Origin of the sequence: Neobacillus sp. KR4-4, assembly GCF_042136325.1 — a bacterium.
GTDB lineage: Bacteria > Bacillota > Bacilli > Bacillales > Cytobacillaceae > Neobacillus.
Genome location: NZ_JBHHJU010000018.1, coordinates 1 through 57,671, shown reverse-complemented (window position 1 = coordinate 57,671; position 57,671 = coordinate 1). Strand labels below are relative to the sequence as shown.

Annotated in this window: 44 protein-coding genes and 1 pseudogene (1 of these 45 running past the window's edge); 32 read left to right on the top strand and 13 right to left on the bottom strand. The window is 41.5% G+C overall.

The features are described 5' to 3' along the window. Together ACE198_RS17790 and garR are read right to left on the bottom strand one after the other, a co-directional pair. On the bottom strand, positions 1-504 hold the 5' portion of the coding sequence (locus tag ACE198_RS17790; RefSeq protein WP_375376492.1) for a four-carbon acid sugar kinase family protein. It extends 933 nt beyond the left edge of the window; 504 of the gene's 1,437 nt are visible here — the first part of the coding sequence; its start codon is at positions 502-504; its stop codon lies off the left edge, out of view. A 3-nt stretch (positions 505-507) separates the two neighbouring features. Next, complete coding sequence (gene garR, locus ACE198_RS17785) at positions 508-1,401, bottom strand: 2-hydroxy-3-oxopropionate reductase (protein ID WP_375376491.1); 894 nt, start codon at positions 1,399-1,401, stop codon at positions 508-510. Positions 1,402-1,711: 310 nt separating this feature from the next. On the opposite strand from garR, the gene ACE198_RS17780 reads away from it, so the two are divergent. Continuing rightward, positions 1,712-2,332 (top strand): GntR family transcriptional regulator, encoded by a 621-nt coding sequence (locus tag ACE198_RS17780; protein WP_375376490.1) that lies wholly within the window; start codon positions 1,712-1,714, stop codon positions 2,330-2,332. Positions 2,333-2,393: 61 nt separating this feature from the next. Here the strand turns inward: ACE198_RS17780 and ACE198_RS17775 are convergent, their stop codons facing one another. Next, a complete protein-coding gene (locus tag ACE198_RS17775) occupies positions 2,394-3,230 on the bottom strand; it encodes a class II fructose-bisphosphate aldolase (protein WP_375376489.1) in 837 nt (278 codons plus the stop codon). A 125-nt stretch (positions 3,231-3,355) separates the two neighbouring features. After that, complete coding sequence (locus ACE198_RS17770) at positions 3,356-4,213, bottom strand: dimethylarginine dimethylaminohydrolase family protein (RefSeq protein ID WP_375376488.1); 858 nt, start codon at positions 4,211-4,213, stop codon at positions 3,356-3,358. Positions 4,214-4,407: 194 nt separating this feature from the next. On the opposite strand from ACE198_RS17770, the gene ACE198_RS17765 reads away from it, so the two are divergent. Next, entirely contained in the window at positions 4,408-5,280 is an 873-nt protein-coding gene (locus ACE198_RS17765) for an RNA-guided endonuclease InsQ/TnpB family protein (protein WP_375376487.1), read from the top strand. Positions 5,281-5,571: 291 nt separating this feature from the next. Here ACE198_RS17765 and ACE198_RS17760 read toward each other — a convergent pair whose 3' ends face one another. Further along, positions 5,572-6,213 (bottom strand): response regulator, encoded by a 642-nt coding sequence (locus ACE198_RS17760; protein ID WP_375376486.1) that lies wholly within the window; start codon positions 6,211-6,213, stop codon positions 5,572-5,574. Continuing rightward, the gene (locus tag ACE198_RS17755; protein ID WP_375376485.1) at positions 6,213-7,013 is read right to left on the bottom strand and encodes a sensor histidine kinase; all 801 of its coding nucleotides are present in this window, start codon (positions 7,011-7,013) and stop codon (positions 6,213-6,215) included. Before ACE198_RS17755 ends, ACE198_RS17760 begins: the two co-directional genes overlap by 1 nt. 183 nt (positions 7,014-7,196) lie before the next feature. Between ACE198_RS17755 and ACE198_RS17750 the strand changes: the two genes are divergently transcribed. After that, on the top strand, positions 7,197-7,823 hold the full coding sequence (locus tag ACE198_RS17750) for a YcnI family copper-binding membrane protein (RefSeq protein WP_375376484.1): 627 nt from the start codon (positions 7,197-7,199) through the stop codon (positions 7,821-7,823). Positions 7,824-8,116: 293 nt separating this feature from the next. Here ACE198_RS17750 and ACE198_RS17745 read toward each other — a convergent pair whose 3' ends face one another. The 3 genes from ACE198_RS17745 to ACE198_RS17735 form a co-directional block, all read right to left on the bottom strand. Then, positions 8,117-9,541, bottom strand: a complete 1,425-nt coding sequence (locus tag ACE198_RS17745; protein ID WP_375376483.1) for a hypothetical protein — start codon at positions 9,539-9,541, stop codon at positions 8,117-8,119. Positions 9,542-9,748: 207 nt separating this feature from the next. After that, positions 9,749-10,252 carry a hypothetical protein gene (locus tag ACE198_RS17740; RefSeq protein WP_375376482.1) on the bottom strand — a complete coding sequence of 168 codons (504 nt, stop codon included), beginning with the start codon at positions 10,250-10,252 and terminating at the stop codon, positions 9,749-9,751. A 428-nt stretch (positions 10,253-10,680) separates the two neighbouring features. Continuing rightward, on the bottom strand, positions 10,681-12,009 hold the full coding sequence (locus tag ACE198_RS17735) for a 6-phospho-beta-glucosidase (RefSeq protein ID WP_375376481.1): 1,329 nt from the start codon (positions 12,007-12,009) through the stop codon (positions 10,681-10,683). Between the two features lie 224 nt (positions 12,010-12,233). Between ACE198_RS17735 and ACE198_RS17730 the strand changes: the two genes are divergently transcribed. The 5 genes from ACE198_RS17730 (at position 12,234) to dgoD (ending at position 16,757) form a co-directional block, all read left to right on the top strand. Then, positions 12,234-12,962 (top strand): MurR/RpiR family transcriptional regulator, encoded by a 729-nt coding sequence (locus ACE198_RS17730; protein ID WP_375376480.1) that lies wholly within the window; start codon positions 12,234-12,236, stop codon positions 12,960-12,962. Positions 12,963-13,205: 243 nt separating this feature from the next. After that, a complete protein-coding gene (locus ACE198_RS17725; RefSeq protein WP_375376479.1) occupies positions 13,206-13,955 on the top strand; it encodes an IclR family transcriptional regulator in 750 nt (249 codons plus the stop codon). Between the two features lie 16 nt (positions 13,956-13,971). Continuing rightward, positions 13,972-14,925 (top strand): sugar kinase, encoded by a 954-nt coding sequence (locus ACE198_RS17720; RefSeq protein ID WP_375376478.1) that lies wholly within the window; start codon positions 13,972-13,974, stop codon positions 14,923-14,925. 25 nt (positions 14,926-14,950) lie between these two features. After that, entirely contained in the window at positions 14,951-15,580 is a 630-nt protein-coding gene (locus tag ACE198_RS17715) for a bifunctional 4-hydroxy-2-oxoglutarate aldolase/2-dehydro-3-deoxy-phosphogluconate aldolase (protein ID WP_251461646.1), read from the top strand. Positions 15,581-15,608: 28 nt separating this feature from the next. Beyond that, positions 15,609-16,757: a galactonate dehydratase gene (gene dgoD, locus ACE198_RS17710; protein WP_251461649.1), complete on the top strand. Its 1,149-nt coding sequence runs from the start codon at positions 15,609-15,611 to the stop codon at positions 16,755-16,757. A gap of 151 nt (positions 16,758-16,908) precedes the next feature. Here dgoD and ACE198_RS17705 read toward each other — a convergent pair whose 3' ends face one another. Continuing rightward, a complete protein-coding gene (locus ACE198_RS17705; protein WP_375376477.1) occupies positions 16,909-17,343 on the bottom strand; it encodes a CBS domain-containing protein in 435 nt (144 codons plus the stop codon). A 670-nt stretch (positions 17,344-18,013) separates the two neighbouring features. Here ACE198_RS17705 and ACE198_RS17700 point away from each other — a divergent pair. From ACE198_RS17700 to ACE198_RS17625, 16 genes are all read left to right on the top strand, one after another. Then, a complete protein-coding gene (locus tag ACE198_RS17700) occupies positions 18,014-20,377 on the top strand; it encodes an endo-beta-N-acetylglucosaminidase (RefSeq protein ID WP_375376476.1) in 2,364 nt (787 codons plus the stop codon). 282 nt (positions 20,378-20,659) lie between these two features. Next, on the top strand, positions 20,660-23,365 hold the full coding sequence (locus ACE198_RS17695) for an alpha-mannosidase (protein WP_375376475.1): 2,706 nt from the start codon (positions 20,660-20,662) through the stop codon (positions 23,363-23,365). A gap of 11 nt (positions 23,366-23,376) precedes the next feature. Then, positions 23,377-24,696 (top strand): glycoside hydrolase family 125 protein, encoded by a 1,320-nt coding sequence (locus tag ACE198_RS17690; RefSeq protein WP_375376474.1) that lies wholly within the window; start codon positions 23,377-23,379, stop codon positions 24,694-24,696. Positions 24,697-24,720: 24 nt separating this feature from the next. Continuing rightward, positions 24,721-25,332 carry a YesL family protein gene (locus tag ACE198_RS17685; RefSeq protein ID WP_375376473.1) on the top strand — a complete coding sequence of 204 codons (612 nt, stop codon included), beginning with the start codon at positions 24,721-24,723 and terminating at the stop codon, positions 25,330-25,332. 199 nt (positions 25,333-25,531) lie between these two features. Then, positions 25,532-27,412, top strand: a complete 1,881-nt coding sequence (locus tag ACE198_RS17680; protein WP_375376472.1) for a beta-N-acetylhexosaminidase — start codon at positions 25,532-25,534, stop codon at positions 27,410-27,412. 25 nt (positions 27,413-27,437) lie between these two features. Next, entirely contained in the window at positions 27,438-30,548 is a 3,111-nt protein-coding gene (locus ACE198_RS17675; RefSeq protein ID WP_375376471.1) for an alpha-mannosidase, read from the top strand. 495 nt (positions 30,549-31,043) lie between these two features. After that, positions 31,044-31,973 carry an ABC transporter permease gene (locus tag ACE198_RS17670; protein ID WP_375376470.1) on the top strand — a complete coding sequence of 310 codons (930 nt, stop codon included), beginning with the start codon at positions 31,044-31,046 and terminating at the stop codon, positions 31,971-31,973. Between the two features lie 159 nt (positions 31,974-32,132). Then, positions 32,133-33,011: a carbohydrate ABC transporter permease gene (locus tag ACE198_RS17665; RefSeq protein ID WP_375376529.1), complete on the top strand. Its 879-nt coding sequence runs from the start codon at positions 32,133-32,135 to the stop codon at positions 33,009-33,011. 23 nt (positions 33,012-33,034) lie between these two features. Next, positions 33,035-34,492 carry an ABC transporter substrate-binding protein gene (locus ACE198_RS17660; protein ID WP_375376469.1) on the top strand — a complete coding sequence of 486 codons (1,458 nt, stop codon included), beginning with the start codon at positions 33,035-33,037 and terminating at the stop codon, positions 34,490-34,492. 108 nt (positions 34,493-34,600) lie between these two features. Further along, positions 34,601-36,403: a sensor histidine kinase gene (locus ACE198_RS17655; RefSeq protein WP_375376468.1), complete on the top strand. Its 1,803-nt coding sequence runs from the start codon at positions 34,601-34,603 to the stop codon at positions 36,401-36,403. Beyond that, positions 36,396-37,904 (top strand): response regulator transcription factor, encoded by a 1,509-nt coding sequence (locus tag ACE198_RS17650; protein WP_375376467.1) that lies wholly within the window; start codon positions 36,396-36,398, stop codon positions 37,902-37,904. The genes ACE198_RS17655 and ACE198_RS17650 overlap by 8 nt, the downstream gene beginning before the upstream one ends. A gap of 17 nt (positions 37,905-37,921) precedes the next feature. After that, entirely contained in the window at positions 37,922-39,334 is a 1,413-nt protein-coding gene (locus ACE198_RS17645; RefSeq protein WP_375376466.1) for a glycoside hydrolase family 1 protein, read from the top strand. Between the two features lie 2 nt (positions 39,335-39,336). Continuing rightward, the gene (locus ACE198_RS17640) at positions 39,337-40,284 is read left to right on the top strand and encodes an ROK family protein (RefSeq protein WP_375376465.1); all 948 of its coding nucleotides are present in this window, start codon (positions 39,337-39,339) and stop codon (positions 40,282-40,284) included. Positions 40,285-40,301: 17 nt separating this feature from the next. Continuing rightward, positions 40,302-41,168: an ROK family protein gene (locus ACE198_RS17635; protein ID WP_375376464.1), complete on the top strand. Its 867-nt coding sequence runs from the start codon at positions 40,302-40,304 to the stop codon at positions 41,166-41,168. Positions 41,169-41,456: 288 nt separating this feature from the next. After that, the gene (locus ACE198_RS17630) at positions 41,457-43,211 is read left to right on the top strand and encodes an ABC transporter ATP-binding protein (RefSeq protein ID WP_375376463.1); all 1,755 of its coding nucleotides are present in this window, start codon (positions 41,457-41,459) and stop codon (positions 43,209-43,211) included. Positions 43,212-43,218: 7 nt separating this feature from the next. Next, positions 43,219-45,039: an ABC transporter ATP-binding protein gene (locus tag ACE198_RS17625; protein ID WP_375376462.1), complete on the top strand. Its 1,821-nt coding sequence runs from the start codon at positions 43,219-43,221 to the stop codon at positions 45,037-45,039. Positions 45,040-45,131: 92 nt separating this feature from the next. On the opposite strand, the gene ACE198_RS17620 is transcribed toward ACE198_RS17625, so the two are convergent. Then, the gene (locus tag ACE198_RS17620) at positions 45,132-46,265 is read right to left on the bottom strand and encodes an ROK family protein (protein WP_375376528.1); all 1,134 of its coding nucleotides are present in this window, start codon (positions 46,263-46,265) and stop codon (positions 45,132-45,134) included. A gap of 342 nt (positions 46,266-46,607) precedes the next feature. Here ACE198_RS17620 and xylA point away from each other — a divergent pair, with 342 nt between their 5' ends. The 7 genes and pseudogenes from xylA to ACE198_RS17585 all read left to right on the top strand — a co-directional run bounded on the left by xylA (position 46,608) and on the right by ACE198_RS17585 (position 54,326). Continuing rightward, complete coding sequence (gene xylA, locus ACE198_RS17615) at positions 46,608-47,939, top strand: xylose isomerase (RefSeq protein ID WP_375376461.1); 1,332 nt, start codon at positions 46,608-46,610, stop codon at positions 47,937-47,939. A 219-nt stretch (positions 47,940-48,158) separates the two neighbouring features. After that, positions 48,159-48,494 (top strand): aldose epimerase family protein, encoded by a 336-nt coding sequence (locus ACE198_RS17610; RefSeq protein ID WP_375376460.1) that lies wholly within the window; start codon positions 48,159-48,161, stop codon positions 48,492-48,494. A gap of 119 nt (positions 48,495-48,613) precedes the next feature. Further along, positions 48,614-49,327 (top strand): annotated as a pseudogene (locus ACE198_RS17605) (DsbA family protein). Between the two features lie 133 nt (positions 49,328-49,460). Further along, entirely contained in the window at positions 49,461-50,549 is a 1,089-nt protein-coding gene (xylF, locus tag ACE198_RS17600) for a D-xylose ABC transporter substrate-binding protein (protein ID WP_375376459.1), read from the top strand. Positions 50,550-50,628: 79 nt separating this feature from the next. Then, positions 50,629-52,149, top strand: a complete 1,521-nt coding sequence (locus ACE198_RS17595) for a xylose ABC transporter ATP-binding protein (RefSeq protein WP_375376458.1) — start codon at positions 50,629-50,631, stop codon at positions 52,147-52,149. Then, positions 52,146-53,318 carry a sugar ABC transporter permease gene (locus tag ACE198_RS17590; protein WP_375376457.1) on the top strand — a complete coding sequence of 391 codons (1,173 nt, stop codon included), beginning with the start codon at positions 52,146-52,148 and terminating at the stop codon, positions 53,316-53,318. The genes ACE198_RS17595 and ACE198_RS17590 overlap by 4 nt, the downstream gene beginning before the upstream one ends. A 36-nt stretch (positions 53,319-53,354) precedes the next feature. Continuing rightward, a complete protein-coding gene (locus ACE198_RS17585; RefSeq protein WP_375376456.1) occupies positions 53,355-54,326 on the top strand; it encodes a Gfo/Idh/MocA family protein in 972 nt (323 codons plus the stop codon). A 393-nt stretch (positions 54,327-54,719) separates the two neighbouring features. On the opposite strand, the gene ACE198_RS17580 is transcribed toward ACE198_RS17585, so the two are convergent. Further along, entirely contained in the window at positions 54,720-56,219 is a 1,500-nt protein-coding gene (locus ACE198_RS17580) for an MFS transporter (RefSeq protein WP_375376455.1), read from the bottom strand. Between the two features lie 446 nt (positions 56,220-56,665). Between ACE198_RS17580 and ACE198_RS17575 the strand changes: the two genes are divergently transcribed. Beyond that, a complete protein-coding gene (locus ACE198_RS17575; protein ID WP_375376454.1) occupies positions 56,666-56,890 on the top strand; it encodes a hypothetical protein in 225 nt (74 codons plus the stop codon). Positions 56,891-56,948: 58 nt separating this feature from the next. Here the strand turns inward: ACE198_RS17575 and ACE198_RS17570 are convergent, their stop codons facing one another. Continuing rightward, positions 56,949-57,086, bottom strand: a complete 138-nt coding sequence (locus ACE198_RS17570; RefSeq protein ID WP_186328945.1) for a hypothetical protein — start codon at positions 57,084-57,086, stop codon at positions 56,949-56,951. Between the last annotated feature and the right edge of the window lie 585 nt (positions 57,087-57,671).

Here is a 57,671-nt window from a genome sequence, read left to right as displayed (position 1 = left end):
AACAAAGTGGATATTATCGATTGTGAAGCGTCCGCCTTCTTTAAAGAAGGGAAGGATTACCTCGCCATCAAATCTGTTATCTGAGTTTGCTTCAACCGTTTCTTTTAACACTTGAGTTTCTAGTGGATAATGGCCTCTTAATGTTGAATCACCACGGCTGATAATGGTAAATTTGTGATTGTTTCTTTTTGCTGCCTCCACAATATTAGCGGCAATTTCTTGATGCGCTTTTGTTGTTTCTGCAGCAGTAAATCCACGTGAATTTGTTAAGATAAAGAACATGGAGTTGTCTTCTTGAAAGCCTTTGTCGATACTTTCTAAAGACCAATCTGTATAAACCGAAACTCCATGAACGGTTTGAACTCCGGTTGGGTCATCATCGAGTACGATGATTTTTTTATTTAAATTCTTAAGTTCCTTTTCAATCATTTCATTCACAAGGCTTGTATCAACAGAAGGGATGTTGTTAAAAACTTCTTCTACTAATCTTCTATTTGAATTCATGGATTAAGAACCCCTTACTTCAACATTTGCTAGTTTTTCATAATATTGAACGATACCGCCGTGATCATCCATTAATTTTCCATCCACTTTTAATGCATGGAAGATTTCTAATAGATGGCTTGACAATGGAAGCGGAACGCCAATTTCATGAGCTGTATCCATTACGTTCGTAATGTCTTTCATATTGATGGCAATGGTTCCGCCTGGCGCAAAGTTTCTTTCAAGAATTAATGGAACTTTTGCATCAAGCACTGCACTTCCTGCTAATCCGCCTCTGATTGCTTGATACATTTTTTCAATATCAATTCCAGCTTTAGCTGCCAATACCAGGGCTTCAGACATTGCTGCAATATTCAGGTTTACAATGATTTGGTTAGCTAATTTGGCTGTAACTCCGCATCCGCTGTCTCCAACTAATGTAACCGCACTTCCCATATCGAATAGAACTGATTTTGCCGCTTCGAAGACGTCTTCCTTGCCGCCAACCATGATCGCTAAAGTACCATCAATTGCTTTAGGCTCGCCGCCGCTGACCGGTGCATCCAAAAAGCCAACGCCTCTTTTTGCTGCATCTTCCGCTAGTTCCTTTGAAACAGCGGGAGTAATGGAACTCATATCAATAATAATGGAGCCTTCTTTAGCCCCTGCTAAAATTCCATTGTCACCTAAAACAACAGATTTTACATGTTTAGATGCCGGAAGCATAGTGATGATAATTTCACTGTTTTCTGCTACTTCTCTTGGTGAATGAGCTTTCTTTGCACCCGCTTCCAATAATGTTTGTAAGGCATCTTGATTAAGATCATTGACTGTTAATGTATGTCCTGCTTTAACAAGGTTTAATGCCATAGGTTTTCCCATTATGCCTAATCCGATAAATCCAATCTTCTTTGTCATGCTGTTTTCCTCCTAATGCATTATGTTATGAAATGCTGATACCCGCTTGAAAAATGATTTTCTACTTTTATCATCTTGATTGGGTCATCCGCTTTGAAATTGAAAGTTTGCAAGCAATCGCTTACATCTGTGTTTACGTTTTAAATTGTATACTAAAAAATATTTTTTGTATACATTTTTTATTTAAAATGTATACATTTTATGAATTTCCGTATGCGAAAAGTGAATTTTACTTGTTACTTCAGTGATTTTATTAAAATAATTTGGTACTATGAATATAATTAGAAATTGAAAAACTGGGGTGGATTTTGTGTTTGAAAGTAACAGCTCACGACCGGCGTATCACCATTGTTATGAAATTCTTCGCGATAAAATTTTAAATGGTGAGCTTTCTGGCGGTACTAAGATCGTTGAGGAAAAAATTGCGGCGGAGCTTGGTGTCAGCAGAACACCGATACGAGATTCGATCCGAAAATTAGAATATGAAGGACTAGTAGTGAAAAAGAGAGTGGTAAATCCAACGGAGAAGGATTTACGAAATATGTTTAGTGTCCGGATCTTGCTTGAAGGGTACGCAGCCCGTTGTGCGGCAAACTTCTTAAAAGAACCTGAAATTGAAAAACTATACGAATATGTTGAGATTGGCAGAAAGGGCACCAAAGAGGAAATCATGTCTGCTAATGAAAGTTTCCATAATGATATTGTGCATGCAAGCAATAATCCTGTCATGATTGATATCATCGATCGGATGCAGGCAATTATTTATTTGTTTAGAAAAACGGTTGTTATTTATAATCGTCCGCATCTAATTGATGAGCACGAAGAAATTTATGAAGCAATCAAGGCAAGAGATGGTGAAAAGGCTGAAATCCTGATGAAAAAACACTTAGAAACGGACTTGAACTTTTATCTTCATGTCATGAGTAAATGAGTATCGTTATTATGAAACAAAAGGTGCCCTTAACAACATTTTAAGGGCACCTTTTGTTCTTTTATTTTTTTGATAATAAGCGGACAAATTTTGTCATTACTGGCTCCATTGCTTGCTGCATTTCTGCCATGATCGTAGATAGATGTGCCATTTGTTGCTTTTCGATACATGTTTGAAGGTAAGAGACAGCAGCCATCGAAATTTCTGTATTGACATTTACTTTACAAATTCCCAATTCAATAGCTTTCTTCAGAACATCATCAGGTGTTCCAGAACCGCCATGCAGAACAAGCGGAATCCCAACTGCTTCACGGATTTTTTCTAGAAGAGATAAGTCAATTTTAGGTTCTCCCTTGTACATTCCATGAACCGTACCAATGGCAGCAGCTAAAAAGTCAACGTTTGTTTCAGCCACGAATGATTTGGCAGCTTGAGGATCTGTTAAAGTACCATCTCCTTCTTCTTCGTCAGAGAATGCCCCTCTAGCCACAGAGCCAATTTCTGCTTCAACAGAGACTCCTGCCATATGGGCAATTTCCACAATCTCTTTGGTAAAATGGATATTTTGTGCCAGATCATATTTAGATCCGTCGTACATCACTGATGTGAAGCCAGCTCGAATGGCTCGAACAATGGATTCCTTTTCATAGGCATGATCAAGATGCAGTGCAACCGGAACTTTTACTTTTTCCGCCATTGCTTTGATCATGGCAGCAAAACCTTCAACATAAACTGTAGGAAAATAACGTTCTCCTAAAGCGATAATTACTGGTGTACTTTCGCGCTCGCTTACTTGGATAGCAGCTTGTGCTGTTTCTAAGTTATATACGTTAAAAGCTGCCACTGCATATTTTCCTTGTTGTGCCTGTGTTAACATTTCTTTTGTATTCACTAACATGATTATTTCTCTCCCTTATTTGATAGATTAGGTCGAGAATATTGTATACATTTTTTAGTTTTTTGTATACATTTCATTTCTGTATTCTATTTGTTTCTGTATATTGGTCATTTTTATATTTTCTTTTACGATTCTCGTAAAATAGGAAGGGTGCAACAACGGAAGGAACCGCCAGATTTAATGATTTCTGTGATATCCACCTCAATAACTTCAAATCCCCGGTTACGAAGCTGTTTGTTTACATTCCCATTAACCGGCAGACTAAAAACCCGTTTGTTGCCTATACTTAATACATTTGTGCCCAATTGAAATTGTTCTTCTTGCGAAACCTCAATTAATTCATAGCGTGAAGCAAAAAAATCGATGTCTTTTTTCCTTAAGGCATTTGGGTAAATAAGGGCCACTTCAGGTGAAACGACATTAAATATACAATCTAAATGCAGGTATTTATCTTTAAATGGGATGGTAATGACCTTGAATTGAGTCAACAGACTCTGTAAATGTTCAGCTGCTTTTTGGTCCGTCCGATTGCTGAGCCCCACGTAAATTGTTTCTCGATCAATCACAACATCTCCGCCTTCAATTCGTTCCTCGTATAAATTATAATAAGAGATTTCTTCATCCTCCAGCCATTGTTTTAAAATGTCTTCCTCCCCTGCACGAACATCTGTTGCCATCTTGGCAACAAAGATTGTTTGCCCTAGTGTAAAACCAATATCCCGAGTAAATACTTGTTCAGGATATTTTTTATGGTAAGGCAATAAACTAACTTCGATACCATGTTTCTTCAGTGTTTTGACAAATTCACCGTGCTGTTCGAGCGCACGTTCAATATGGATCCCTTCATTTTTAAAATGCTCTTGCGTTTCATTAATTACTTCGCGGATTGTCATATATTGAGGCTGACAAAGGATTACTCGTCTTAATACATCGTATTCACTCATGCAAAAAGTCTTGTTGTTTGTTATTGGGCTTTCTGTCATTTTTTCGCCCTCCTGTATGCTCTTTTTAATCTAGGTTTTCCTAAACGTTCGTAATTATCAAATAGTGGCGTAAAACCCCTTTCTTCAGAAATGGGGATATAAGCCATATTTTTCTCTTTTTACTATCAATTCCTAATCCATAGTAGTATAATAAGCATGTAGAACATACGTTCTGTAAAGAGGTGAAAAAATAAATGGAACCCCATAAAAAGAACATGAAAGAACAGAAGAAAAAAGAATCGAGAGGTGATATTGTCATTCGGAAATTTCCTCTCCGTTTAACCAGCGAGGAGAAAAGATTAGTCGATTCTTTACGTAAAGAAGTAGCAAATTTGTGGAATGACTGCTTAGATCTCCATTGGTGGCTATATGATGCCTATCAGGTTTGGACAAGTGCATCTGAAAAAAAGCAATGGTACAATGCCACCACTCATAAATTACATTCGCAAGCGATTCAAGCGATCATCGAGTTACATGAAGAAACGTGCAAAAGAACAAGGGAGCTACGGGCAAAAGGCGAGAAACAGTGGCGTTACCCTTGGAAATACAAAAAATTTTTTTCCGTTAAATATAAAAAAGCTGCGATTAAATTAACCGGTAAAAAGCTCAGGTTTAGCAATGGAAAACGACAATCCCCCTTAGTGATCCCTCAACCGAAGCACATTGATTTCCATACGATAAAAAGTGCCGAAATCGTTTGGCACAAAAATCAATATTGGATGCATCTAGCAGTGGAAGTACCAAAACAAAAGCAGGTCCAAGGTAAAAAGGATGCCGGCTGCGATTTAGGAATCATCCATGCGGCCGTTTTAAGTAACGGGAAAATTCACCTCATTGTAACAGGAAGAGAACTTCGCTCGTTACAGCGCTACAGAAACAAAAGGTTGAAAGAGTTTCAAAAGCTGATTAGCCGGAAGAAGCCAGGTTCGAATAAAAGGCATAAACTCATTTTGCGTAAACGCCGTTTTTTAGAAAAACTGGAGCGAGTGGCTATAAAGTGTATCGTGCTACATCAAAAACTGGAACTTACAGTCAAGTTGGCTCCATTACAAGCGGGAGCACAGTAAAATTTACTAATAAGTCATTAAAAAAAGGAAAAACCTATTACTATAAAGTAAGAGCGTATCGCACTATAAACAAGCAAAATTTTTATAGTAATTACTCTGCCATTAAAACGTATAAGCATTAAGGTACCATGGGAACGGTTTCTAGTGGTTATCAAAAGCCTCAATAATAGAAGCAGTTTTTTACATTAATTCCCCACCCATTCATAGGAATTCCGGTATCAGTCTTTTAGCAATAATATCAGCTAGCCCTATCCAAAAGTCGGGTGGATAGGGCTCCTTCTATTGGTCTATCTACTTTGTAATATATTTTAAAGCATATGAAGCAAGTTGTACCCGATTTTCTAGATTTAGTTTTTCCAAAAGGTTTTTCATATGATTCTTTACGGTATTCTCAGAAATAAACAGTTGTTCGGCTATTTGTTTGTTTGTTAACCCTTTTGAAACTAATAGCAGTATTTCTTTTTCACGAGGAGTTAAGGAACTAATGGATGGAGTGTTTTGTAAATCCCGTTCTCTAAATTGATAGAGAAGTTTTCCTGCAAAATCTTTAGCAGTTGTATTAGACCCCTCTATAATAGAGCGTAAGTATTGCAGCCAATCATCCGGATCCATATTTTTCAGTAAATACCCTTGAGCTCCATACTGTATAGCAGTAAATAAATCCTCGATATAATCTGATACGCTTAAAATGATAACCTTTATATATGGGTATCTTTCCTTTATTATTTTCGTTGCCTCTAATCCGCTCAAAACGGGCATATTAATGTCTAGTAATAATATATCTGGAAGCAGTTTTTCACAGAGCTCAATCGCCTCTTTTCCATTCGTTGCCTGCCCCACAATAGAAAATAGAGAATCCCCCTCAAGCATTTCGGTGATGGCAAGACGCGCATGAGGATGATCATCCGCAATTAATATCCGGTAATTTTCCATTATTGTTTCTTGACCCCTTTAATTATTATTTTGCTGCCAAGATTTTTTTCAGAGGAAATAACGATGGCAGCTCCTAATTTGGATACTCCCTCTTTCATCATAAGAAGCCCGTATTTGCTTGGCAAAATTTCATTTTCGAAAAATCCTCTTCCATTGTCCTCTATGATTAGCTTCCATTCATTTGGACGGGTTTTGAAGTGAAGGGATGCACATTTTGCATCGGAATGCTTTCTTATATTTGTGAATGCTTCCTGTATCAAACTAAACAGCTGAACTTCTTCTGCGGGAGTAAAATAGTTTTCATTTATACTAATTGAAAATTTTAGATCTATACCAGAAACCGTATTCCAATCATCCAGCCAACTCTCAATTCTCTTTGATAGAGTAACGTGTTCAGATGGACTAGTCCTTAAATTGTAAATGGCTTGTCTGAGGTTCGAATCAATTGAATTTACTAACCCCTGTGCATCATTAAGTTTTCCCTTTTTTAAGTTAACATTTAATAAAAATAACGTTTGGGCAATGTTGTCGTGTAATTCTTTTGCCAGCCTTTCACGTTCTTCGTATATAGCACGTATTTCACGTTCTGAAGATATGCGATGGTTTTGTTCCTTGATCGTCTTAAACATCCAGTTTGAAAAAGCGAAGGAAACGATAAATGTTAAAATTGTAATAAAATAGTTTCCTGTTTCCATTGACATGCCTTGAAGGAAAGGACCGCTGTGCCGTAAAAACTCAAATCCACCAATAATAATGGTGGGAATTAAAATCGTAATCCATTTAAGATCTCTGTATAACATTGAAAATTCCCCTAAAATTCATGAATTTTTTATTCTAATAGTAACATGAACATAATGTTTAAAAAATCTCTGTCAAAATTATGTCACACTTTTCAAAGAAAATAGCCCTTATGAGTCATATGTAGTACAACCCTGTCTAAGGTAAATTAATATTATCAAGTTCATTATAGGGGGAGCAAAGACATGAAAGTTTTTAAACTATTAGTACCAACCTTTTTAGGATTATTTTTATTTGCAAGTGTTGCAAGTGCTCATGTTTCGGTAATGCCTAAACAATCTACAACAGGTGCGTGGGAAACGTATACAGTTAAGGTACCAGTTGAAAAGGATGTGCCGACAACAAAGGTTACGATTAAAGCGCCGGCAGGAGTGGAAATTAAATCATATCAGCCAGTTCCAGGATGGAAATATTCTGATGAAAAAGATGCGAAGGGTTTTGTAAAATCATTTACATTTGTAGCGACAGGGGAAGGAATTTTGCCAGGTCAGTTCCAACAGTTTACCTTTGTAGGAAAGAATCCAGACAATGCAACAAAAGCAGCTTGGGATGCGTTTCAATATTACAAAGATGGTAGTATTGTAGAGTGGACAGGAGATGAAAGTTCCCAATCTCCACATTCCATTACGGATATTGTAGCAGGTTCAACAGAAGACCATCATGATGCAAAGAATTCGAACGAAGAAACTCAAAAGACTGATAAAGTAGAAACAAAGACGGAAAAAACAAGTGACTCTCTTCCTTTAATCTTATCAGGGCTTGCATTATTACTTTCAATAGTTGCGAGTGTCCTTGCTTTTCGTAAAAAATAAAAATTAGTAACCAAGAGCAGTGGTTTTTAAATGCCTACTGTTCTTTTTTTTACTGCCGATATAGTCGGTGCGGTGAACCGTATCATAAAGATGTGCAGTTTTAAATAAATTTGGGAGAATATTCGAGTAAATAAATTTAGGTTAGTGTATAAAAAGATGGCGACGTCTTAGATACTATAAAAAATTTACAATTTTTCTAGATTAGACATTTTACTTGTGCTCTATTGAAATAGATAAGGGGCACCAAAAAGTAAGTCGAAACTCATTTTTGGGACATCCCCGTCTCACTTCAGTTATTGTTTATCTGTAGCAGTCCATAGAATCGCAGTCGGATTTTGGGCTGTTAAAACTTGTATACCATGCCACTCCATTAAGGATGCTTGCGGTTTATAATCACTGTCGAGCATGAAGGCGCGATTGACATCTTTTACAGTGATTTGGTAGTTCGCAGGTGGATTAATGGCATCGTTTGGATTGGAATCGAACGAAACAGCAATCCCTTGAATGCTCTCAATATCACTGGTGGTTGTTCCTGCAGGAAGTTCCACAGTGGTTGCTGCAGGGTTGTCACGTGTTATTGACCAATCCGGAACGTGATGATTGGAAATGTACAGATTAGGATCTCCTTTCAATTTTATGCCAATCGCTGTTCCTACTCCTGCTGAACCATTCGCTGGTGAAGTCGATTTGTTGAATTCTACATACAGGTAATTGCGTTGATCGGATACTTCCTGCGAATCAGGGTTCGCAATTGGTTCAATTTTTCCTTCACGAATCATTTCCTTTGCCATGACTTGATAGGACCATGGATTTTGATCCATTATGTATTCCCGAGTGCGATTGGAAGGAAGCTCTTGGGAAGCATTTAGGAAGAATCTGTATCCGCTCGTCGAATCTCCAGCCTTTACGGCACTAAAATTGTTATTGCTAGTAGATGTGTACATAAGAGGATGGTCTTGTTCCTTTAAACCGTCAAAATCAACTGTTCCGTGACCAGGTGACTGATACTTTTCCGAAATTACCTTGTGATTTGGATCCAGTTTTACCCGATAAATCCACTCGATATCGGTTGTGCGGCCCCAACGTGCCATTAATGCCGGAGTATTTGTACCGCCATCCTCGTTTGAACAAATCACCGTATATTCAATGGTTATATTTCCATTTGCATCCTTGGATTGGGTATGATACATCATAAGCGGCACATCGGTATAATTATTCTCATAAGCGCCAGGGATGTTTGGCAGATTGCGGCCATATAGGATAGGTGAAAAACGGTAGCCTAGTGCATCCTCAGAATCAGAAGATGCCACGTTTGTATCCATTTTTATAATATTGACCTGTTTCGCTCCTTCTGGAGACTTGTCCAGATTAAGGGAAGCCTTCAATGTATGAACACCCGGATCCACGTGTCCAAGAGCTACCTTGTAAGTGAACTTTTTCTGTCCCATAAAGAGAACAATATCCTGGTTGTATTTTCCATCCAACGTTAACGTGATGACCGCTGATTCCTGGCCCTTCTTGCTCCAATCCACACCCGGAGCGATTGCAGTTAGATCAAGTAGTGCTTCACCTGAAGATGAAACTGTAAATGTTTTCTCAACTTGTTTATTCTCGGATTGGACTTGGGGAATGGACTCTGCCTCAACCAAGTTAAGCGGAATGGAGGCAAGAGAGATTGATAGAGCTAGTCCGGCAGCTAATTTTCTTTTCTTTTTCATTATTACCTCTCCTTTTTCATCATGAATGATCTACATAAATAAAAATATATAATTTCTATTAAATTCACATTATCTGTGAGTTAAAGTTATGTAAAATAATGTAAGAGTTTTGTTAAGCAGATTTCAAAGCAATAAACAAAAGTGCCTGACACCATCCGCATTTTGTCGAATTCAGCGACATTATTCGGAGAGTGACAGGCACTGTTTTTAAATAAAAGCAAACATATGTAAAAGAAATACACCTAGAAAAACACTCGCTGTTATGAGATGGAATTTGCGACGGAAGCCTGAAGCTTTTTTGTGTCGTAAATAACCAGCAAACAGGGTGAACAGAAGGGATAAAATAGCCAGGTAACCACTTAATAGCTTCAGGTGGCTAAATCCAATAACTGGCCCTAGTTCATATAGGTTGATTAATGCATGCCCAAAAATGACCGATGTTCCGTAAAGAGCAATCTTAATATGCCACTTCATTAGATATCTAGAAAACTTTGCAAGGCTGATTTTAACCTTTCGCAGAGAGGTTTTTCGGATCACTAGAAAAATAAAATACATATTGATATTAATAAGAAATAGAATGACTCCAATTTGGGCTAAAAGCTGTGCGGTTATAAGGATGGAGCTATCGTGAGGGCGAAAAAACCAAATATATACGATCGAAAGGATGATGGCAGCAATGTTTGCAAATATCCATAGCTTATGGTGGTGCATATTGAACCCCCCTTTGCTATAGCTTACCAAGGCCGGAATCCTCCTTCAAGCGCAAAATAAAGGTGCCTGACATCACCCGCAACATACGATCTTATTGGTTGGGGAACATGTTTAGGCACCCGATTAGATAAATAAGCGGAAAATTTCCGCCTATTTAGGAATTATCATTAAAAATAGCTTAAATAGACGGAGAAATTCCGCCTATTAACTCGAAAAGCTTGAAAATGGGGGGATTTTGCACTGCATAACCGGAAAAACTTCCCTTATTTACCCCAGAAGCAGCTCCATTCTGCTGTTAACCGGAAAAACTCCGCTTATTTTCCTTTCGCTGGTTTAATGAAGGGCAAGAAATGAACGTGAGATGGAAACCGTAAAACCATAAAACCAAAGGTGCCTGACACCGAGAGGGGGGTGTCAGGCACTATTCTTTACGCCTCTACTGCAGTGAAAAATTGTGGTAAGTATTCTTTATGTGCTTCTAGCATCTCATCTAGAATTTGTTTTGCAATGGTATCAGAAGGTACAAGTGGATTAATGGTCATTGCCAGTAGTGCTGTATTGTAATCTCCAGTTACGGCAGCCTCCGCAGCGACACGCTCAAATGATTTAATTTGCTGGACCAGGCCTTGGACGGCAACAGGTAATTCACCTACTGAAATGGGTTTAGGGCCTTCTTTTGTAATGATACAGTTTACTTCCACGGCAGATTCAGCTGCTATATTGGCAATCGCGCCATTATTTCTTGTGTTGACTGGCTGGATGTCACGTTTATCGTTATAGATCGAATTGATTAGGTTGCAAGCAGCATCACTATAATAAGCACCACCGCGTTGTTCTAGTTGAGGAGGTTTAATCGCTAAATTTTGATCCTTATAAAGTTCAAATAGTTCCTTCTCGACTTGCTTTACCACTTCAGCTCGCGTGCCTTCTTCGTTAGCTGCGCGCATCTCTTCTTCTAACATTTCACTAGTTTTATAATAATAACGGTGATATGGGCAAGGAATCGCATTTAAGCCACGAAGGAAACCAGGCTCCCAATTGATGGCCTTAATATTTTTCATGCTTATTGCATTTTCTGGGTCCGTCATTTTTTCAATCACGTCACCAAGTACACTTACACCATCTACATAAACATTCAAACCAAATACCATATGATTAAGCCCGGCGAAGTCGATGGCTACTCTTTCGGGAGCCACTTCAAGCATTTCGGCTGTTTGCATTTTTATGCCAACAGGAACATTACAGAGTCCCACTACTTTTTTAATATTACTATAACGGAGTACAGCTTCCGTCACCATGCCCGCAGGGTTTGTGAAGTTTACTAGCCATGCATCAGGGCATAATTCTTCGATATCCTTACAAATTTCCAAAATGACTGGAATGGTTCGCAACCCTTTAAATAATCCACCTGGCCCGTTGGTTTCTTGGCCAATGACATTATATTTTAAGGGGATTCTCTCATCCTTTGCACGAGCATCCAGTAATCCAACACGGAATTGAGTGGTAACAAAATCTGCGTCTTTAAGTGCTTCACGCCGATCAAGAGTTAAATGTACCTCAATGGGTAGACCGGCTTTTTCTATCATGCGTTTGGCAAGAGAACCGACAATATTTAATTTTTCTTGTCCTGCCGGAATATCAACCAACCATAATTCCCTAATGGGCAGTTCATCGTATCTTTTAATAAAACCCTCTACAAGTTCAGGAGTATAACTTGAACCTCCGCCGATTGTTACAATTTTAATCCCTTTTTTCATGATTGTGCACCTCCGGATATTTTTAACTACTATGAATATCAATGAAGTTTTTCTGTTCATCGAAAGTGTACCTCCAAATAATGCCAGTGGTAAATAGAATGGAGGGTTTTAGTAACAGTTGTCGTTAAAAGTGATTTGTTACTTTGTGAAAACACTATGTTTCATAAAACATGTGGTATGATAATTCCAATGATAGAATCATGTCGACTGGAGGGGATATTTCTTTGTTTTCAAATGAAGTGATCAGCACTTTTAATGATCTGGAAATGTCTTTATTTAATTATGTTATAAAAAACGTTGATAAAGTAATTTATATGCGGATACGGGAATTGGCAAAGGAAACGCATGTTTCGACTTCAACGATCCTGCGGTTTTGCCGAAAAGTGGATTGTGATGGATTTTCGGAATTCAAAGTGAAGTTGAAGTTATTTTTAGATAAAGACCAAAAGCCTCATTTGAGAAGTTCACAAGAGTCCTTATCTGAATTTTTGGAGCGGACTTTACAAGGAAATCTCGATTCTTATATCATGGATGCCGCGGAAATTATTGCCCATTCAGATAGTGTCCTCTTTATTGGTATTGGGAGTTCTGGAATATTAGCCGAATATGGAGCTAGGTATTTCTCAAGCTTGGATAAATTTTCCCTTTACATAAAAGATCCTCACTTTCCTATTAGTGCAAAGTATTTACAAAACAGTACGACGATTGCCTTGTCTGTATCTGGAGAGAATCAGTTTACGGTTACTCATATTAATCAGCTTAAACAAGAAGGAAGTAAGATTATCAGCATTACAAACAGTCAACATTGCACCGTTGCCAAACTTTCAGATGTAAATATCCCTTACTATGTAACAGAGGAAAAATATAAAACTTCCAATATAACAACCCAAATCCCAGTTATGTATATTTTGGAATCAATTGCACGTGAAGTGAACAAACATACAATTGAATAGAGTGCCTGACACCACCCACATAATAGTATGGATCATGAAAGGCACAACTAGTTAAAAATGACTAGTTGTGCCTTTTTGTGTGCAAAACTCCCGAAAAGAACATTCCCAGTGGAGTCATTATTTTTTTGTGAACGGTTGCATTAACGCCCTTGACGGAGGGATTGAGTGGTGCTATTATGTGTCTACGATAATCACATATAGGATTTAACATCACATATGTGATTTATAAAAAGGAGGGAGAGTATGTCGGTAAAATCGGCTGAACGAGTTCTCCAGGTATTTGAATTACTAGCCCATAATCCTGATGGGTTATCGATTAAAGAGGTTAGTGAAAAACTTTCATTTCCGCAGAGCAGCACATCGAACCTTATGGCCACTCTTTTAAAACAAGGGTATTTAAGTTTAGACAACATGAAGAAATATAAGCTTGGAGCAAAGTTAGTTCACATTGGCACCATGGCTATGGAGAACTTAGATATTTCTCTTCAAGCGAAGCCATATCTTGAAAAATTAATGCACAGTGTTCAGGAAACGGTATTTATGGCAACGCTGTCTGGGGAAGAGCTGGTCTATCTTACTAAAATAAACAGTAATCGATCGATTCGAACGACCGCTCAAACAGGATACAGTAAACCGCTTTATTGTACGGGGTTAGGTAAAACTTTTTTAGCGAATATGGCAGAGGAGGAAAGAAAAAGCATCTTAGATCGGATTGACTTAGTACCGATCACCGCGAAAACCATCACCAATAGGGAAGAGTTAGAGAAAGAACTGTATCAGTATTCATTAATTGGCTACACCATTGATGATGAAGAAAATGAAGAAGGATTATATTGTGTGGCAGCTCCCATTTTTGGTGCAGACCGAAGGATTCAAGCTGCTATTAGTGTGGCAGGTCCAAAAGAACGGATGCTGGCTCAAAAAGCAGAGGTAGTGGAACGCGTCCTTTGGACATCAAAGAAAATATCTGAAAGTTTGGGATGTATTTTATAAGAAACAGGGTGAGTACATGGATGTTATTAGCATTGGGGAGACGATGGTTTTACTAACCCCAAATACGCCTGGAAAAATGCGCTATTCCAATCAGTTTACCTCGAAGATAGCTGGTGCAGAGACGAATACGCTTATTGGGCTAGCTAAGCTTGGCCATAAGGCGGGGTGGATTAGCCGGTTAGGGAGAGACGAATTTGGAGCTCAAATCTTAACTGCCGTTCGCGGAGAAGGTGTAGATATTAGTCGAGTTGCTTTGGACGAGAATGCTCCAACAGGTGTATTTTTTAAAGAAATTATCAATCAAGATCGGGTTAATATTTACTATTATCGAAAAAATTCAGCAGCGAGTCTGCTCACCCCTGCTGATCTTGATCAGGAGTATATCGCTCAGGCGAAATTCTTATATATATCAGGAATTACTCCCGCTCTAAGTCCATCGTGTAGAGAGACCATTTTTTATGCGATTGAAATAGCTAAGGGTAACGGGGGAAGAGTTGTGTTTGATCCAAATATTCGCAGGAAGCTGTGGGAAGATGACGAAGCAAGGGCAACCATCTTAGAAATTGCAGGGAAATCAGACATTGTCTTACCTGGGATTGGTGAATGTGAATTTTTGTTTGGTACAAGGGATTGTGAAAAAGCAGCTCGTTCCTTCCTTGCTTTAGGTGCAGAGACCGTTGTCGTCAAGCTTGGCGAGAAAGGTGCTTATTATTCTACTGCAGATGAAAAAGGATATATTGATAGTTTTACAGTTAGTAACGTAGTCGATCCAGTTGGAGCAGGAGATGGTTTTGCTGCAGGAGTACTTTCTGGATTTCTCGATGGCCTATCTATTGGAGAGGCCGTGAAACGAGGCTGCGCGATTGGTGCTATGGTTGCTACCATAAACGGTGATATAGAAGGACTACCGGACAGGAGTGAATTGGAGAAATTTACTCAGTCAAACGTAAGGGACGAAGTTAATCGTTAGTTTTTAAAAAGGAAGGGAATGTCTAATGAGTACATTGCAAAAGATCTTAGATCACAAATTAATCGCTATTATACGCGGAGCACACCCTGAGGATACATTAAACATTGTTCGATCTTTATATGAAGGGGGGATACGAGTCGTTGAAATCACGATGAATTCCCCGAAAGCGCTATCTGCCATTGAGATGGTTGCTGATAAATTTGGTAAAGAAATGGCCGTAGGTGCAGGAACTGTTTTGGATCCAGAATCTGCTCGCAGTGCCCTTCTTGCAGGTGCGCAATTTATTCTATCTCCGACGATGAAGCCTGAAACGATTCGGATGACAAAAAGATATGGTGCGGTGAGTATTCCTGCCGCATACACTCCGACTGAAATTTTGGAGGGTTATGAACAAGGCGGGGATATTATTAAAGTTTTTCCGGCAACGACTTTAGGTCCGCAGTTTATCAAGGATATTAGGGGACCACTGCCGCAAATTCCTTTATTGCCAACAGGCGGTGTGGGCTTAAATAATATGAAGGACTATCTTGCTGCCGGTGCTGCAGGCCTCGGAATTGGCAGTTCTCTTGTGAATACAAAAGAGGAAATAACAGAGGAGTATTTAATGCGTTTATCTGAAAAAGCAAAGCAATTTACATTAGCAGCCAATAACTAATACTACTATTAAATGGAGAGTGTTCATTATGAAAATAACAGGTTATGAATTATTCACAGTCCAACCACGCTGGTTATTCTTAAAAATTGAGACAGATGAAGGTATTGTTGGTTGGGGAGAGCCAGTCATCGAGGGTAAAGCGGCAACAGTAAAAGCTGCAGTTGATGAGATGATGACTTATTTAGTAGGTAAAGATCCTTTAAGAATTGAAGATCATTGGAATGTTATGTACCGAGGTGCCTTTTACCGAGGTGGCGCTATTTTAATGAGTGCTATTGCTGGTATTGACCAAGCTCTCTGGGATATCAAAGGTAAGTATTTCAATGCACCAGTTTACCAGTTACTAGGAGGAGCGTGCCGTGATTCGATCAAGGTGTATTCATGGATTGGCGGAGATCGCCCAAGTGATACAGCCCGAGCTGCGAAGGAATGTGTAGAAAGAGGGTTCCAAGCGGTTAAAATGAATGGAACCGAAGAATTACAATACATTGATTCCTATGACAAGGTTGATAGATTACTAGAAAACGTGGCAGCTGTTCGTGATGCCGTTGGAAGAAATATTGGAATTGGTATTGATTTTCATGGCCGTGTACATAAACCAATGGCAAAAGTATTGGCTAGAGCCCTTGAAGAATTTAATCCTATGTTTATTGAAGAACCAGTCTTGCCAGAGAATAATGAGGCACTAAAGGAAATTGCTTCGTTAACTTCGATTCCGATTGCAACTGGTGAGCGTATGTTCTCAAGATGGGATTTTAAACCGTTATTACAAGGTGGATACGTAGATATTATCCAACCTGACTTATCCCATGCAGGCGGAATTACCGAATGTAAAAAAATTATTAGCATGGCTGAGGCATATGATGTTGCCGCTGCTCCGCATTGTCCATTAGGCCCTATCGCTTTAGCTGCATGCTTACAAGTAGATGCCACTGCACATAATGCGTTTATCCAAGAACAAAGCTTGGGAATTCACTATAACCAAGGCAGTGATTTATTAGACTATCTAAAGGATCCAACTGTCTTTGATTATGAAAACGGTTATGTGAAAATTCCACAAGGACCAGGTCTTGGTATTGAAGTGAATGAAGAGTTTGTTCGGAAAATGGCAAAAGAAGGCCACCAATGGCAAAATCCAGTATGGCGCCATCGTGATGGCAGCGTAGCTGAGTGGTAATTCTCTTTTTTGAATGGGTTGAAAAATGTTCTAGTCTGATCAACTATCGAAAACCATGCTGTTGTCCAGCATGGTTTTAATGCGTCTGGTATGATCCCCTGATACGCAGCCATCAAGGTATGAGTCTGTGCTAATTAAAAGGAACCCCTGACTATTGTTGAGGTGCGGAAGGAGTTGAAATACTTTGTAATGCCTGTTCTGCCTCATTTGCATATTGATTTTGTACTGCAAGATCCCCTAAAGCAACCATTCCCACTATTTGTCCATTTTCAATTACCGGCAATCGGCGAATTTGCTGCTGTGCCATCAAATCTGCTGCTTGATGAACATCCATATCAGGTGTACCTTGTACGATTTGCTGTGCAGTCATGACTTGAGACACTTGTGTTTGTGCATTTTCTCCCTGTGCTGTCGTACGAAGGGTGATATCCCGATCCGTTACAATTCCAACCATTTGTCTGCTGTTATTTACTACTGGAATCGCTCCAATATTATATTCGCTCATTAACGCTGCAGCTTCCTGTACGGTCTGTGTTTCGTTAACTGTAACAATATCTGATGTCATAATATCTCTTAATTGTGCCATGAAAATACCTCCAATTAAATTTCTCCTCTATAGGATGGGGAACATTAGCGAAATTATTAATGGTATTTTTAAACAAATATTGATTCCGTTGCTTGCCATTGCCAGTCACTCACATCATGGGTGTTTTTAATGGAAAAACCTTAGAGATAATGGAAAAACTAAACCACATTTTGTGCATTCGTTGACGGAGCAATCTGCTCAGAATAAGATGTGGAAAAAAGGGTCAAATGGGAATGACTGACGGAAAAAACATCATCGAAGGCAATTTTGACAGCGCTATCATTCTATCGTCCCATTCAGGGAAAGAGGAAGCAAGCTTACATAAGCTTCAATATAAAAAATAGATAGAGAGCGAGGAGAAACAGTGAAAAACGTGAAAAGGGGTTCTTTGTGGCTGGTTTTCTTTTTGGGCATCTTTGTGGCGGGGGTATCACCTAACACAAGCTATGCCAAACAGCCGGAATCATCTTATTGGTATCCCGAGCAATTATTGAATTGGACGCCGGAGAACGATCCGGATGCTGTGTTTAACCGCAGCCAAGTTCCATTGGGCAAACGGGACGTGTTATACAAAGTCAATGACCATGCCCAGTCAGATGCAAAGATAGTCGCTTTGTCTGCACTCAACCCCACAACGAGTGGTGTACCTTCCCAAGGCGGGAAGGAATTTTTGGCGAATACGTTCAGTTATTGGCAATACGTCGACATCATGGTGTATTGGGCAGGTTCTTCCGGTGAAGGGATTATCGTGCCGCCAAGTGCGGACGTTATTGACGCTGCCCATAAAAACGGCGTGCCGATTTTGGGAAACGTTTTCTTCCCTCCGACCGTCTATGGCGGAAAGGTTGCGTGGCTGAACCAAATGTTGACGCAACGAGAGGATGGCTCCTTCCCTGCAGCGGACAAGCTGCTTGAAGCGGCACGCTATTACGGATTTGACGGCTGGTTTATTAATCAGGAAACCGAAGGCGGAGATGCCAAGACCGCTCAAAAAATGAAGGATTTCCTCATCTATCTTCAGCAGCATAAGAGTGAAGGCATGCATATCATGTGGTACGATTCGATGACGAAGGACGGAAGGGTTAGCTGGCAAAATGCGTTGACCGATCAAAACAGCAGCTTCCTGCAGGATGGGGAGACACGTGTTTCTGATAGTATGTTTTTAAACTTCTGGTGGCGCAACCAGCAGTCTTCTGTTAATAAAGCTCAGGAAATCGGCAGAAGCCCGTATGATTTGTTTACTGGGATTGATGTGGAAGCAAATGGGACAAGCACAAACGTTGCTTGGGATGGGATTTTCCCTGAGGGGAAAGCGCCATTAACTTCATTAGGCATTTATCGCCCGGACTGGGCCTTTAAAACGGCTGAGACCATGGAGGAGTTTTATCAGAAGGAAAATGAATTCTGGGTTGGAAAGTCTAAAAACCCTGCAGCTACAAGTAAAAACGGATCATGGAAAGGGATGGCTCACTACTTTACCGCTAAAACCGCGATCGAGGAGCTTCCTTTTGTGACGCACTTTATTACAGGAAGCGGCAAGTTTTTCGCTGTAGATGGAAAGACGGTAAGCAATCAGTCCTGGAATAACCGCAGTCTCCAGGATCTCCTTCCGACCTGGCGCTGGCTGAAAGAGGGCGGCCAAGCTGTTGACGTAGATTTCGATTGGAATACAGCCTATTATGGCGGCAGCTCGTTAAAGCTTTCAGGAACAATCAAGGCAGACAACCCAACACATATCAAGCTTTATAAAACGAATCTGCCGATCCAAAAGGATACGGAAATCTCGCTGACATACAAAACAGATTTGAAAAAGCCAAACATGAAACTGGGAGTCAGCTATACAGACAAGCCCGACCAATTTGTGTTTTTTGATGTGAAAAAACGAACGGATCACCCGTGGACGACGGATTCATTCAAACTAAAAAAATACAGCGGTAAAAACATCGCAGCCATTTCGCTTTTGGTTGAAAGTGACCAGGATGTGAAAGATTTTACGACTCATATCGGAGAAATCAAGGTTTATAACAAACAGGAAAAACACAATTCCATTCATGCTCCGAACGATGCAAAGGTAAATAACATCGAGTTTAAGAAAGGAATCTACGCTGACGTTGTCCTTGATTGGAAGCCGTCTGATTCCGATGTGAGCCACTATGAAATTTACCGGAAGCTGCCGAACAATGAAAAAGAGTTTGTTGGTGCTACCCCTAATAAGGTGTATTACTTATCCAATCTGAAGAGAAGCGGGAAGGAAAGCAGCACCACGTTGGAAATTGTTGCGGTGAACAAAGAATTTAAACGAAGCGAGCCGACAGCGGTTACGTTCGATTGGCCGCCCTATCCAAAGCCGGAAGCCGATTTCGGTGCCGATCAAACGGTAGCGGCTCCGGGGCAGGAGATTCATTTTCTTAATCGTTCATCCGAAGTAACTGAAGAAGTGGAATGGCATTTTGAAGGTGGAACTCCAGCCCTAAGTAAGGAGGAAAATCCGGTCGTCACTTATGAAAAAGAAGGCGTCTACACGGTTACTCTGATTGCGAAAAACAGCGAGGGTGAAAGTGTCCTGACAAAAGAAGCGATGATTACCATTTCTGAAGCAGCCAAAGACATTAAAAATGTGGCGTTGAATAAGACCGCGATTGCCAGCGGGCAATGTGCTTCGAGTGAAGCAGCGAAGTATGCGTTCGATGGCAAAGACAACAGTAAATGGTGCGCATTGGGGAATGCCCCTCATTGGCTGCAGGTGGATCTGGGCGACCAGTTTGCCCTTTCCAAGTTTGTCATTCACCATGCACAAGCGGGCGGGGAACCGCAAGCCTTCAACACTCAAGCCTTTAGGATTGAAGTAAGCACGGATGGACTTAATTGGACGGAAGCTGTCAAGGTGACCGATAATACAGCGTCGGTTTCAGAACACAGCATCACGTTAACAAACGCACGCTATGTCCGTTTGTGGGTGGACAAACCAACCCAAGGCGGCGATACGGCCGCAAGGATATTTGAATTTGAAGCCCATGGATTTTTGAATCCATAACCATTACCAAGTGGCCATGGGGACGGTTCCGCTGGCTTTTTCCAGGTGAACCATTGGCGAAAAGTTATAAGAACCGTCCCGGCGACTTAAGGGGGCAGACCTCATTGCAGAGAATGCACTGAAGTCTGCCCCCATTTTTCATGAACTATTTTTAGATACACTGTAAAATCCATAGGACTTACTAGTAATCTATTGCTCGAAATTCCTAGCTTGTTAAAATGAAATCAAAGAAAATGATAGCGTTTTCGTAAAACTGAAATAAAGGAAAGCGGGTAGGATTCAATGAAAAAAACTGCACATATTATCTCCCATTCCCATTGGGACAGGGAATGGTACTTGCCTTTTGAACAGCACCGTTACTATTTTATCAAGCTGATGAATGAGCTGATCGACCAGTTCAAAAAAGAAGGAAATGATTTTCAATCGTTCCATCTCGATGGCCAGACGGTTCTTTTAGAGGATTATTTTGCCGTTCATCCGGAAAACCGGGAGACAGTCAAACAATTAATCGAACAGAAAAAGCTGCATATCGGACCATGGTATGTGCTCCAGGATGCTTTTTTAACAAGCTCTGAAGCCAATGTCCGGAACCTGCAAATCGGTTTACATGATAGCAAAGCCTATGGGCATGTCTCAAAGATTGGCTACTTTCCTGACACGTTCGGTATTTATGGGCAGGCACCCCAGCTTTTAAAGCAAGCGGGGATTGATACGGCGGCGTTCGGAAGGGGCGTCAAACCGACCGGCTTTAATAACACGGTGTCGGATTCTCCTGATTATGAATCTCCTTATTCTGAGATGATCTGGAAAGCACCGGACGGCTCGAACGTATTAGGTATTCTTTTTGCCAATTGGTACTCGAACGGAAATGAAATCCCGGCGGACGAAGCGGAAGCGAAGAAATTCTGGGATATAAAGCTCCACGATGCCGAAAAGTATGCGTCCACCCACCAGTTATTGTTTATGAATGGATGCGACCACCAGCCGCTGCAAAAAACGATTCCGCAGGCGATTGAAACGGCCGCTAGTTTATATCCTGATTACACCTTTAAGCATTCCAGTTTTGATGAATATACAGAGGCGTTAAAAGAAGCACTTCCAGAGAAGCTGCAGGTCATTGAAGGCGAATTGCGCAATCAGCGGACCGATGGCTGGTCGACGCTTGTTCATACCGCATCCAGCCGGATTTATTTGAAGCAATGGAACAACCACTGTCAAACCCTTTTGGAAAAAATTGCTGAGCCGCTCGCGAGCATGGGCTTTTTAGCAGGCGGGACTTACCCGAGGGAATATCTCCGCTTCATGTGGAAATCCTTGATGAAAAATCACCCGCATGACAGCATTTGCGGCTGCAGCGTGGATGAAGTGCACCGTGAAATGGAAACCCGCTTTGAAACAGTTTCGCAAATGGGCGAGGTGTTTGTATCAGAGCAGGCAGCAGAGCTTGCTGGTAAAATTGATACCTCGGGCGCACCAGAGGGCGGAATTCCCCTTGTTGTCGTGAATACAACGGGGTGGGATAAAGACGAAGTCGTCACGAAAATAGTCGATCTGGAAAAGGTGTATTTTTCGCAAATGCATTTTGAAGACATTCCAATCTATTTACAGGATAAAGAATTGCCAGCCTACAAGCTGGTCGATCAAGCGGGCAAGACCATCGAAAGTCAGCTCGAAAGCCCGGTGGTGGAGTTTGGCTATGATTTACCGGATGACAAGTTCCGCCAGCCGTTTTTTGCCAAGCGGGCTAAGGTTTCCTTCTTTGCAGAAAATATCCCGGCATTCGGCTACAAGACCTTCTATCTTATTCCGCAAGAACAGTCAGCCGGAGAACGTCCAGAACAAGCGGCGGATGGCGGGAGGGAGATGGAAAATGAGTATGTTCACCTCCTGTTTCATGAGGATGGCAGCTATGATCTAACGAATAAAGCAACCGGCAGGACCTTCCATCGTCTCGGTATTTACGAGGATACAGGGGATGTCGGCAATGAATATATGTTCAAGGAAGCAAAAGGACAGGAGCCGATTACGACAACTGGTATTCAGGCCGAATTCCGTTTGATTGAAAAATCACCGCTTCGAACCGAGCTTGAATTTACGCATACCTTAACCATCCCGGTTTCAGCGGACGACCGATTGGCGATCGAACGGAACCGCTTGATTTGGCATAAGGAAAGGGAAGCAGGCAGATCGGACGAAACGACGACCATTACACTAAGTACCGTTGTGACTCTCGAAAAGGGAATGAAGGGGCCGGCTTTCAAGCTGACAATTGACAATCAAGCAACGGACCACCGCCTGCGAGCCCTTTTCCCGACCGGATTGCAGACGGAAACACACCAGGCCGACAGTATTTTTGAGGTTGTGACCCGCCCGAATACACCGGAAAAAGAATGGGGAAATCCAAGCTTCTGTCATCATCAGCAGCGCTTCGCCAGCATTAATGATGACGAGTTGGGCTTAACCGTGGCCACGGACGGCCTTCAGGAATATGAAATCCTGCCAGCGGATGGAACGATTGCCCTTACCGTCCTTCGTTCGGTTGCTGAGCTTGGCGACTGGGGCTACTTCCCGACACCGGAGGCCCAGTGCATCGGGATGCAAACGGCGGAGTGGCAAGTGCTCATGCATGAAAAAGATGTGATTGCGTCAAACGCATTTGTGGAGGCGTATCAATATAAAGTTCCCCTTCAGGTTATTCAGACAAGTGCCCATGAAGGAACCTTGCCAGCTGACCATCAGTTTGTGAACTGGGAATCCGAGGGCCTTGCATGGTCATCGATGAAAGTGGCGGAAGAATGTGATGACGTGATGATTCGCTGGTTCAATCCGGCGCCGGCTAGTAAAAGTCTTGCGGCATCCATCCCCGCCCCGACGGATTGTACATCTTACAAGAGTACGATTCTTGAAGAACAAACCAATGATTCTAGCGAGCAGTATGAAGTCACAGGCTATGAAATTATTACACTAGGTTTTCAACATAAGCGATAGGAGAGGGAAAAATGACAGCAGTAATTCCAGAATCGATGCAAAAACTGATCCAACATGTGAAGGAATGCTTTCCTGGGGATCAAAAATTACACGATATGTTCGAGCAATGCTTTGTTAATACGTATACCACGACGCTGAAAAAGCTGGAAGACGGAAAAACCTTTGTCGTCACCGGCGACATTCCGGCGATGTGGTTAAGGGACTCTGCAGCACAAGTGCGCCCCTATTTGCTGGCTGCAGAGGAGGATGAGGAGCTGGCCGAATTACTCGAAGGGGTGATTCGCCAGCAATTCGCCTTTATCCTGCATGACCCTTATGCCAATGCGTTTAATGAAACGGAAAATGGCAGGGGGCATCAAACCGATCTTACCGACATGACCCCCCATATTTGGGAACGGAAATACGAAATTGATTCCTTATGCTATCCAATCCAGCTCGCTTATCTGTTTTGGAAGTCAACCGGCCGTACGGCTTATATAAAAGAAACGTTCCAAACGGTTTTGGAGACAATTATCCAGGTTTGGAGAACGGAGCAGGATCATGAAAATAAGTCCCCTTACCGGTTTGAACGGGCCGATGTGCGCCAGTCCGATACCTTGACCCGTGAAGGAAAGGGAGGGCGTGTGGTTCCGACCGGAATGACCTGGAGCGCCTTCCGCCCAAGTGATGATGCCTGCACATACGGATACTTGGTCCCGGCGAATATGTTTGCCGTTGTCGTGTTAGGGTATGCGGCTGAAATGTGTGAGATGGTATTACAGGATTCTTCCTTAAAAGAAGAGTGCTTAAAGCTTCGTGAGGAAATCAGGCAGGGGATTGAACAATATGCGAAATTGGATCATCCGATCTATGGAGAGATGTATGTCTATGAAACCGATGGGGAAGGGCGCGTTAACTTAATGGATGACGCCAATGTGCCAAGTTTGCTTGCCGCTCCGTATTTAGGGTATCAGTCATTTAAGGATGCGACGTATCTCAATACACGAGAGTTCCTTTTGAGCAGGGATAATCCTTATTTTTACGAGGGGAAATATGCTAACGGCATTGGCAGCCCGCATACACCGGATCACTATATTTGGCATATTGCTCTTGCCATCCAGGGGATGACCGCAGTAAGTGATGCGGAAAAACAGCAAATTTTGGCTTATTTTAAAAACACCGATGGCGGGACGAACTTTATGCACGAAGGCTTTAACGCCGATTGTCCAGAGGAATTTACAAGAGATTGGTTCGCGTGGGCTAACACGATGTTCAGTGAATTCGTGCTGAGTTTAACCGGTAAAGCTGTCAAAGGAAGTCCGCTTTATCATCATTTAATGAAAAATAACTAGTTTTATTGGAAAGGGTGGTGCCGTATGAAAAATGGTTCATGGATGATCGTTGTTTGTGAATGGATATGGAGGGCGATCACAGCAAATATATGCTGGATTGCCTTTACCGCCTTGGGACTCGGGGTATTTGGCTTTTTCCCGGCAACGGTTGCCCTGTTTACGATCGTCCGTAAATGGCTGAGAAAAGATACCGATGTACCTGTTTGGAAGACGTTTAAGCAGGTGTATTTCAAAGAATGGAAGAGAAGCAATGGAATAGGCCTTGTTTTTTACAGCATTGGCCTTTTTCTTTTTATCGATATTAGGATTACAGAGATCTTTATGTCAGGTGTTTTTGCCAGCTTCCTTTCGGTCATCCTATACATCCTGTTGATCATCTTACTATTGGCAGTCGGCCATTTCTTTGCCGTCTATGTCCATTATGAGCTTTCCAGTCGGGAATACATCAAACAGTCCTTTCTCGTCACCTTAACGGGGCTGCCTTCCATCATCTGGATTGGCGCTGGTTTTTTTGTGATTGGCTACCTGATCAATCAGGTTCCCGGCCTCATCCCGTTTATTTCTGCGGTGGCTCCTGCTTATTGGATGATGAAGGTTTGTCTTAATCGGTTTGCTCGTTTAGAACGGGTCTGTTAAAGGTAAAATGGCCGTGGCGATTTCCGATTCGCTGATAAATGTGTGAAATTCGCTGATAAAAGCTCCGGATTCGCTGATAAAATCAAAAATTCGCTGATAAAACATAAAAATTCGCCGATAAATCTATCAAACTAGTTTTTCTAAGTGCTTTTATTTCGCAGTTTTGTAGTTAAAAACAAAGAAAAAAGGGGAAATACAAGTGGAACTGTACTTTAAGGGGGACATATCAGCTGTCGCAGATGGTCTCGAGCTTGTTTCAAAACGATTAAAAGTTCAACTTTCTACTGATGGATACCCAATACAAGTCAAACATCAGCAAGGACCCTTAAGGGTTGTGAATAAAAACGGCCAAGGAGAAATTTCATTCGAAAAGCCGATTCATTTTTTCCGGGCGATTGGATTGTGGCTGGAGAATTTTCAAAAAAATAATGAATTCGATATCACCGAGAATCCTCAGTTCAACATGAGCGGCGTGATGCTGGATGCGTCCAGAAATGCGGTACCCACCGTTGCTGACGTAGAAAAGCTTCTGCAACACATGGCCGTCATGGGATTAGACACCCTCATGCTCTATACAGAGGACACCTACGAGGTGAAGGAATATCCCTATTTTGGATATATGCGCGGAAGATATACATTTGAGGAGCTGCGGGCCTGTGATGAATATGCCGAAAAGCTCGGAATTGACATGATCCCCTGCATTCAAACCTTGGGCCATTTACGGGAAGCACTGAAATGGAATTATGCCTCAGGCTTCAAAGACACCGATGATATCCTGCTCGTGGATGAGCCCCAAACGTATGAGTTTTTAGAGAGCTGTCTAAAAGCGGCCTCCGAGCCATTTCGAACCAAACGGATTCATATTGGCATGGACGAGACGTTTCAGCTGGGCCTAGGAAAATATTTGGAGAAGCATGGCTATGAAAACCATATTGAACTCATGAACCGGCATCTGCAAAAGGTCATCGCTATTACCGACAAGCTGGGACTGAAACCGATGATTTGGAGTGACATGTACTTCCCGCTGTTTGCCGAAAACAGCCCTTATAAGGATGAAAACGGCCGCATCCGCCAAGAAATTCTTGAAGGGATTCCGGATGTGGAGCTTGTTTATTGGAACTATTACCGGAAAGAACAAGAAGTGTATGAACGTGATTTTCAACACCATAAGCTGCTAGGCTCCACGCCGATTTTTGCCGGCGGGGCTTGGACATGGAATGGACTGGTGCCGAACTATGGCAAGGCAATTGCGACAACGGAAGCGGCACTGGCAGCCTGCAAACAGGAAGGAATCGACGAAATTTTTGTCACCTTGTGGGGGGATAACGGAGCAGAAACTCCGTTTGCAACAGCCTACCCGATCTTGCAATTATTTGCCGAGCACACTTACCAAAAGGACGTGTCTATTGAAAAGGTGGCCGAGCGTTTTGAATTTTGCGGTGAGGGGCACTTTGCCGATTTTATGAATTTGAAATTATTAGATGAAACACCGGGTGTCATGGAAGATAACATGAATACCTCGATGACGTCGAAAGTGCTGCTTTACCAAGATAGTTTAATAGGCTTATATGACGAAAATGTCCGCGGCCTTTCTTTAGGGGAGCACTATCAGCAGCTGGTACCCGTGCTTGAAAAAGCCAAACAGGAGAATCCAGCCTGGGAAGCCCTGTTTGATTTTTATGAACAGCTGGCGAGGGTGCTGGCTGACAAAGCGGAAATCGGCCTCAAGATCCTAACAGCGTATCAGAACAATGATTTTGAACAAATGAAATCCATTCTTAAGATTGTGGATCGAATCCAAGTGAATGTGAATCTATTAAGGCAAAAGCACCGAGGCATTTGGTTTGCGGCGTATAAGCCATTTGGCTGGGAAGTAATCGATATTCGTTATGGCGGTGTGATGACCCGGATGGATTCCGTCAAATACCGGATTCAGGAGTGGCTTGAGGGAAGAATTCCCCGGATCGAGGAATTGGAAGAAAAACGGCTGCGCCATGATGGGCCATGGGAAATCGTGGAGGGGCTAGTAGGCGGTAATGTCTATCATCGGATCGTCACTGCTGGCAACTTTTCATTATAAAAACTAGTGATAACGAGGTGAAAGCATGTTCTTAACAGAAAGAAAATTTGAAGAGCGCATCAGGGAGTTAGAGGGTTACCGGTACCGGGACCTGACGGCGATCAACTCATTTTTCGCCCAAGAGGATGATGGTTCGATTGGTGCTTATCCACCTGCAGCACATGATGAACAAAAGGTGATGAAACTCGGCGACTACTGGAAAGGCCGCGATCGCTATATTTGGCTTCATGCTGAGGTCGATACTCATTTGTCCACTGCCGATCAGCAGATTGTCGGTCTATTCTCGTTTGGAAAAACGGGCGGGGGCAATAATTCAGGCTTTGAGTCGCTTCTATTTGTCAATGGCAAACCCTATCAGGGTGTCGATTCCAATCATGAAGAAGTGCTCTTCGATAACGAAACGGCCAAGGGGACGATGCGCTTGGATTTCAGGCTCTGGTCAGGACTTGAGGGTGGAGGAGTTCCGACAGAAAATGAATTTAAACTTGAAATGGCCGTGATTGGCTGGCTGGATCGCCGGGTAGATCATCTCTATTACACGCTTTTAGCCGCGTATGAGGTATTAAAGGAAACGAGTGAAACAGAATCCTCTTATACTGTTTTGAAAAAGTTGATTTCGGACGCGCTTCAGTTCATTAATTGGACCGAGCCTGGCAGCCCTGAATTTTATCAGTCCTGTTATGCGGCGGAGGAAAGCCTGACGGAGGCGATTCAGTCCTTCACCAAAACTTCAGACATCACCATTCATACTGTCGGCCATACCCATATTGATGTGGCTTGGCTTTGGCGGTTAAAAAATACACGGGAGAAGTCGGCTCGTTCGTTTTCAACGGTCTTGCATTTAATGAAGCAATTCCCGGAATATTTATTTCTGCAAACACAGCCTCAGCTCTATGACTATATCAAAACGGATTATCCTGAGATTTACGCTCAAATAAAGGAACGAGTGGCAGAAGGCAAATGGGAAGCCGGCGGCGCGATGTGGCTTGAGTCGGACTGTAATATTCCGAGCGGCGAATCGCTTGTCCGCCAAATCCTGCACGGGAAGAACTTTTTTAAAGAGGAGTTTGGCGTCGATTGCGAGTATTTATGGCTGCCGGATGTGTTCGGCTATAGCTGGGCGCTGCCGCAGATTTTAACTAAATCAGGCATTAAAACCATGATGACGACGAAAATTAGCTGGAATCAGTATAACCGGATGCCGCACGATACCTTTTACTGGAAAGGAATCGATGGTTCCGAGATTTTAACGCATTTTATTACGACGCCGGAGCCCTGGAATTCTCCGGACTCTTGGTTCTATACGTATAATGGCTTTATTACCGCAAAAACGGTGAATGGCACTTGGAAAGGTTATCGTGATAAGGATTTATCGAAAGATTTGCTTCTATCTTATGGATATGGTGATGGCGGCGGCGGTGTTAATCGGCATATGCTTGAAATGCGCCGCAGATTTGATGCGCTGCCAGGGATGCCGAATGTAAAAACGTCGACAGCCGGGGAATTCTTTAACAAGCTTCACGAGAATGTGGCCGAATCGGATGGCTATATCCATAAATGGGATGGCGAGCTGTACCTCGAGTACCACCGGGGCACGTATACCAGCCAGGCATTTATGAAGCAGATGAATCGAAAATTGGAGCTCTTATACCGACGGGCTGAATTCCTTACTTCATGGCTTTCTGAAAATGGACAATGGATGGGAACGGACGAGCTGAAGAATGGCTGGAAGATCATTTTGCGCAATCAATTCCATGATATTATTCCCGGCTCCTCCATCCATGAGGTGTATGAGGATGCCAAAGAAGAATACAAGGAAGCGCACGAGCTAGTTCGAAACGTGGAATCCCGTATCATTGAGCGTGGGATCGAACAGGATGACCGCTCTGTCGTACTATTTAATGCGACCCACCTTAAGGGGAAGAAAAATGTGGCGGTCCAGCAATTTGCCGATTTTGCTGGAGGCGTTTGGAAAAACAGCAAGGGAGAAATTTTAACCCATCAAAAACGGGATAATGGCTGGCTGATTGAAGTTGACACCCTTCCATCCTTTGGGGCGAAGACGTTATATTTTGAACCGGCGGCAGCCGTTCCGGAAACGAATTCGAATTTCAACTATCAGGACCGGAAATTGGAAACCCCGTATTATTTGGTTGAATGGAATGAATTTGGGCAAATGACGTCCCTCTTTGATAAGGAGGCAGGCCGTGGGGTTCTCGCTGAGAATCAAAAGGGGAATATCCTGCAAATTTTTGAAGATAAGCCGCTTGCCCATGATGCTTGGGATATCGATCTCTTTTATCAAGAAAAAATGGAGGAAATCCGTGATTTAGTCAGATTTGAAGTCGTGGAAAATGGGGAATTATCGTTTACGATTCTTGCCAAGTGGACGTATCATCATTCTGAAATCTCCCAGCGGATTGTCTTTTATCAAAATGACCGCCGCATTGATTTTGAAACAACGGTGGACTGGCATGAAAAGAGAAAACTGCTGAAGGCTGCTTTCCCAGTAGATATCCGCGCCACCGAGGCCACGTATGATATTCAATATGGAAATGTGAAGCGCCCGACTCATTGGAATACGAGCTGGGATATGGCTAAATTTGAAACGGTCGGCCATCAGTGGGCCGACCTGTCAGAACCAGACTATGGGGTAAGCCTGCTGAACGATTCCAAGTATGGCTACGACATTAAAGAACACATCATGCGGATCACTCTATTAAAATCCGCGATTCATCCTGATCCGCAAGCAGATCAGGGAACCCATTCGTTCGTTTATTCGCTTTACCCGCATATCGGGGACTGGCGCAAAGCGAAAACGGTGGAAGCGGCGTGGGATTTGAACGATCCTGTTGTGGCTTCTGAAGGGAAATGGGCAAAGGAAGAGTCCTTCCTCGTAATGGATGCGGACCATGTTTGGATTGATGCGATTAAGCCGGCCTATGATGGCAACGGCATCATTATCCGCCTTCATGAATATGAAGGCCGCAGAGGTAAGGTTTCTCTTGATGTTGCCAGAGGCATCAACTCATGGGTAGAAACCAATTTGATGGAAGAACCTATTGGAGAGGCATCGGCATCGCCGATTGAGTTTGAAATCAAACCGTATGAGATTAAGACTTTTCGAGTTTTATAGGACTAGGCTGTGTTAATGGTGCTTCGTTATTAATAGACACAAGAAAAGACGTATGAATTGGCATACGTTTTTTCTTTATTTATCAAGGTTTCTGAGAAATCAGAGGGTCCGCCCGGACTTATCGATTGGTTTGGGATCAGGTAAAGCACCCGAGCTGATAAATAGGCGGAAAAATTCCGCTTAATTCGTAATTATTATTAAAAAAGGCTTAAATAGACGGAGAATTTCCGCCTATTGACTCGAAAAACGTGAAAATAAGAGATTTTTCATTGCATAAGCGGAAAACCTTCCCTTATTTCCCCCGAAACGAGCTCCATTTTGCATTTAACCGGAAAACCTCCGCTTATTTTACTTTTGCCAGGTTCTTTCATCTGATTGTACTAAATTCTAAGATTTTTGCACTTAATCCCAAATTAGTCAACTATAATTAGGTCTCCTTTCCCTATAAAATAAAGGTATGGAAGTGCTTACATAACATTTGGAGGGAGGAGAAACATGAAAAAGATATTTAGCGATCTCTATAAAAATCGAGTTTGGCTGCTTATGGTGTTACCGGGAACAATTTGGCTGCTCCTATTTTCATACTTGCCGATGTTTGGACAGGTATTGGCCTTTAAAAAGTTCCGAATTGATCCCGATGGATTTTTTGCCAGCGTCATGAATAGTGAATGGGTGGGCTTTGACAACTTCAAATATTTATTCAGTACAAATGATGCCTGGATCATTACCAGAAATACCATCCTCTACAATCTTGTCTTTATCGTATTAGGGCTGATAACGGCGGTTGCAACAGCTGTCTTGCTCAGTGAGTTAATCAATAAGAGGCTGTCGAAGGTTTACCAAACTTCTATCTTGTTCCCGCATTTTATTTCATGGGTTATCGGCAGTTATTTTGTCTTCACTTTCTTAAGTACGGAACACGGTTTGTTAAATCATATTCTGGGCTGGTTCCATGTCGACCCAATATCGTGGTATAGCGAATCGAAATATTGGCCAATGATTCTCGTGTTCATGAGCATGTGGAAGGGCGTTGGTTACGGCAGTATCGTTTACTTGGCCTCCATCGTCGGGATTGACCGGACGTATTACGAGGCAGCGATGATTGATGGGGCTTCAAAATGGAAGCAGATTAAACATGTTACCCTGCCCATGCTTAAGCCATTAATGATTATCCTTACCATCATGAATATTGGGCGGATTTTCAATTCGGATTTCGGATTGTTTTATCAAGTGCCAAGAGATTCGGGAGCTCTCTATGGGGTGACCAATGTCATTGATACCTTCGTATACCGAGGGCTGATGAATCTGGGGGATATCGGCATGAGTACGGCTGCAGGTCTATACCAATCGGTTGTTGGATTTATCCTCGTGATCATTACCAATTACATTGTCCGTAAAGTGGATGAGGAAAGTGCCTTGTTTTAATGTTCATTTCTTTAAGAAGGGAGGAAAAGTCGCCCGGCGGCTATTGATATGCCAAAACTAGAACAAACCCAATCAACGCTTCTTGTTTCAAAACCAGTAGAAGAAATAAACGAGGGGAAGCCTAAGGTTGTTAGGAAGAAGTATCGGAACCCTCAACATATGCATCCGGCCGCAAATGCTATTATTAGTGTGCTGCTTGGGATTCTCGCATTTACGTGTATCTTTCCCTTTATCTATGTCATTATCATATCGTTTACAAATGAGGAAAGTATCGTCAGGAATGGTTTTCAATTGATCCCGAAGGAATGGAGCTTGGATGCTTATCATTATCTCTGGGGGATGAAGGAGTCCTTTTTCCGCTCTTATGGTGTTACGATTTTTATTACCATTGTCGGTACTATCATCAGTGTGTTCATGATTACTTTTTATGCCTACGCGATTTCAAGACCGCAATTTAAGTATCGCAGATTTTTCACGTTTCTCGCATTCTTTACGATGCTTTTCAGCGGCGGACTGGTGCCGACTTACATCGTGGTCACCCAGTTCCTGCATTTGAAAAATTCCGTTTGGGCACTGATCCTGCCCCTTGCGATGAATGCGTTTTACATTATCATTATGAGAACCTTTTTCTTAAAATCCGTTTCTGAATCGATTTTGGAATCGGCAAGAATCGATGGGGCAAGTGAATGGAGAATCTTCTTCCAAATCATCTTCCCGCTTTCCTTACCGGGAATTGCCACCATTGCCTTGTTCAGTACATTGGGTTATTGGAATGACTGGTTTACAGCATTGCTTTATATTGATAACCCTAATCTGGTGCCGCTTCAAGCATTACTCATGAAAATTGAGGCAAATCTTGAATTTATGAGAAAAAATATGGATGTCGCTATCATGCAGTCAAGTTTATTTGATACGATTCCGCAAGAATCAGCCAAAATGGCTATGGTTGTAATCGCCACCTTACCGATCGCAGTCTCGTACCCGTTCTTCCAAAAGTACTTTATTAGCGGATTGACGATTGGCGGCGTTAAAGAATAATCAATAGAAAGAGGAGAAGAGGAATGAAGAAAAAGAAGTTAGGCATTATGCTCGCATCCCTATTGGCAGCGGGAACCCTTCTATCTGCCTGCACAAGCAAAGACAGTGCAACATCAGAAAAGGGCGGTAAAGATGGACAGCCATATGAAATTAATTGGTACACGATTGGAACTCCGCAAAAAGATACTGAAAAAGTTTTTGCAGAAGTCAACAAGTACACAAAGAAAAAAATCAATGCCACAGTGAAAATGACGCAAATTGACTGGGGTGATTGGGATCAAAAATCACAGGTGATGATCAATTCAGGGGAACCGTTTGATATTATTTTTACCAATGGGACTTCTTATGTTCAAAATGCCCAAAAAGGTGCCTTTAAGGACATTGACGGTATGTTAGAAAAAGAAGGAAAAGAGCTTAAAGCAGCTCTCAACCCGGCCCTGTTAGAAGGAATTAAGGTTAATGGAAAAATTTATGGCGTTCCTACGAATAAAGAGGCAGCCAGACAATCGGTTTATACCTTTAATAAACGCCTTGTAGACAAATACCACTTTGATCTTTCAAAAGTAAAAAGCTTGGAAGACCTTGAACCGATGCTAAAAACGATTAAAGAGAATGAACCTAGCGTCACGCCAATGGCAACATTCAAAGCCTATCTGCCATACGATTATATCTTTAATAATGAAATGCCATTTGCCTTTGCGATGGAAGGCGATCGGGATCATGTGATTAATCAATTTGAATCTGATGTAACTATGAAAACCTATAAAACTATGCATCAATATTATAAGGCTGGATTCCTTAAAGAAGATGCAGCGACAAGTAAAGACAGCTGGCCAATGGATGTAGAAAACTGGTTTGTCCGCATGGGTGATTCTCAGCCATATGCTGATTTATTGTGGTCTCGCTCGGCTAAGTATGATGTGGTTTCTGTTCCGGCGGAAGATCCGATTACCATTAATGATTCTGTATCCGGTTCCATTCAGGCCATCTCAGCCACATCTAAGAATCCTGAGAAAGCAATGGAATTCCTGACACTGCTTAACACAGATCCATACCTACGCAACCTTGTTGATAAAGGGATAGAAGGCGTGCATTACGAAAAGAATGACAACGGAACAATTAAAGACCTTCCAGCACGTATCGATCGTTATAATGTTCCATCCTATTCACTTGGAAACTTCTTTGTTTTGGATTTGTATGAAAATGATCCTAAAGATAAGTGGGATAAATTCAAAGAGTTTAACAAATCTGCCAAAACAGCGCCAACCCTTGGTTTCCATTTTAACAGCGACTCAGTAAGATCTGAGCTTGCATCGATTACGAATATATCAAAAGAATTCTATCCGGCATTGGCAACAGGTTCTGTTGACCCAGAAGAGTACTTGCCAAAATATAATAAGAAGTTAAAAGAAGCTGGAATTGACAAAGTCTTAAAAGAAATTCAAAAGCAATTTGACGAATGGAAGAGCAAGCAAAAATAAGCACAAAAAAGCCAAGCTGGGTGGGAAATCTCAGCTTGCTTTTATTTGAAACCGTAGTTTCCAGTGGTAGACTAGAAAAAACAATAAGTATCATTTGAGGACATCAAAATGGGATTAAGAAGAAAAGGACGTTTTACTCAAAGAATATTTAATAAACTATTCTTGGCATCATCTATCACTATTATTTTAACCATCATTGTTTTAATCGTTACGATTACGAACTATTACTCGGAAGTGATTATTCAAAAAGAAGTGAACGTCAATACGAGAACGATGGAGCGGGTGGAGGATTATTTTTCAGCTAAAGATGCTGATATTAATCGGTCCAAAAGAGATTTTTATGTTAATGGGGAAGTCATTGATGATATGTCCTTTGCCCTTCAAAATGGGTATGCGAAATATTTGGAATACCGTCTCGACAAATTTTCGGAGGGCAAGTCCTTTGTACCGAATAATATTGATACGTATTTCAATGCCTATTTCGGTCAAGATAGCGATATTAATGCGATCAGTCTGCGTTCGTTGGAGACCCCAACTGTCGAATACCTGCTCATTTTTCAAAATTTACGATGGAATAAGAGCATCATCGATCCTTCCGGGCATTTAGGCAGCTTGTATCTTTCAGAAGAAATTCCTAATCTTGGCGGGCGTGTTATTCCACGAGGCAGGCAGCTAAGAGATACGTTTACCAAAAAGATTGTCGTTAACAATCCAGTGACCTTGAAAAAAATAGGTGAGATTACTATTTTTTATTCTACTAATCGTTTAGACAAAATGGTCAAAAAGCGTGATGGAGTGCCTGCTTCCTTTTTTATCATGGATGCGGAAGGCGAAATCGTTTATTCCGTCAATAAGGGGGATGTTCCCTTAGATATGATCAAACAGATAAAGCCTGAAACAAATGAGAAAAAAATAAAGTGGCGAAATGACCATTTCTATATCAGTACCATTGCGAACAAGGGGGATTATTCGTATATCAGTGTGATTCCCGATCGAGGGTGGCAAAAGCTGACAATTGTCAGGGGAACGATGTGGGGTGTCATTATATTCTTCATCAGTATTTCCATTTTAATTTCCTATTCGTTTACTCGAGATTATTCCAGGCGTATTAATAAGATTGTTGCGATTATTCGGCAGGTTGAGAAGGGAAATCTGGATGCCAGGATACCGGAATCCAAGCATGAAGATGAATTATCAAGGATTGCTGTTAATATCAATTCGATGTTAGATGAATTGAATAATTATATTGAACAATTTTACCTGCTAAATTTAAAGCAGCAGCAAGCGGAATTAAAAGCGCTTCAGGCCCAAATCGATCCTCATTTTTTATTTAATACGTTAGAGGCGATACGGATGGTGGCTGTTGTAGAGGGTTCAAAAACTTCTAGTAAAATGATTTTTCATTTATCCAAGCTATTCCGCTACTCGTTAGAATCAAAAGACACGGTGCCTTTGTATACAGAAATTGAATATGTCAATCAGTATTTAAAATTAATGCAATTTAAATTCCCAAACAAACTACAGGTTGATATTCATATACCTAGTGACGTGGAGCAAACACCTGTGCAAAAGCTCATTTTGCAGCCGATCATCGAAAATTATTTTGTTCATGGTTTTAGAAAGAACCGTACTGACAATGAGTTACACATTCGTGCCACTCAGCATGGAGAAATGTTGGAAATCACAGTGGAGGATAATGGTAAGGGGATAACGGAGGAGGATCTTGCGATGATTGTCCAGCATCTTAATTGTGAAGAGGGAGATGAAATGGATTCAATTGGATTAAGAAATATCCATCAACGTTTAAAACTTAAATATGGAGATACATTCGGTATTTCTGTGAAGAGTATCAATGATAAGGGAACGATTGTGACACTTTCTATTCCAGTAAGAGGGACCAGCCATGTATAAGGTGCTTCTTGTTGATGACGAGCCATTAATTACGATCGGCCTTCAAGCCCTCCTGGATTGGGAGGACTATGGGTTTGAAATTGTGTCGCGTGCCGAGAGCGGGGAAGAGGCGCTTGCTTATCTTAAAGAACATCCAGTTGACCTCCTTATTACAGACATATTGATGGGAGAAATGTCCGGTTTAGATTTAATTGAGGAAGCGAAAAAAATCCAGCCAAAGGTGAAATGTATTATTTTAACTGGTTACCAAGACTTCGAGTATATTAAGCAAGGTCTGTTATTAGGGATTGAAAACTATTTAGTCAAACCAGTGGATGAGGAAGAATTATTAACGACCGTTCAAAATGTTGGCCGGAAAATGAATGCAGTGTCGGGCGGTATTCAGGCACAAGAACCGTCCACCCTATTGGATAATACCTTGTGGCGGTTTTTGAATGGCGAGATTGAGAAGAACGACTGTCTGGAAAGATTGTCATTATATGATATCCAGTTTACTCAACCGTATTATGCTGTTTCGATTTTAAGCTTTGAAAACTATGACAAAGTGGAGATTTTAAAGGAGATCAAAACCTTTATTGAGGAACATTGCGCAGCCGTTTGTTTATTCAGTCCCAATCAAGACTTGGTCATTATTATAGGGAGCGAAAAGGAAAAGGACCTGTATCGATATAACCAAGGCCTGGTCGAGCAGCTAAAGGATGAAAAAAGTGGGGTCGGTTTATTCTATTTAGCGATGGGAAAGCCGGTGAAAACGGTAGACGAATTAGAGGAAAGCTTTATGAGAGCAAGAGAATACAGCTTATTGCAGCTATATTCCTGCCCAAATGTACTTCTTTCCGAACATTTGACGATTGATAAGCATGAAGAATTAAAAAAACAGCAAGAATTTAAAGAAACGATTGTCAAGCAGCTATTGAAAGCAGAGGGTGAAGTGATTCAGCGGATTGATTCTTTTTTTCAGGATCTCACCAAGCATTCCAGCTTTATCTCCCCGCCGGCTGCCAGAAAATATATCGTTGATTTACTTTCTTATATTCATTATTCGTTACAGCCGGACGATCTCTCCTATCATACAGCTGCCATCGAAAGAATCGTGTATAGTTCTGATATTGACGAGATGAAGGCTATTTTGAAGGAATATTGCCAGGAATTAATTTTTTCAATCCATAAGCAAGTTAATAATCGCAGTCCGATTGTCCAAAATGTTCTTGATTATATCCATGCCCACTATGATGAAGGGATTTCGTTAAAAACATTGGGCCAGCAATTTCATGTTAATGCCATCTATTTGGGGCAATTATTTCAAAAAGAAGTAGGGGCGGTCTTTTCAGAATACCTAAACCGATACCGATTGGAAAAGGCAAAAGAGCTCCTCAAAACCACCCACTACCGTGCAGGTGAAATTGGCAAAAAGGTCGGGTATTCGGATACGGCTTATTTCTATAAACAGTTCAAAAAAAGTGTGGGAACGACACCAAGTGAATGGAGAAAAATTAAATAAAAGGATGGTGATAATCAGTGGATAATAGTTTGCAAGAATATAACCTTACCTATCGTTTTCCAAAAAACTTTTGGTGGGGAAGTGCTGCATCTGGCCCGCAAACGGAAGGCGCAGCGCTGGTGGATGGAAGAAAACAAAGTATCTGGGATTATTGGTACAGCATGGAACCTGCTAGTTTTCATCATGGGGTGGGCCCGGAACATACATCGGATTTCTATCATCGGTTTAAAGAAGATATCCAGCTAATGAGAGAAACGGGCCATAACTCCTTTCGGACCTCGATTCAATGGTCACGGTTGATACCGGATGGAACTGGTGAAGTAAACGGGAAGGCCGTTGCCTTTTACAACCAGGTCATCGATGAATTGATTGCTCAAGACATCGAACCATTTATGAATTTATACCATTTCGATATGCCGATGTGCATGCAGGAAAAAGGCGGCTGGGAAAGCCGGGAGGTCATTGATGCCTATGTGAATTATGCGGAGACCTGCTTTCGCTTATTTGGCGACCGTGTGAAATATTGGTTTACCTTTAACGAACCGATCGTCCCGGTTGAGGCCGGGTATCTATATAATTGGCATTATCCAAATATAGTGGATTTCAAACGGGGGGCAACGGTTGCCCACCACACTATTGTGGCCCATGCGAAGGCAGTAGAAGCCTTTAGAAAAATGAATGTGGACGGGAAAATCGGCATTATCCTCAATCTCACCCCCTCTTATCCACGGAGCCAGGATGCCGAAGATGTGAAGGCTGCCCATATTTCGGATTTGTTCTTTAACCGCAGCTTCCTTGATCCGGTCACAAAAGGGGAGTATCCCCGTGATTTGGTTGATATTTTAAAAGAAAGAGACCTGCTTCCAGCCGTGGAGGCCGGTGATTTGGAAGTGATTAGAAATCATCCGATTGATCTATTAGGTGTGAACTACTACCAGCCGCGCCGTGTGAAAGCGAAAGAGAAGCCTGAGCCGGAGAATGCACCATTTATGCCGGAACATCTTTTTGATCCGTATATCATGCCAGGCAGGAAAATCAATCCGCACCGTGGTTGGGAAATCTGCGAGGAAGTTATCTATGATATTATGATTGACCTCCGTGACAACTATCGTAATCTGCCATTCTTTATTTCGGAAAATGGAATGGGTGTGGAAGGGGAAGAAAAGTTCCGTCATGTGGAAGGGTTTATTGAGGATGATTATCGGATTGAATTTATCCAGGAACACTTGAAATGGGTACATAAAGCGCTGGAAGAGGGAGCGAATTGCCTGGGGTATCACCTATGGACCTTCATGGATAACTGGTCATGGACGAACGCTTATAAAAACCGATATGGGTTAGTGGAAGTAGATTTACAGAACCATCTCACACGAACGGTTAAAAAATCAGGGAAATGGTATAAACAGTTGTCCGAAAACAATGGGTTTTAACCATGAAATGGGCAGAGGACGAAATTGAGGTGAGTCGGTTGAAAGCGTACATGGTATTCGATGTGGGCGGCACCTATATTAAATATGCTGTGATGGATCAAGAAGGAAAGAAACTAGAAAGTGGGAAGTTTCCGACTCCTTGTGAAGGATTAGAAAGTTTCTTGCAGAAACTTAGCCAAGTAACAAAAGAATATTCGAATTCATTTGAATTGCAAGGCGTTGCTTTAAGTTCACCCGGTGCGGTAAATGTTAAAACGGGGTTTATTGGCGGTGCCAGTGCAATTCCGTATATACATGGAGTTTGTATGACTGACCTCATAAGGGAACGAACGGGTTTCCCGGTATCGATAGAAAACGATGCCAATTGCGCCGCTTTGGCGGAAGGATGGTTAGGTGCAGCAAAAGGCACGGAATACTATATTTGTATTGTCATAGGTACCGGAATTGGCGGCAGTATCGTCATTAACCAATCAATCTTACGCGGGGCTTCGCTCCACGGCGGGGAGTTCGGTTACATGATTATGGGAGCACAGTCTAAAAATCCGCTTGATCAAACCTGGAGCAAGACCGCCTCGACCCATGCTTTAGTGGAGGAGGTCATCAGGAGAAAGTCACTGGCAAAAGGAACGTTGAACGGAGAAGAAGTATTTCGTTTGGCCGAAGAAGGGGACCCGATTGCCAAGGAGAGTATTGCAGATTTTTATAAACGGCTTGCGATCGGAATTTATAATTTAACCTATGCCTTGGACCCGCAAAAAATCCTCATTGGCGGCGGCATTAGCAAGCGGCAGGAAGTGATTGACGGGATCAATCAGGAATTGATGAGGTTAAGGGACGACATTTCAACTTTGCGAATAGAAGTACAAGCCTGTCAATTTGAAAATGATGCCAACTTAATCGGGGCATTGTTTCATTTCCTCAAGGACACAGGCCGGTTTGAAGAATTATAGATTAGGAGGAGCTGCGAATGCTTGGTGGAATTGAAGCTGGCGGAACAAAATTTGTTTGTGCTGTTGGAGACAAAAAGGGAACGATTGTGGACCGAATCCAAATCCCGACCACTACCCCGGATGAAACGATTCCGAAGGTCATTGAATTTTTTAAAAAATATCCGATTGAAGCGATTGGAATTGGGTCGTTTGGTCCGATTGATGTTAACCGGGAAAGTCCCACATACGGGCACATCACGTCTACCCCAAAACCAGGTTGGAAGGATTATCCGTTTGTGCAAGGGTTTGAGGATGAATTTGGGGTTCCCATCGGATTTCATACGGATGTGAATGCCGCCGCGTTAGGCGAGGCGACTTTTGGCGCAGCCAAAGGGATGGATAGCTGTTTGTATATAACGGTTGGAACAGGAATTGGAGCAGGTGCACTCGTTCAGGGGCAGATGCTTCAAGGGCAGTCTCATCCGGAAATGGGGCATATTTTGGTTAGGCGTCATCCGAAGGATCCCTATCAGGGGCGATGCCCGTACCATGGTGATTGTCTGGAAGGATTGGCGGCCGGTCCTGCCATTGAAGGCCGCTGGGGGCAAAAAGGAATAGAGTTAGAGGATAGAAATGAAGTATGGGAATTAGAAGGCTACTATATCGCCCAGGCACTGATGCAATATATTTTGATTCTTTCGCCAAAAAAGATTATCCTGGGCGGCGGCGTCATGAACCAGAAACAGGTATTCCCGTCGATCTACCAGCATTTGAAGGAGTTTCTCCGTGAGTATGTTTCATTGCCGGAGCTGTCAGAATATATTGTAAGCCCTGGTTTAGGCAATGATGCCGGGATTACAGGGGCGCTTTTGCTGGCCGATCAGGCATTGACTAAAGAGCCATAAATAATATTAATAGAAGAAACGTGCCACCACGTTGAAGGGTGGTACGTTTTTTTTTTTTTGCGAGCAAAAGACTTTATTTTAACCAATGAATCTATGGTTTTGCCAATAGGAGGGAGGGAATCGTACTGCTAAACTATTGGAAAGGCTTACATGAATGCCGGTTTATGACACGAAAGGGGGTGGAGGTTTTCAAAAATTTAGATAACCTAACGATTTTCGAAATATTTCTCACTTTAATCTATATAAATGTAAGGTATGTAAATTTTCAGGTTACATAAGGAGGAAAAAATGTTCGTTTTTAAAAAGTTGAAGTCGTTTTATCTTCCTTTTAAAAAGGATTTTATCTGGTCGCTGCTCTTTATGCTGCTTGTCGCTGCGATTACCGTCATCTATCCGGTCATTTTGCAGGTGACTATTGATGATGTCGTACTTGGGCGGAAGTATGACTGGGTGCCGTGGATTGCCTTGGGATTTATCGTGATCATGGGGGTAAAAGCCTTCTCTACTTTCATTCAGCATTATTTGGCAGATATGTTTGGTATTAAATCCGTGTACCTGCTCCGAAATGCTCTATATGAAAAGCTGCAGCGGCTATCCTTCAGCTATTACGATAACGCAAAGACAGGGGATTTAATGTCCCGCTTGACCGCGGATGTGGAAGGTTTTCGTTTTTTTGTATCCTTCGGCTTTAGCGAGGTCCTTCGCTTTGTCATTGTCGTGGGGACCAGTCTTTGTGTGATGTTCTATTATTCCGTTTCCTTGACTTTGGTCACGATGATGTCCCTGCCTTTTTTAAGTGTGGTGGTTTATAAGTTCGATCGAGCCGTCCACCCGGCGTTCCGTGGGATTCGCGAATCGTTCGGCCGCTTAAATACCATGGTGCAGGAAAATATTAACGGGATCCATACGGTTAAAGCCCTGTCAAAAGAAAAGGAGGAAACAAAGCGCTTTAACTCCTCCAATCAGGAGTACAGGACCAAGCAGCTGGCTACGTCGGTGGTATGGTCGAAATATTTTCCGTTGATGGAGCTGATCGGCAATATTTCCGTTGTCGCCTTGCTGGCCTATGGCGGATTTCAAGTGATCAATGGAGCGTTAAAGCCCGGGGAGCTTGTCGCCTTTTACAGTCTTGTTTGGTATATTATTTGGCCGATTATGAACCTGGGATTCACCATCAATATGTTCTCACAAGCAAAAGCTTCCGGCGAAAGGCTTCTTGAAGTATTGGAGGCAGATGAATCGATTATGGATAGCGATGACATCAGAAATAGCGGCAGATTGGAAGGAAAGGTGCACTTCGATCAGGTCACGTTCCACTATCAATCGGAAGAGGCGGCTGCGCTTAAGGAAATCACCTTTTCCGCGCCTCCCGGAACAACGATTGGGCTTATTGGTGCAACAGGTTCTGGGAAAACCAGTATGATTCAGCTTCTGTCCCGTTTTTATGAACCGACGGCAGGAACGATTGTGATTGATGATCAACCGATTCAGGAATACGGATTGAAAATGCTGCGTTCGCAAATTGGCGTTGTCTTACAGGAAACCTTTCTGTTTTCATCCACGATCAAGGCCAATATAGCGTACGGAAGACCAGATGCGGCGCTGGAGGAAATTATCGATGCGGCTAAACGGGCCCAGGCTCATGATTTTATTATGGAGCTGCCTGATGGATATGACACGAAGCTGGGGGAACGGGGAATGGGGCTCTCCGGGGGGCAAAAACAGCGGATTGCGATTGCGCGTGCCATTTGCATGAATCCGGCGATTCTCATCTTAGATGATTCCACTAGCGCGGTCGATATGGAAACGGAATTTCATATTCAAAAGGCCCTTCGAGAAGTCATGAAGGGGAGAACGACGTTTATTATTGCCCATCGTATTTCTTCACTAAAGCATGCCGATGAAATTTTGGTGCTGGATCAGGGAAGGATCATCGAACGCGGCACACATGAACAGCTGCTCGCCCATGGTGGAGCGTACCGGCGTATCTACAATATCCAATATCAGGATCAGGCAGCAATTTTGCAAAAGGCGGGAGGATAAGTGAAACATGGAGGACCAACGAAAGAAACAACTCATCCTCGAGCGGTTTCATTACTCTCAGGATGAAGTGATAGATAAATCATTTAACTGGCAGCAGATGTGGCGCTTGCTGCAATACTTAAAGCCTTATACAAAAAATTTACTGCCCCTTTCGTTTATGACAGTGATCATTTCAACCGCCATCCGTTTAATCATTCCGATTTTAATTGGCGTCTATACCCTTGACAAGGCGATTGTTGAAAAAGATACCACCTTATTGCTCCAACTGATTTTCATCATTTCAGGGTTGTATGTTTTATCCTATTTTGTCAATTTGCTAAGAATCCGCTGGATGAATAAGCTTGGGCAAAATGTCATTTATGATTTGCGGCAGCATTTGTTTACACATGTACAGTCCTTATCACACAGGTTCTTCGACCAGCGTTCGGGCGGGTCGATTCTTGTGCGGATTATGAATGATATTAATTCCCTGCAGGAGCTGTTTACAAGCGGTGTGATTAATCTATTAACCGATTTTCTCCTATTGCTGTCGGTTATTATTATCTTATTTTCTTTGAATGCCAAATTAACGATTGCGATTATGGTAATTTTGCCGATCATGTTTTTCATCTCCACCAGCCTGCGAAAAAAGATTCGGCTGCAGTGGCAATCAGTTCGGCTCGTTCAGTCGAAACTCAATTCCCATTTAAATGAAAGCATTCAAGGCATCCGCGTCACGCAGGCCTTTACCCAGGAAAAAGAAAACATTCAATTTTTTAAGGGAGTCAACCAGGAAAACTTTGAAACGTGGAAACAAGCAGTCCATAAAAATGCCATGTTTGGACCGTTTGTCGAGGTCACCAATGCATTGGGGACAGCCATTCTCATCTGGTACGGGGCATTTCTTGTTTCGGGTGGTGAAAGTACAATCGGGGAATTTGTCTCCTTTGCCTTTTATTTAGGGATGTTCTGGGAGCCGATTTCACGACTTGGCCAGCTGTATAATCAGCTGTTGATCGGAATGGCCTCTTCGGAGCGGATTTTTGAGTTTTTAGATGAAAGACCGCTGGTGTCGGAGGCCCCTAAACCTATGATTCTCTCTTCTATTAAAGGGCAGATTGAGTTTGAGGATGTGGAATTTTCCTATGATGGATCAAGAAAGGCGTTAAACGGTATTTCTTTTTCGATAAAAGCGGGAGAGACGGTTGCGCTTGTCGGCCATACGGGCTCCGGAAAGACGACCATTGCTAACTTGGTCAGCCGCTTCTATGATGCTACCTCGGGTGTGGTCAAAATCGATGGTCACCCTATTCATGAATTGTCGATTGCGGGTCTGCGCTCGCAAATAGGTGTGGTCCTGCAGGACACGTTTATCTTTTCAGGAACGATTATGGAAAATATTCGTTTTGGAAATCCGGGAGCCAGTGACGAGGAAGTGATCGCTGCCGCGAAGGTAGTAGGTGCCGATTCGTTTATTAACCAGCTTGCGAATGGCTATCAAACCGAGGTGGAAGAGCGGGGCAATATCTTGTCGGTGGGTGAGCGTCAGCTCCTTTCTTTCGCCAGGGCCCTTCTCGCTGGGCCAAAAATTCTCATTTTGGATGAAGCCACCGCCAGTATTGACACGGAATCAGAGGTCAAGATTCAAAAGGCATTAAGAACGTTATTAAAAGGAAGAACCGCCATTATGATTGCCCACAGGTTATCAACCATCCGGGAAGCCGACAACATCCTGGTTCTTGATCACGGACATATCCTGGAGCAGGGAAATCATGAACATCTCATGGCTAAACAAGGAATCTATTATGAATTAGTGAAAGCCCAATACAAAATGCTTGATCATGGGTGACGAGGAGTGGGACCATGGGGACGGTTCTTGTGCTAGAACCGTCCCTGTGGCATTTAGGCATTTTCTCCCCGCAGCAGGGGACTGGCTTCTTTTTATTCGGCTTTAATAAAGTTCTCAACAACAAAAGCAGAAACACCTAATGCGCTTGAATATTTTCCAAGCCGTGAAAAATCCAAGTGCAGCCCCTTTTGATGGAGCGTAAGAGTGTGTTTTTCAATCGTAGTCCGAATTGGCGGCTCCATCCATTCTTTTGCCAGCGCTAATCGATTGCCGATGATGACCTGATCGGGGTTAAAGGTGTTAATAATATTATTAATTCCATAACCAAGGTATTTACCGATTTTTTCAAAGTGACTCTTGGCCATTTCATTACGACCCTCAGCCGACTGAATCAATGTCTCAAGTGAATCAAAGCCGGGATTTTCCAGAAGGGCATTTTCAGAGGCATATGCTTCCCAACAGCCTCTGCTCCCACAGCTGCAAGGCTTTCCGTTGAGATCAATAATGATATGACCCATTTCACCGGAGAACCCATTTTTTCCTTGATATAATTCTTTGTTTATGATGATTCCAACACCGATTCCGATTCCAGCACTTATATAGATGATGTTCTGATAATCTTGACCCGCACCGAATTGTTGTTCACCAATCGCCCCAGCATTCGCCTCATTTTCAATGATTACGGGAACATGGTATAAGTCCTCAAGGTCCTTTTTTAATCCAATGTTGGTCCAGCCTAAGTTTGGAGCTAGCAGGACCGTTCCATTTGTGTTCACGATTCCTGGCACAGCGACACCAATCCCAACGATTCCATACCTGCTGTTAGGCATCTCATCCATGATCGACCCAATCATATGTTGGATTTTGCTTATAATCGCAGGGTAGGGGGTTCGGTTAACGCTTTCATGTTTCTCTAACAAAATATTCCCTTTTAAATCCGTCATCACGCATAGAATGTAATTCACACCGATATCAATGCCAATGGCATATCCGACCGTCTTGTTAAAATGCAGGATCACAGGTCGCCGGCCACCGCTGGATTCCCCGGTGCCGGATTCGTAAATAAGTTCCTGTTCCAATAACTCATTTACGGAAGAAGACACTGTTGCTTTATTCAACCCTGTTATTTGAGCAATATCAGCTCTTGATATGGGCTCTTTTTCAATAATCATTTGTAATACAAGGGCTTTGTTATTTCTTTTTACCGTTTGATGATTCCATGTCATGGTTCCCACTTTATAAAAAAACTCCTTATTTAGTAGTAAATCAATTTTAACACAAAACTTTGTTTATTTATTACACAAACTTACAAATGCATGCCTAAACTAGATCTTTTGGCTTGAAGAAGCGAAAAGACCTGCAAACTCACTTACATCTTAATAGCAGGTATTAGGCATAGCATAGGGTGTTTGTAAAAAACAGTCAGTCTTTTTCAAAAAAAATTAGTACACTTAGTTTGTCAAATAGACAAATTAAGTGTATCATGCTATGATTCGATTATCAAAGGTAAATAGTTTCAATACCTTCTTGTACACTCGTACACATACACAAACTAGGAGGAATCATGGATGGCTTATTTTGAAACAGTGAATAAAATCCAATTTGAAGGGGCTTCATCAAAAAATCCTTTCGCATTTAAGTTTTATAATCCTGAAGAAAAAATCAACGGCAAAAGTATGGAGGAAATTCTTCGTTTTTCTATTGCCTACTGGCACACCTTCACAGCTGACGGAACAGATCCGTTTGGAGTGGGAACTGCCAATCGTCCTTGGGATCATTTTCAAGGCTTAGATTTAGCAAAAGCACGTGTCGAAGCAGCATTCGAATTTTTTGAAAAATTAAATGTTCCTTTCTTTGCATTCCATGACATTGATATCGCTCCAGAAGGAAGCACATTAAAAGAAACAAATGAAAACCAAGATGTTATTGTTGCCATGATCAAGGAATACATGAAAACAAGCAAGACGAAATTGCTTTGGAACACGGCGAATATGTTCACGAACCCACGCTATGTTCATGGTGCTGCAACTTCTCCAAATGCCGATGTATTTGCATACTCTGCAGCGAAAGTGAAAAAAGCGCTGGAAGTGGCTAAAGAACTTGGCTCTGAAAACTATGTATTCTGGGGCGGCCGTGAAGGTTATGAAACACTTCTCAATACAGATATGAAACTGGAACAAGACAACTTAGCACGTTTCTTCCATATGGCAGTAGATTATGCGAAAGAAATCGGCTTGGACGTTCCGTTCTTAATTGAGCCAAAACCAAAAGAGCCTACCAAACATCAATATGATTTCGATGTAGCAACTGGTTTGGCATTCTTGCAAAAATATGACCTAACAGATTATTTCAAGTTCAACATTGAAGCAAACCACGCAACTTTGGCCGGCCACACATTTGAGCATGAGTTAAGAACAGCTCGTATCAATGGAATGCTTGGTTCAGTCGATGCCAACCAAGGTGATACATTGCTTGGATGGGATACAGATGAGTTCCCAACTGACCTTTACACTAACACATTAGCCATGTATGAAATTCTAAAAAATGGCGGCTTAGGAAAAGGCGGCTTGAACTTCGATGCAAAAGTAAGACGTGGATCATTTGAAGCAGATGATCTTTTCCATGCACACATCGCTGGTATGGATGCATTTGCCATCGGCTTAAAGGTTGCCAATAAATTAATTGAAGACAAAGCTTTAGATAGCTTCATCGAAGAACGCTACAGCAGCTATACTAATGGCATTGGCTTGGATATCGTCGAAGGAAAAACCAACTTCCGCGAGCTTGAAGCATATGCCCTCCAATTAAATGAAATTAAGAATACATCTGGCAGAACGGAACGACTCAAAGCAATCGTTAACCAATACTTATTAGAAACACTTTCATCTGTAACAGTTTAATTGAAATTATGTAGAAAAGTGCTGGGAGCATATTACTCCAGCACTTTTTTAGAAAAGGGTGAGCACCCATATATCGTGGGGAAAGAACGCGGCATGCTGATTCTAAATATGCCTAATTGTTTAGTTTTCTTATTAAATCTCAATGAACCCGCCACTTGGCGGGTCTTTATTATTTAGGGACTAAAATTAATAGATTTTGAAGACGGAAGGAAGATGAAAATGAATGTCACACAAGAGTACATAGGTGAACTTGGCAGCCAGACGATCTTTTCGTTTACGATACAAAACGATCATGGTATTGAAGTGACAGCCATTAATTATGGCTGTATAATCACTAAAATTGTTGTTCCGGATAAAAACGGAAATTTCGAAAATGTTGTTCTTGGGCATGATTTTCTCAATGAATATGTAAATGACCCCTATTTTCTTGTTTCATTACTGGGTACCGCTCCAATGTCATTGGCCAATCCAAAGGTCGGCTTAATCGCAACCAACGGATCAGCAAACGCAGCTAGTCCTATAAATGCAGTATTCTCCTATCTTAAAAACTATTAATTCGCAGCAAATCTAGCATTAACGTCGATGAATCAGCTATTGGCAGCTTCTCTTCCAATAGCTGATTCATTTCATGTATTTTATTAGAATGGAAGCCCAGGCAGTTGAGGTGTTCGAAAATGGCTAATCAAAAAAAAGGTTCTAACAATACTTCTGCGAAGATTATATTCTGGATAGTCGGTTTAGTGGCAGTCATCATTATGGGCTTTATTTTTCTAGCTCCTCATAAAAGCCAAAATACGGCAGGTCCAAAAGTTGAGGCCTACAAAGGAAAAAGTTCAGCACAGATTGACTATACAAATCAGCCTTACGTAGGAAAAAGTTCAGCATCCGTTTCGATTATTGAGTTTGGAGATTATAAATGCCCATACTGCAAAATGTTTAATGAAAAGGTAGTACCAACCATTAAACAAAAAGTAGATAAGGGAGAAGTGAAATTATACTTTATAAATTATTCCTTTATTTATCCTGATTCGACTCGAGCGGCAAAATTTGCTTAATCCGTTTATGCTGTACTGGGAAGTGAGACATTTTGGAAATTCCATGATCTTCTTTATCAAAAACAACCTAAGGACAGCAAATATGAAAAAATGGATATATATGACAAAAAATTCCTTACGGAGATATTAAAAGAAATTGTCAGTGATGAGGATGTAAATAAGGTTGTTCAATATTTTACTGCGAAAAAGGCAGATGCTGCTTGGCAAAAGGATATGGATCTTGTTAACAAACTGAAAGTAAACGGTACTCCAACCATTTTCGTAAATGGTAAGTTGGCTAAGACAATGGATGATTTATTAAATATGGTGGATAAGGCGGCAAATGAGAAATGAGCTAAATTAATAGAAAGCAAGAATAGAAAAATATAAAAAAATTCCAACTACTTAGTTTATTCAATGGACAAACTAATGGAGGGATGATATATTATTTTTGTAAATAGCAAAATTTAACTGAGGAGGTAACAAAATGAAGAAGTTGAAAGGTATTATCACTAGCTTATTGGTAGTAATGCTTGTCGGAATGCTGGCTGCTTGCGGAGGTCAGGATCTTGGCAGCAAAAATGTAAGCGGCAACAAGGGTGGAGACAAAGGCAGTAAAATTAAAATTGGTTTATCTGTTTCAGACTTAACACTGGAAAGATGGCAGCATGATAGAGATATCTTTGTTGAGGAGGCAAACAAACTTGGTGCGGATGTTGTAGTACAATCCGCAAACGGTGATGAGGCGAAACAATTATCGCAAATTCAAAATATGCTTTCACAAGGCATTGATGCTCTTGTTGTCATTGCGATCAACTCAGATTCATTATCTCCGGTTGTTGACCAAGCTAAAAAAGAAGGTATTCCTGTTTTAGCATATGACCGTTTAATCAATAACGCTGATGTTGATGCATATGTTTCCTTCGATAATGTTCGCGTAGGGGAAATGCAAGCTGAAGCATTAGTTAAACAAGTACCTAAAGGCAACTACTTCCTACTTGGAGGATCTCCAACAGATAATAACGCAAAAATGTTCAGAGACGGTCAAATGAACATCATTAAGCCACTTGTTGATAAAGGTGATATTAAAGTGATCGGCGACCAATGGGCAAAAGATTGGGATGCCAATGAAGCAATGAAAATCATTGAAAATGGTTTAACTGCAAACAACAATAAAATTGATGCAATTGTCGCTTCAAATGACAGCACAGCCGGCGGTTCAATCCAGGCTTTAGCAGCTCAACATTTAGATGGAAAAGTTGCTATTTCGGGACAAGATGCAGACTTGGCGGCAGTACAACGTATTGTAGAAGGCAAACAAACCATGACTGTTTACAAGCCAATCAAGACCATCGCAACAGAGAGTGCTGATGTTGCTGTTCAACTTGCTAAAGGTGAAAAAGTTAGTACAGACAGTACGGTAAATAACGGGAAAGTTGATGTTCCTTTTATCAAGCTTGATCCAATTATGGTCAATAAGGATAACGTGATTGACACCATTATTAAAGATGATTTCCATTCTTATGAGGATGTTTACAAAAACGTTCCAGAAAATGAGCGTCCGGAAAAAAAATAATCCTGTGAAAAAGAAGATAGGGGGAGCTATAACCCCCTTCTTCTTATTAAAGAATAATAGATTTAGGAGGTTACTTGGTATGGAAGCTTTTGCGCTCCAAATGCAAGGCATTACGAAAGAGTTTCCAGGTGTTAAAGCGTTGGACAATGTAACATTTTCAGTGGGTAAAGGAGAGATCCATGCTTTATGTGGTGAAAATGGTGCTGGGAAATCAACATTAATGAAAATATTAAGCGGTGTATATCCCAACGGAACATATAGCGGCAAAATTTTGATAAGTGGAGAAGAAGTTTCATTTAAATCGATTAAAGAATCACAATCAGCCGGTGTTTCTATTATTTATCAGGAACTGGCACTGGTGGGAGAAATGTCTATAGCGGAAAATATTTTCCTTGGTCATGACTTAATGAGAAGGAAAGTAATAGATTGGAACAAGATTAATACCGAAGCCCAAAAATGGCTGCAATATATTGGTTTGGATATCGATCCTGAAACCAAGGTAAATCAATTAACGGTTGGAAAACAGCAATTAATCGAGATTACTAAAGCTTTAACTCACAATACTGATATTTTGATCTTGGATGAGCCGACAGCCGCCCTGACAGAAAGCGATGTTGAAATATTAAAAGGAATCTTGATGGACTTAAGATCTAAAGGTGTTACATGTATTTATATCTCACATAAGCTTGGGGAAGTAATGGCTTTAGCAGATAGTATAACAATCCTTCGCGATGGTCAGACAATCGGTACATACCCAATTTCAGAGATGAACGAAGATAAAATTATCGCGAAAATGGTTGGAAGAGAACTCACTGAATTGTTTCCTTATGAGCCGCGCAAGATTGGCGAAACAGTGTTAGAGGTGGACGATTATTCAGTTTTTGATAAACATACAAACAGAACGATAATAAATAATGCTTCATTTAAATTGAAAAAAGGTGAAATACTTGGTATTTCAGGATTGATGGGTGCCGGACGGACGGAACTGTTTACCAGTTTATTTGGAGGTCTTCCAGGTAAAAAGCAGGGCCGGGTAGTGATCAATGGGAAGGAAACCAATATCCAAAAACCCGCCGATGCGATTCAAGCCGGTTTAGCCTATGTTTCAGAGGATCGAAAAAGATATGGACTTATTCTTGGAATGGATATTGCGAAGAACTCTACCTTAGTCGCCCTTAATAAAGTGATAAAACTTAATGTGATTGATAGCGCGCTCGAGGTTAAAAAAGCAGATGAAATTACTAGAAGAATGAAGCTAAAAGCACCAAACCTTGAGGCAAAGGTAAGTCAATTAAGTGGAGGAAACCAGCAAAAAGTAGTTTTAAGTAAGTGGATTCTAAATGATCCTAAAATTCTTATTTTGGATGAACCAACGAGAGGGATTGATGTTGGCGCCAAATATGAAATCTACAAGATTATCAATGAACTTGCCGAGCAGGGAGTAGGAATTGTTATCATTTCATCCGAATTGCCGGAAGTACTTGGAATGTCTGATCGAATTCTGGTCATGTCTGAGGGAGAGATCACGGGAGAATTCAGCCGTGAAGAAGCTACACAAGAAAAAATAATGGCTCGTGCTACTGGAGGGGTAAAGCTGTGAACAGTCAAGTATCTATAAATAAGCAACCACAAGTAAAAAAAGCAGCTGGAATTAAAGTGAAATTTGATCTTCAATCCTACACATTAATCATTGCGCTTGTTGTGATAGCGATTATCTTTGGTGCTTTTACCGGTGGTGAATTCTTATCATCACGTAATCTTTCAAACCTATTTACCCAAATGGCTGTTATGTCCGTTTTGGCCGTTGGAATGACATTGGTTATTGTCGCCGGTCATATTGATTTGTCTGTTGGTTCAATCGTAGGTTTAACAGGTGGTATTGCAGCCATGTTACAAGTATGGCACGGCTCTAATACGGTAATTGCTGTTCTAGCAGCCATTGTTGTGGGTGCTGTCATCGGGTTATGGCAGGGCTGGTGGGTTGCTTTTCGTAATGTACCTGCGTTTATTGTTACATTGGGTGGCATGTTGATTTTCCGTGGAATTTTGATTGGAATCAGTAAAGGACAAACCATTGCCCCATTAAGCAACAGTTTTGGTCAAATTGGAAGCAGCTTTATTCCATATGTTGTTGGTTATATCTTAGCCATCATCGGAGTTGTTCTTTTGTTCATTTCAAAAATACGCTCAAGAGCTAAACGGCAATCCTTAGGTTTAAATCTTTCTCCTGCCTTTCTTGATTATGGAAAAATCACGGTGTATTCCGTTTGTATTTTATTTGTCACTTATATGCTTAACCGCTACCTTGGAATTCCTTTACCAATGTTAATTGTTGTTGTCTTAGCCGGAATCTTTCTATTTGTATCACATAAGACATCGTTTGGTCGATTCACATATGCAATTGGCGGCAATGTGGAAGCAGCCGCACTATCAGGAATCAATATCAAACGAAATCTTTTATATGTTTTTATTTTAATGGGGGCATTGGCCGGTGTAGCTGGAGTATTACTAACAAGCCGATTGAATGCAGCCACTGTTAGTGCAGGAACATCCTATGAATTAGATGCCATCGCAGCTTGTGTTATTGGTGGTACCAGCTTGATGGGAGGTAAAGGAAAAATTGTTGGTGCCATAATTGGTGCACTGATCATGACTAGTATTGATAATGGTATGAGTATGATGAACATCGAGGCGTTTTGGCAATATATTGTGAAAGGGCTTATCTTAATTTTTGCCGTATGGATGGATGTTTCCAACCAAAAAAAATAATTCATTTCGTAACAATATTTTTAGGAGGGGTTGGACTTGCGAAAAGTTCGTTGGGGGATTTTAAGTACGGCTGAAATTGCAAGAACGCAGGTAATTCCAGCTATCATTCAAGCCAAAAATGCTGAAGTGGCAGCCATCTCAAGTTCCAGTGGCCGTGGAAGTGAAACAGCATTAGAATTCGGTATTCCCAAATTATACAATAGCTATGAGGAACTGTTAAACGACCCAGAAATTGATGCTGTTTATATCCCCCTTCCCAATCACTTGCATAAACATTGGGTAATTGAAGCAGCAAAGAAAGGAAAACATGTCCTTTGTGAAAAACCGGCAGCTTTAAATGCTGAAGATGCAACCGAAATGGTCAATGTTTGCCGTGAACACAATGTTAAATTCATGGAAGCGTTTATGTATCAGTTTCATCCACAGCATCAACGGGTTAAGGAAATTATTGCTTCGGGAAAAATCGGAGAAGTGAAACTCATGAGATCATCCTTTTCCTTTCTTCTGGAACAAAAAGACGGAAATATTCGAATGGATAAGGAAAAGGGCGGCGGAAGCCTATACGATATTGGAAGCTACTGTATTCACGCGATTCGTTTTATTTTAGATGCAGAACCAGCAGCAGTAGAAGTCCATGGAGAAATGGATTCTGAAACCGGGGTAGATCTGTCTGCAGTGTGTATATTAGAGCTTGAAAATGGGGTTAAAGCGATTTTTGATTGCAGCTTTGACACGGCTTTTAGAAATGAATATGAAATTATCGGAACAAAAGGCAGAATCATTGTCCCGAGAGCTTTCCGTCCCGACATTAATGGCGGCGAAGGTATCATAATTATTCAAAACGATTCAGTTGAAACAATCGAAAGAATTCATGGATATTTATATTTAACGGAAATCGAGCATTTTTCCAATGCCATATTGGAAGATTCGCCTATCATGTATTCCGGAGAAAGTATGATAAAAAATATGCGTGTGATTGATGCATGTTACCAAGCACTAATCAATTAAGATTGAAATCAACAAGCAGAACTCACTTTTTGGACTCCCAAAAAGTGAGTATTTTTTTTAGGCTGTGTTATAACTGAATCTTGATTTCACTGTGTTTGAAAAATAAACGGAAAATTTCCGTCTAAACTGAAAAATATCCATTTTTTCTTAAAAATAAAGGAAGTTTTTCCGCTTATATGATCCAAATCTATGGATTTTGTCTTATTTAGAGCAATTAAGCGGAATATCTCCGGTTATATCTTCCTTTTTAGAGTCCACTATATACATTAGCCGGAAATTCTCCGCCTATGGATCCTAGCAGTCTAGTAAGGCTTTAAGGGGCGAAATCATATCAATTGAACAAACCCACTCATTTCATCTGAGTGGGTTTGTTCATTTATTTATGACTCACATTCAGCGGGTTTGTGTTTTGGCACGAGTTGCATCAAGTTGCTTATTGATATCTTCGACGTCTTTATCTGATAGCGGGTAAAGAGCCATCACTATCATTGAAACGATCGCAAGCACTGCTGGAATCCAGATAGCTGTGATATTGATACCGGAAAGAGCACTAGCTGTTTGCTTCACCGCATGTCCATCGAAGCCATAGGCAGCAAGGAACCAAAGTGGAACGGCACCGCCAAGAGTGAAGCCGATCTTGAAGAAGAGACCCATAATCGCGTTGATGATCGCAGCGTTACGTTTGCCAGACTTCATTTCACCATAAGAGACAACTTCGGGAACGAGTGCCCACATGAAACCAGTTGCGGAAGTAAGACCCCACTGTTTGATGAAGGTTGAAACATAGGCAAGGGTGAGTGAATCATGCATGCCATCTAACGACCATACCCAAGTAAGGATTTCACCAACAACAAACATACCAAGGAAGAAATGGAAGAATCCCTTTTTACCGAAGATCTTCCTTAATTTTGGCCAGAAGACTGGGAAAGCAATACCAGGGATGGAGGCGATGAGACCTACTGCACCCATCCAGTCTGAGTGGTTGACCGTGTATTGGTTAAAGAAGCCATTCACTGTGTTCATGAAGAACATGAAGGTGAAAGCAAGCATAAAGAAGAAACCAAGAATAACGAGTGGTTTGTTGTTCTTCAATTCAACGAACAAGTCGGTCGCTTTCACTTCTGCCGATTGTTTCGCCGTTGCGACCACGCGTTCTTTTGTAAGACGGTAGCAGAAGAACAACGCCACAGCACCAAGTACCATGTAAACCATGTAAACCCCAAACCAAGCGTGACTTGCAGATGCATCTGTATACGTACCCATGTTGATCTTGAGACCAAAGAAACCTGTGTCCTTGGCCGAACGGTCTAATGGGGATGCCATTTGAACAAACATTGGAAACAGTGTGTAAACCAAGAGGTTAGCAATATTAGCCAACATCATTCGAGTAGTTGTGATTTTATCTACGGATTCAGGGTCACGTGTAAGTGAAGCATTGAGCGAGCCGTAAGGAATGTTAACCACTGAATAAACCAAGTCGAGCAGAAAGTAAGTGATAAAGGCGATGGGCACTGAACCACGAATGGCTGGAATTGGAACAAAGAGCATCGCTGATAAGATAATAAGTGGAATCCCTGCAATTAGAAGCCAAGGACGATATTTTCCGTTCTTGAAGGTATGTTTATCGACGTAGGTACCAACCATCGGATCCCAGAATACGTTCACGATACGGACAAACAAGAAGATGAACCCAGCTGCTGCCGTACCAATGGCATTAACGGTCGTCAGATAGAGAGCTAGGAATCCTCCAACTGTACCAAATACGAGGTTTTGGGCAAAGTCCCCAAGACCGTAGCCAATTCGTTCAGAAAGGCTGAGCTTATGGTATTCGTTATGTTGAATGTTTTGAGTGTTTTTGTTCATTTGTTTAACAGTTGATTCCATTAAAGCCATGTCAGTCAAATCTCCTTTTTAGCAAAATTTCCAATCACTTATCCGCTTACATTACTAGATATTGGTAGTATCGTCTTTTGGAAAAATTGAATCCCTCAAATCTTTTTAAGCCGTTAACCGCTTTCAGAGATGGGTAGAAAATGGTAACCCTTGTTAAAGTGAATTGCTGCATTCGTTAACGATCTAGAAATATTTTACAAACTTAGTTTGTTTATCGGATAAACTAAGCTTTGAGTTAATAGTAACACATGTCTTTTAAATGAACAATATACAAGTTAATAAATTTTTTTGAAATAATAAAATTAATATTAGGCTAAGCGAATTATTTGAAATCAGTATCGAAGAGTTAATATAGGGAGGCAGTTCCTTCCAAAGTAAAATCAAAGTTAAAGGGGGAAAAGAAGGAGTGAAACAATTAAAACAAAGTTTTGGTGGTGGAAGTGTTTATGCATCATAAACTACAAGAAAACTCATCCCCTGAAAGAGAAAATACTAATTTTTGGTTCCCTGGGCGCTGGATTGGGGGCCTCTCCTTAATCATTGGACGGCTCTTATTACTAGCGGCAGCTCTTCTCAGGATACAATTTCATTTTTTCTATGACGCGCAGCTCGCTGCTTACGCCGATCATCCTGTACTATTTCTTGTTGTGCTTACGGGAGTTGAAGAATAGGACGCATTTGAACGATATTATGACATAAAAAATCCCCTCAAGTTTTTCTTGAAAGGAATCACGTTTGCTTTGCGTTTTCAAGTTTTGATTTAATTTGGTTATTTTGAGATATTATGACACTGCTAAAAATAATTGTTGCTACAAAGCCTAAAAGTGAAAAAAAGACAAAAACAGCCAAATTGGTATTATCACGCAAAACAGGACCTCCCTCTAGTAATAAGTATAGTTTGTATAAAAAAACCATTTACTATTCGTAATTGCATTCTTCGAGGAAAATGTGCAATAGAACAAAAGGACTTTTTCCACTCCCTCAGTTAAATACGATTTTCTCCCGAATGCTCGCTAATTCGCAGGATTTCATTACCGTTGGTATAGAGTTAACGATTAAATGAAATGAGTTCAGATTTTTAGGCTTCGTGAAAGCATGGGGAAATAGAGGAGTGGTTTACAACTCCATATTTTACCATATGATGTACATGCTCCACGCCGCCCTTGGAGGCTTACCCTCCCATGTCTCAACGGGTCAAAAGCCCTATCATTCCTTCGTCATGCCTATCCAAGGGGTGGAGGCCAGTTATGCTAACGGGATGGGTCTAAGCCCTTTTGTGGAACAAACCTGGTACTCCGTACATGTTTGAAATCCTACGAATAAGCCAACATTCGATAACTGTAAAACTAACAATCACTTTTTCTTATTATTTATTGGAGTCTTTCCTTTTGGGAAACTCGAAAGTGTTTCTAAGAATCTATAAGTTCTTATGCTGCTAAAGTAGTTAAAGGT

What these genes read in the sequence shown, in the direction of transcription:
- ACE198_RS17625 (WP_375376462.1), top strand. Translation starts at nt 43,219, where the DNA reads ATGGAGGACCAACGAAAGAAACAACTCATCCTCGAGCGGTTTCATTAC.
- ACE198_RS17760 (WP_375376486.1), bottom strand. Translation starts at nt 6,213, where the DNA reads ATGGAAAATTACCGGATATTAATTGCGGATGATCATCCTCATGCGCGT.
- ACE198_RS17630 (WP_375376463.1), top strand. Translation starts at nt 41,457, where the DNA reads ATGTTCGTTTTTAAAAAGTTGAAGTCGTTTTATCTTCCTTTTAAAAAG.
- ACE198_RS17610 (WP_375376460.1), top strand. Translation starts at nt 48,159, where the DNA reads ATGAATGTCACACAAGAGTACATAGGTGAACTTGGCAGCCAGACGATC.
- ACE198_RS17665 (WP_375376529.1), top strand. Translation starts at nt 32,133, where the DNA reads ATGCATCCGGCCGCAAATGCTATTATTAGTGTGCTGCTTGGGATTCTC.
- ACE198_RS17595 (WP_375376458.1), top strand. Translation starts at nt 50,629, where the DNA reads ATGGAAGCTTTTGCGCTCCAAATGCAAGGCATTACGAAAGAGTTTCCA.
- ACE198_RS17765 (WP_375376487.1), top strand. Translation starts at nt 4,408, where the DNA reads ATGGAACCCCATAAAAAGAACATGAAAGAACAGAAGAAAAAAGAATCG.
- ACE198_RS17725 (WP_375376479.1), top strand. Translation starts at nt 13,206, where the DNA reads ATGTCGGTAAAATCGGCTGAACGAGTTCTCCAGGTATTTGAATTACTA.
- ACE198_RS17580 (WP_375376455.1), bottom strand. Translation starts at nt 56,219, where the DNA reads ATGGCTTTAATGGAATCAACTGTTAAACAAATGAACAAAAACACTCAA.
- ACE198_RS17720 (WP_375376478.1), top strand. Translation starts at nt 13,972, where the DNA reads ATGGATGTTATTAGCATTGGGGAGACGATGGTTTTACTAACCCCAAAT.
- ACE198_RS17690 (WP_375376474.1), top strand. Translation starts at nt 23,377, where the DNA reads ATGACAGCAGTAATTCCAGAATCGATGCAAAAACTGATCCAACATGTG.
- ACE198_RS17650 (WP_375376467.1), top strand. Translation starts at nt 36,396, where the DNA reads ATGTATAAGGTGCTTCTTGTTGATGACGAGCCATTAATTACGATCGGC.
- ACE198_RS17735 (WP_375376481.1), bottom strand. Translation starts at nt 12,009, where the DNA reads ATGAAAAAAGGGATTAAAATTGTAACAATCGGCGGAGGTTCAAGTTAT.
- ACE198_RS17755 (WP_375376485.1), bottom strand. Translation starts at nt 7,013, where the DNA reads ATGTTATACAGAGATCTTAAATGGATTACGATTTTAATTCCCACCATT.
- xylA (WP_375376461.1), top strand. Translation starts at nt 46,608, where the DNA reads ATGGCTTATTTTGAAACAGTGAATAAAATCCAATTTGAAGGGGCTTCA.
- ACE198_RS17740 (WP_375376482.1), bottom strand. Translation starts at nt 10,252, where the DNA reads ATGCACCACCATAAGCTATGGATATTTGCAAACATTGCTGCCATCATC.
- ACE198_RS17750 (WP_375376484.1), top strand. Translation starts at nt 7,197, where the DNA reads ATGAAAGTTTTTAAACTATTAGTACCAACCTTTTTAGGATTATTTTTA.
- dgoD (WP_251461649.1), top strand. Translation starts at nt 15,609, where the DNA reads ATGAAAATAACAGGTTATGAATTATTCACAGTCCAACCACGCTGGTTA.
- ACE198_RS17620 (WP_375376528.1), bottom strand. Translation starts at nt 46,265, where the DNA reads ATGACATGGAATCATCAAACGGTAAAAAGAAATAACAAAGCCCTTGTA.
- xylF (WP_375376459.1), top strand. Translation starts at nt 49,461, where the DNA reads ATGAAGAAGTTGAAAGGTATTATCACTAGCTTATTGGTAGTAATGCTT.
- ACE198_RS17635 (WP_375376464.1), top strand. Translation starts at nt 40,302, where the DNA reads ATGCTTGGTGGAATTGAAGCTGGCGGAACAAAATTTGTTTGTGCTGTT.
- ACE198_RS17640 (WP_375376465.1), top strand. Translation starts at nt 39,337, where the DNA reads ATGAAATGGGCAGAGGACGAAATTGAGGTGAGTCGGTTGAAAGCGTAC.
- ACE198_RS17685 (WP_375376473.1), top strand. Translation starts at nt 24,721, where the DNA reads ATGAAAAATGGTTCATGGATGATCGTTGTTTGTGAATGGATATGGAGG.
- ACE198_RS17770 (WP_375376488.1), bottom strand. Translation starts at nt 4,213, where the DNA reads ATGACAGAAAGCCCAATAACAAACAACAAGACTTTTTGCATGAGTGAA.
- ACE198_RS17715 (WP_251461646.1), top strand. Translation starts at nt 14,951, where the DNA reads ATGAGTACATTGCAAAAGATCTTAGATCACAAATTAATCGCTATTATA.
- ACE198_RS17675 (WP_375376471.1), top strand. Translation starts at nt 27,438, where the DNA reads ATGTTCTTAACAGAAAGAAAATTTGAAGAGCGCATCAGGGAGTTAGAG.
- ACE198_RS17670 (WP_375376470.1), top strand. Translation starts at nt 31,044, where the DNA reads ATGAAAAAGATATTTAGCGATCTCTATAAAAATCGAGTTTGGCTGCTT.
- ACE198_RS17695 (WP_375376475.1), top strand. Translation starts at nt 20,660, where the DNA reads ATGAAAAAAACTGCACATATTATCTCCCATTCCCATTGGGACAGGGAA.
- ACE198_RS17705 (WP_375376477.1), bottom strand. Translation starts at nt 17,343, where the DNA reads ATGGCACAATTAAGAGATATTATGACATCAGATATTGTTACAGTTAAC.
- garR (WP_375376491.1), bottom strand. Translation starts at nt 1,401, where the DNA reads ATGACAAAGAAGATTGGATTTATCGGATTAGGCATAATGGGAAAACCT.
- ACE198_RS17745 (WP_375376483.1), bottom strand. Translation starts at nt 9,541, where the DNA reads ATGAAAAAGAAAAGAAAATTAGCTGCCGGACTAGCTCTATCAATCTCT.
- ACE198_RS17575 (WP_375376454.1), top strand. Translation starts at nt 56,666, where the DNA reads ATGCATCATAAACTACAAGAAAACTCATCCCCTGAAAGAGAAAATACT.
- ACE198_RS17660 (WP_375376469.1), top strand. Translation starts at nt 33,035, where the DNA reads ATGAAGAAAAAGAAGTTAGGCATTATGCTCGCATCCCTATTGGCAGCG.
- ACE198_RS17655 (WP_375376468.1), top strand. Translation starts at nt 34,601, where the DNA reads ATGGGATTAAGAAGAAAAGGACGTTTTACTCAAAGAATATTTAATAAA.
- ACE198_RS17775 (WP_375376489.1), bottom strand. Translation starts at nt 3,230, where the DNA reads ATGTTAGTGAATACAAAAGAAATGTTAACACAGGCACAACAAGGAAAA.